This window comes from Arthrobacter sp. 05L417 (assembly GCF_056397865.1).
Window position 1 is genome coordinate 1 of the sequence record NZ_JBFTOG010000041.1, and the last position, 51,008, is coordinate 51,008.

Genomic DNA, 51,008 nt, shown 5'->3' on the forward strand with positions numbered 1-51,008 from the left:
TCCTCGTCCCGTGCGGCTGCAAATAGTACTCATGCATGAACTCACGGATCTCTTCACGCGTAAAACCCTTGTTATCAACGGCCATCGCCGGCTCCTTCAATCAACAGGTAATGAATGACTCACAACCAGCTTGACGATGAGGGAGCGTTCAACTGAAACGGCCCAAAGGTGAGCGAGCGTCGCGGGGAGGGCCAAAGGGCGAGATTTCACGCCTCGATGCGTTGCCTAACCCCGTACAGCCTCGTCCACGGCCGCGAGCAAAGAGTTGAACCGAGGGTTGGCATCAAGGTCATCGATCAGCACCGCGCGTCCGCGTTCGTCGGCGAGTGGCACTTGCCAGTTGGGGTAGACCTCCGACGTCGTTCCCGGCTGGTTCTGCACCCTCCGCTCCCCTACGGCATCCACTAACGCAACGCCCAACAGGACCGACGGTGCAAGGGCCAGCAGACGATGCAGCGCCTCAATGACCTGCTCCTCACCAAGCGCTTTTCCGTCGGCAGGCAGCAGGCCCCGTTCCCGCAGCAACCCCATCATCTTGTCCAGGCTGGCCTCGTGCTCGGCCCGTTCCTCGGCCACGCTTCGTTCAAGCAAGCCCAGTTGGTTCCTGAGATCCACGTGATCGCCTGCGAGGTACCCGGCCGTCGGTGGGAGGTCGTGGGTGTTGACACTGGCGAGTGCCTGCGTTCGGTAGCGTTCGGGCGGCAGGGGCGAGTCGCCGTCGTACTCGAACCAAAGGATCGACGTGCCCAGGATGCCTCGGGCCGCAAGATAGTCCCGCACCCACGGCTCGAAAACGCCAAGGTCTTCGCCGATGACCACCGCTCCCGCGCGGTGCGCTTCCAAAGCAAGGATGCCGATCAGGGCCTCGTGGTCGTAGCGGACGTAGGCGCCGTCGCGGGCGGAGTTGCCGGCAGGTACCCACCACAAGCGGAATAGCCCCAGGATGTGGTCGACGCGGATTCCGCCGGCGTGGCGGAGGACGGTGGAGAGCATCGCGCGCAACGGCGCGTAGCCCGCCTCCGCCAAACGGACCGGGTGCCACGGCGGCTGGTTCCAGTTCTGTCCGAGCTGGTTGTACATGTCCGGTGGTGCGCCCACGCTGACACCCGGCGCGAAGCTGCTGCGCAGGGTCCAGGCGTCGGCGCTGCTCAGGTCCGCCCCGACGGCGAGATCGTGCACCACTCCCAGCCGCATGCCGGATCGCTTCGCCGCGGCCTGGGCTGACTCGAGCTGTTCATCGCAGATCCACTGAAGCCAGCGGTGGAAACCGATCCGATCGGCCAGGGACTGGCGCATCGACTCAAGCTTCGGAGAACCGAGCGTGGCCGCGGGATCCTGCCAGAAGGGGTCGTCCGGCGATCGGTCCTCGCGGATGGCGCACCAAAGGGCGAAATCGTCCAGGCCCGGGCCGGACTCGCGGCAAAATTCCTCGAAGGCGCGCTGCCGGGCCGGAGAAAGCTTGACCGTGTGAAGGAGTTCCAGGGCTGCGAGCTTGGCGGCGAAGATCTGGTCCCGGTCCAGCCGTTCCGCGTCCTTGTTGAGCGCGTGGACGTCATCCAACAGCCGGTCCACGGTGGCCCGCTTCCGCGGCTTCACATATGCCAGTTCGGGAATGGATTCGATTCGAATGTAAAGGGGGTTGAAGAATCGCCTTGTGGACGGAGAATACGGCGACGCTTGAACCGGAGGCACCGGATCTGCGGCATGCAGGGGGTTCACGAGGACGTAGTCGGCCCCGCGCGTGCCAGCCAACGACGCCAAATCGGCCAAGTCCGCGAAATCCCCGATGCCCCATGAGCGCTTCGAGCGTACCGAGTACAACTGCGTGGCGAGTCCCCAGCCGCGCCGTTCCTCGAGCTGTGCTGCCGTCTGCAACTTGGCTGGAACCACGGCCAGCACCGCGGTGGCCGTCACGCCGTCGGACTCGGCCGTGAGCGAATGCCAGCCGAGCGGCAACCCGGCCGGCACCTCAAAAGTGGCGCGGCCTGTGGGCACTCCATCCACGTCGCGCGGCGAAGCCCAGTCTTCCTGTTGGGTGGCCGCGAGTTCCGTTCCGTCCTCGAGCGAGATCGTCAGGCGCGCAGGCGAACCGTCGCGGACGTGGATGTGTACAGCCGCCGTCGTTCCCTCCTGGACGACGACGGCGGGCGGCAGCATCCGCCGCCACGGCGCCAGTTCCGCGTCCGCAAGGGCCGCTTCGATCTGCTCGTTGGAATGTGCGGCGACTCCCAGCGCGCCCAGCACTTGGATCAACGTGGTGGGCGAAACGTCGTGTTGCAGCCCATCCCAGCCGTAGAACGCCGTCCCGACGCCGTGAGCATCCGCGAGCCGGTGAAGCAAGTCCTCGTCAATGGCGGGGTTCGTAGCGGGTGGCATCGCCGTGGTGTCGGTGGCCTGCTGGATGGGAGTGTTGGTCATGTCCGCCTCGTCTGCGATGTGATTCGTCCGAAGGTGCATACCGCCCCGCGTGCAACTCAAGCGAGGCAACTGGTTCCGATTATTGCAGGGCGGTGGTGGCCGTCCCAGTTATTCCGACAGCATGACGCCCCATTCCGGAACCCTCGCTCACATATGGGCCCCCAACCCCAAACCCTCGCTCACCTATAGGCCCCTAAACCCAAACGCTCGCTCACATGCGCCTGGGCGCGGCGTGGTACATGATTGAGCCATGGACGCCGTAGACGCGCTCAACGAAACCGCCTTCTGGCTGGAACGGGAACTCGCGGACAGCTTCAAGGTCCAGGCGTTCCGCCGGGCCGCGGGCATCATTGCCGGCCTGAGCCAAGAGGAACTGGCCGCCCGGGTCAAGGATGGCCGCCTCAAGCGAACCAAGGGAATCGGCAGTAGGACTTTCGAGGTGATCAGCCAAGCCCTGAGCGGCACCGTTCCGGACTACCTTGAAAACCTCCGTCGTCGTGGCGCCGAACCCTTGGTCAAGGGTGGCCACAAGCTGCCCGCCGAACTCCGGGGCGATCTGCACAGCCACAGCAACTGGTCCGACGGCGGCTCGCCGATCGAGGTTATGGCCGACGCGGCTCGTATACTCGGACGGGAATATATTGCGTTGACCGATCACTCCCCCAACCTCACCATCGCCAACGGGCTCAGTCCCGAGCGTTTGATGGAACAACTCACCATTGTGGATGGGATCAACGGGCAAAACGGGCAGGATCCCGGCTTTCGGCTGTTGGCCGGCATCGAAGTGGACATCCTTGAAGACGGAGAGCTTGACCAGTCCGCGGAACTGCTGAGCCAACTGGACGTTGTGGTGGCCAGTGTCCACTCGAAGCTCCGGTCCGACAAAGGGCCCATGACCCGGCGCATGCTCACCGCCATCGAAAACCCGCACACGAACGTCCTCGGGCACTGCACCGGCCGCTTGGTCAAGGGATCGCGAGGAACCCGGCCTCCGTCGGAGTTCGACGCCGAAAAGGTGTTCGCGTCGTGCGCGGAACACTCGGTCGCCGTCGAGATCAATTCGCGGCCCGAGCGCCAGGACCCGCCGGACGAATTGATTCAAATTGCCCTCGACGCCGGCTGCCTCTTCAGCATCGACAGTGACGCCCATGCCCCCGGCCAGCTCGACTTCCTGCAGTATGGTGCGGAGCGGGCGGAAGCCAACGGCGTACCCGCCGATCGCATTATCACGACTTGGGCATTGGATCGCCTTCTGGAGTGGCTCCAGCCCGACTAGCGGCGCCGCGCCGCCCGGAATCGCAGGGCCGCAACCACCCAAACGACGGCGAACAGCCCAATCAGCACCAGGCCGGCGTCGCCGAGGTCAATTTCGCCCAGCCACGTGGTGACAGGATCGCTCAGTCCAAAGGCCGCATTGAGGAAGCCGCCCAGCGTGATGACCGAGATGAACAGGGCCGAGAAGGCCGAGATGCCGGTGATGATGGCGTTGAATCCAAGCTTGCGCTGGGGATCATGGATGGCGGATTTGTACATGCGCATCATGGCCACGCCGTTGATGGAATCGCAAAGGGTCATCGCCGCGGTGAAAGCGAGCGGCAGCGCCAGGAGGGCGAGCACGGGCACACCCGCGAGCGACGCCGCCGTCGTGAGCACCAGCAGCCCGATGGTGGTGGCGGTGTCGAAGCCGAGCCCGAACAAGAACCCGATCACATAGATGTTCCGCGGACGCTGGACCTTGGATAGCGGCTTGGCCAAGAGCCGCGCGATGAACCCTTTGGTTTCGAGGTCGTCGACGGCGACCGCGCCGCCGGCCTGGGCGGCGCGGTACAACTGCATCGTGCGGAGGAACGCCGACCCGTTGAAGATGCCCATGGCCAGAAGGAAGAGCCCGGACACGCCGCCGCCGATCAGCCCCAGCACGAGGTGCCCGGTGGTGCCGTCCTCCATGAGCTGGCCCACGAGGCTGGCGCCGCCGACCACCATCACCCCGGCCAGGATCACCACGGAGCTGTGGCCCAGGCTGAAGGCGAAGCCGACACTCACGGGGTCCTTGTGCTGTGCCACGAATTTTCTTGTCGAATTGTCGATCGCGGCGATGTGGTCCCAGTCGTAGCTGTGCTTGATACCGGCCACATACGCCGTCAGCACGAGGCCCAGCGCCAGAGGCTGGCCGCCACCGGCGCCACCCACCAACAGGAGTACGACGGCGGCAAGGTGCAGGAGGACGACGGAACCGAACATGAACGCAAGGCGCGATTTCATCGGGAGATGCTCACGCTGGCGGTACATCGAGGCGAGCTCCGCGAGTGAAGTCATCAGTACTTCCTGAGGTTCAGCGGCGCCCTGCCGTACCAGCGTTCGCGCAAAAGGCCAGTACAGGCACCGAGCAATCGATTCAGTTCCTCGGTGCTGTTCGAGAGGGATCGTAGGACCAGGCCCGTCGTGCCCGCAAGGGTTCGGGTCAACGACAAACCCGAGTACGCCTCATACCCCGCCGTCAGCCGGTGCAGTTCATCGGCGAGCGCCTGGTCAACCCGCGGATCCACCACAACGAGCGAACCCAGGTGGCTGTACCCCTCCATGAAGCCCATTCCGGTCACATCGCCCAGGGGCGGCCGGATCAGGAGGTTGTCGAGCGCAAGCAGCGCCGCGCCGTCGTCGCCCTCCACCTGGATCTCGTTCCGGAGCCGGAGTTCCTTGTACTTGAAAGAAGCGCCATCCGGGGACCAGCCCGGAGTGATGACTTCCGCCATGATGAGGCTCGACGTCGGGTGCACAGTGATGTGCGTGTCCTGCCGATAGCTGGCCTCCCGGTACGCGATGAGCTGGTCAGGTGCCAACTCCAGTTCCGCCCCCTCCCCCAGCCGGATAGTCATCCGCTGCTCGGCAAACGACCCCGGAGTCCGATAGATCTTCGTGGCCGACTGCGTCGTCAAAAGCAACGAAGCCCCCGCCTCCACCTCCACGTCCACAACATAGAGATCCGCCCCCAAATACGCCCCGCCAGGGTTGACCACGACATAACAAACCTGCCCGCTCTCATCCAAGTAATGCGGTCTCAAAACCCGCAAGGCACCCTGATGAAACTGCTGCACGGCCACGGAACGACCAGCACGTTTCCCTACGACGAGCGCAAGGCGACCCATCTCGGGCCGATCAGCGGACGCGGATGAAGGGGGCCGCGGCGTGGCGGGCACCGCGAAGCGGGCACGGCCCCCTTTATCCGCGGGCGCAGGCCCAGGTGAGATGAGAGCGTTCGCGAGTGAACTCATGACGCCAGGTCGAGCATCAGGACATCGTGCCGCATCCATGCGATGACCTTGTCGAGCCCTTCGTCGGTCTTGAGGTTCGTGAAGCAGAAGGGCTTGTCGCCGCGGAATTCCTTGGAGTCCCGCTCCATCACTGACAGGTCTGCCCCAACGAAGGGGGCGAGGTCGGTCTTGTTGATGATGAACAGGTCCGACTTGATCATGCCTTGGCCGGCCTTGCGGGGGATTTTCTCGCCCTGGGCGACGTCAATGATGTAGATCGAGAAGTCCACGAGCTCGGGGCTGAATGTGGCGGAGAGGTTGTCGCCGCCGGATTCGACGAAGATCACCTGCAGGTCCGGGTGGCGCTTCTTGAGTTCCTCGATGGCCGCCGTGTTCATGGAGGTGTCTTCGCGGATGGCGGTGTGCGGGCAGCCGCCGGTTTCGACGCCGATGATGCGGTCTTCGGGCAGGATGCCGTTGGCCGCGAGGATTTTGGCGTCTTCGATCGTGTAGATGTCGTTGGTGATGGCGGCCATGGAGATTTCCCGGCTCATGTGGCGGGTCAGCCGCTCCACGAGCTGGGTCTTGCCGGCGCCTACCGGTCCGCCGATGCCGATCTTGATGGGTTCAGACATGTGTCCTCCTATGGTTCTAGCTCATGAACATGCGCGCACGTTGCCATTCGTGCCGCATCTGCGAAATTTCCAGGCCGGGGCTGACGGCCCCGAAGTCGTCCCAGCCGAGGTGCTGGACATGTTCGACGGCGGCAGCGACGCCGTCGTGCGCTTTGCGCAGCAGGCGCTGCCCGGAGTTCTGGCCAAGCGGGATGGCGCGCACGGCGTTCTGCGTCAGGGAGGTGACCGCCGCGAAAAGGTACGCGGCCAGCGCTTCTTCGAACGGCACGCCCAGCGAGCGTGCGACGACGGCGAACGCCAGCGGCTGATGCCCGGCAGCCCGGCCCGTGGCCACCATAGCCCGGTAAGCTTCCAGCTCGGCCGACGGAAAGACTTCGGTCCCGATCTCGATCAGCCGCCCACCCATTTTGGTACTGGCCTCCCGCAACTGCCGAGGCAAGAGCTGAGCACTCAAATGAGCATCCAACTCCCCCAGACCCACCCCTTCATAAAGGAACCGAATGCCCAAACCATCGGAATAAGTCAACTGCTGCCCCACAAACGCAGCCAGCCAAACCCCAAAACTCCCCTCATCAGCCACGACCCCCCGCTCGATGTACGTCTCAAACCCCAGCGAGTGAGCAAACGCCCCGGTAGGAAGAGCGGAGTCGCACAACTGCTGGAGGGCTAGCTGATAGGAGCTCACTGCTGCCCCCCCGAAGGTGACGTGCACGGCGTAGGTGGGTGATAGGGGCCGCGGCGTGGCGGGCACCGCGGGGGCCCACTGCCGCGAGGGCCCCGACCCGAGCTTGCGAGGGTTGGGAGCGGCTGGGGACGGGCACGGCCCCTATCACCCACCGGAGGCTTGCCGACCGGGTTAACAGCAGCCGAAGCAGGCTCAGTGCGTGTGTTCAGCATGGCGAAAAGGCACCAGCATTACGCGTTCCTGGCGGTCGTAAGGCACACCGACGTGTTTGAGGTAGTCCTCGACCGTGTGGTCGTACTGGCACACCATGACTTCGGCCCCGTATTCGGAGTCGCCGTCGAAGAACTGGGCCTGCAGGTGCCGGTTGCCGAGGGAGTGCGCCACTACGCCCATTTCGTAGATGCTGCGGGCGGCGATGACCAGGACGTCGCTCGGCAGCACGGACACCACGATCAGGTTCGCGTCCTCGACTGCGAGGATGTCGCCGTCGCGCAGGTCTCCGGATCCGGCCGGGAGGCGGATGCCGAGCTCCTTCCCGTGGTCTGTGGTGACGCGTTGGATGCGCTTGACGAGTTGGGCGCTGGGCAGCACGACCTTCTCCTTGTGGAGTTTGGCGAGCGCCGCGGCCTCGGCCTGCGGCAGTTCGTGCAGGTTGCCGAGGATCTTTTCGATGATCATGTGGTTTTCCTCCGGCGATCTAGAAAAGGAAGTAGCGCTGGGCCATGGGCAGCACGTCGGAAGGTTCGCAGGTGACGTCTTCGCCGTCGACCGTCACTTTGTAGGTTTCGGGGTCGACGGCGATATCGGGCGTTTCGCCGTTGAACTTGAGGTCCGCTTTGCTCAGGTTCCGGATACCGGAAACCGGCCGGATAACGCGCTCCAATCCCAGTTCCTCGGGGACGCCGGCGTCGATGGCCGCCTTGGACAGGAAGGTGATGGAAGACTGCTTCAACGCCTTGCCGTAGGTGGCGAACATGGGGCGCATGGTGCGTGGTTGCGGGGTGGGGATGGAGCCGTTGGAATCGCCCATGAGCGCGTAGGCTATCTGCCCGCCCTTGATGACCAGGTCCGGCTTCACGCCGAATAAGGCCGGATTCCACAGGACGAGGTCGGCGAACTTGCCCACTTCCACCGAGCCAATGGAGTCGGCCATGCCCTGCGCGATCGCGGGGTTGATGGTGTATTTGGAGATGTAGCGCTTGATCCTGAAGTTGTCGCTTTCCTCGCCCAAGCCGTTCGCAGCGCCGTGGCTGGCGCCGGACGCGTCCTTGAGGACGCCCCGCTGCCGTTTCATGGCGTCGGCCACTTGCCAAGTGCGGATGACAACTTCGCCCACGCGGCCCATGGCCTGGGAATCCGAGGAGGTCATCGAGAAGATGCCCAAGTCCTGGAGCACGTCTTCGGCGGCGATGGTTTCGGCCCGGATGCGGGAATCGGCGAACGCCACGTCTTCCGGGATGTCCGGGTTGAGGTGGTGGCACACCATGAGCATGTCCAGGTGCTCTTCGATGGTGTTGCGCGTGTACGGGAGCGTGGGGTTGGTGGATGCCGGGAGCACGTTGGGCAATCCGGCGATCTTGATGATGTCCGGAGCGTGCCCGCCGCCGGCGCCTTCGGTGTGGAAAGTGTGGATGACGCGGCCGTCGATAGCCTTGATGGTGTCCTCGACGAATCCGCACTCGTTGAGGGTGTCGGTGTGGATGGCTACCTGCACGTCGTATTCGTCAGCCACGCGCAGGGACATATCGATCGACGACGTCGTGGCGCCCCAGTCCTCGTGGACTTTGAGTCCTACTGCGCCTGCGCGGATCTGTTCGGCCAGCGGCTCGACGGCGGAGGCGTGGCCCTTGCCGAGGAGGCCGATATTGATCGGCAGGCCTTCCGCGGCTTGCAGCATCCGCGAAATGTGCCATTTGCCGGGCGTGATGGTGGTGGCCTTGGTACCTTCGGCCGGTCCCGTGCCACCGCCGACCATGGTGGTGATTCCGCTGCACAGGGCCGTGGGGACCTGGTCCGGTGAAATGTAGTGGATGTGGGTGTCCACGCCGCCTGCGGTGAGGATCTTGCCTTCCCCGGCGATCATCTCAGTGCTGGCGCCGATCACGATGTCCACGCCGTCGGCGATCTGGGGGTTGCCGGCCTTGCCGATCTTGAAGATGTGCCCGTCTTTGAGCGCCACATCGGCCTTGTAGATTCCGGTGTAGTCAAGGACCACCACGTTCGAAATGACGGTGTCCGGGACGTCCTCGTCGCGGGTCACTTGGCCGTTCTGCCCCATGCCGTCGCGGACTACCTTGCCGCCGCCGAACATGACCTCTTCGCCGTAGACCGTGTAATCCTTCTCGATCTCAAGGAAGAGTTCGGTGTCCGCCAGGCGGATGGAGTCGCCCGTCGTCGGGCCGTATAGGTCTGCGTACTGCTTGCGCGAAATTTCAAAGCTCACTGGGCTGTCCCTTCTTTGCTGGCTCCGGGCCCTTCGGTGGCAGCGGCAGCGCCGCCGTCGTTCTTTCCGGCGTCCGCGTCAAGGGGACCGTTGACGGCGTTCCGCAGGCCGTAGACCTCGCGGCTTCCTGCGAGCGCAACGAGTTTGACGGTCTTGGAATCACCGGGCTCGAAGCGCGCCGCCGTTCCGGCGGGGATGTCCAGGCGGCGGCCGTAAGCGGCGTCGCGGTCAAAATCGAGCGCGGGGTTCGATTCGGCAAAGTGGTAGTGCGAGCCCACCTGGACGGGGCGGTCGCCACGGTTGACGACGTCGACGGCGATTGCCTCGCGTCCGCTGTTACAGGCAATGGGCTCTGCTTGGAGCCGGTACTCACCGGGAATCATATTGGCCTCCTAGCGGATCGGGTCGTGGACGGTGACGAGCTTGGTGCCGTCAGGGAAAGTGGCCTCGATCTGGACGTCATGGATCATCTCGGGCACGCCCTCCATGACGTCCTCGCGGCGGAGCAGGGTAGTTCCGTAGCTCATGAGTTCGGCGACGGTTTTCCCGTCGCGGGCTCCCTCAATCAGTTCGTAGCTGATGATGGCCACGGCTTCGGGGAAGTTGAGCTTCAAGCCACGGGATTGCCGACGGCGGGCGAGGTCGGCCGCGACCACGATCATGAGCTTTTCCTGCTCACGGGGCAAAAGATGCATCGGTTCTCCTTAAAAGTTGTGTGCTGCAGAGGCGGACATCAGATCACTCGAGGCTCAGATAAGCCGAGGACGTCGGGGCAGCTACTACGGTTATAACGCCAAACATCAGACATATCCAGTTCGTCCCTTCGCCGCCCCTCCCGAACAAATTGTGACCAGCCTAAAGCCTTGACGTTTCCGCCAGATTTCCGTGTTCCTGCGGCATCAGGCCTTCTTGGCGCGGTGCTTCCTGACTTGCCACACAAGCAGAATCGCCACCACAATTACCGCCACCACAGCCGCGGCACCCCGGCCCACGACGCGGGCCACTTCTTCGTACGAATTTCCGGCCACAAAGCCGAGAGTCACGAACAACGACCCCCAGATAATGCCGCCGCTGAAATTCCAGAACGCGAAACGCCGGTAAGGCATACGGCTGAGTCCGGCGAGCGCGGGCATGACGGCACGAAAGAAAGCAGTAAACCTGCCCAGGAGCACCGCGATGCCGCCTTTGTCTTTGAGGAAGTCTTCGGCCTTCTGCAATTGGGCGCGTCTTTTGTCCAGGATTTTCAGGGCCATCACCCGCGGGCCGAAGTGCTTGCCTATCTCGTAGCCCACGGTGTCTCCCGTGATCGCGGCAATGACCACAATGACGATCATGGCCCACAATTCGAAGAGCCCACGGCTTGCAATCACTCCGCCGACCACTGCCGCCGTTTCACCGGGGATAACAAAGCCCACAAAGATTGCATCCTCAGCGAACACGAGGGCGAAAACGATGCACGCGATCACAAGTGGGCTGGTGTTCAAGAGTCCGTCCAAAAGCGCGTGCATGAGGAACAGTCTGGCAGGAGAAGCCGTACTTGGGCAGGAAGAGTCAGATCCGGCTGGCGTTGCCCGTCCGTGTGGGCCCGTCCAGAATGGTGAGTGTGAACGACAGCTTCGCTGATGTGGCCTCCCGCATGTGGCAAACAATCTGCGCCGATAACGACAGTGCGGATTTGCAGGCCGCCCAGCTAACGACGAGCGGGCCACGGGCGGTCCTACCGGCCGCTTTCGACGTGACAGGACTTGCGACGGGAGCGGTTGCCGTCGCAACGGTGGCCGCAGCGCAGTTCCTCGCAGCTCGCAGCCAGTCAAAGCAGCCAGTAGTGACGGTAGACAGTCGGGAGTCGTGCGCCGCGTTCGCGTCCGAGAGGCTGTTCACCCCGATCGGCTGGACCCGGCCACCGATGTGGGACCCCATCGCCGGCAACTATCGTGCCGCAGATGCATGGATCAGGCTGCACACCAACTATGCCAGCCACCGCGCCGCCGTCGAGCGGGTACTGGGCGCCCATGACCAAGAAGCAGTTCAGGCCGCAGTGGCAGGGTTGCGTGCCGAAGAATTGGAGACGGCGATTGTGGAAGCAGGCGGATGCGCCGCCGTCATGCACAACCGAGGCCAATGGCTCGCGTCGGCTCCGGGGATGGCGACCGCGGACGCGGCGCCGCTGACCGTCGTCGAACGCTACTCATCCGGAGCCGGCACTCCGGACTCCGTCGGGCAACTGCCCTTCGACGGAGTGCGCGTGCTCGACCTGACGCGGGTGATCGCCGGACCGGTGTGCACCAAATTCCTCGCTGGCTACGGTGCCGATGTGCTGCGGATCGACCCGCCGGGCTTTGACGAGGTGCCGTCGCTGCTGCCTGAGACGACTCTCGGCAAACGTACTGCCGCCCTGGATCTCACTGCCTCAAGCGACCGCGCGACGTTCGAGGAACTGCTCGCGGGTGCCGATGTGCTCGTGTCGGGACTGCGGGCCGACGCCCTGAAACGCTTGGGCTACGACGACGAAGCCCTCACCCCCATGAACCCCGGACTGATCGTCGCCAGCTTGGACGCGTACGGCTGGGATGGCCCGTGGCGCAATCGCCGCGGGTTCGACAGCCTGGTCCAGATGAGCTGCGGGATCGCCGACGACGGAGCCACCGCCACGGGACAAGCGGAGCCGGCCCCGCTTCCCGTCCAAGCCCTCGACCATGCGACCGGCTGGTTATTGGCCGCGGCCGTCGCACGCGCTCTGACCCGACGGCTCACCCATTCGATGGCCGCCCGCATCCAGGGCTCACTCATCGGCACGGCCAACCTGCTCTACTCGTTGCCCCTGCCGGACGACCACCTGGCTGTACCTACACCCGAAGACTTCGCACTCGTGGCAACCACCACCGACTGGGGGCCAGCGCAACGCGTGCCGCTTCCAGGGCGAATCGACGGCGTCCCCGCGCACTGGTCGCAGCAAGCCGGCCCGCTCGGCCGTCACCCCGCCACGTGGGCCACGCGGTAACAGGCCACGTACAAGTAAACCCCCGGAACCGTGCGGTTCCGGGGGTTTTAGGGTGGGCCCTGTGGGGATCGAACCCACGACCCACGGATTAAAAGTCCGATGCTCTACCAACTGAGCTAAAGGCCCCTGCCGACTGTAGAAACAGCCATAAATACTGTACCTCAAGCTCAAGGCCGTTTTGACACGGGCAGCACCCGCGCCGTCGAACGCAACAAGCCCAGTCAAGAGTGCACGAGCGAAAACACAGGAGTAGCGTTGGGGCATGAGCGAACAATCGGGACCTCCTGTATACGGCGGAGCAAATAGGCACCACAAGCCGAAACCCTTCGCGCCGATTGACTTCGAGCCGTTTGCCGGCGGAGCGGACCCCGCGCGCGTGTCCGAAGCCGCGCACCTTGCCGCCCAGGCGCTCGTGCGGCGAGGTCGGGATAGCGATGATCCCAAGATCACGAGGCGCCTCGTGAAACTCGCTGACGAGCAAGGCCTGGAGGCCATCGCTGAAATGTGGGCCGAGAGCCCCGCCCGGTCTTTGCCCGGCGCATTGTGGCGGCTCTATGCCTTGCGCGCGGCCACCATGCAGAACTCCGAGCGCATTTCCGTGTACTTCAAGGCCGGGAGGGACACCGCCCAGGTTTCCCATGTTGTGGCGGGGGCAGCCGAGCCGCCGGGAGCGGACGAAATGAAGCAGATGGCAGATGCCATCCTTTCGGGAGCGTTCGACGGCGATTTCGACGTCGCGCTGGAACGCTCAGCCGCGTTTTGCCGCGTCGTCGCGCTCGGCCAAGCAACCCTGGCGGACAGCGCAGAGCATTCCAACGAAGGCCACGCGAGCAAGCTGACACGGAACTCGCACCAACTCGTGAAGACCGCGGAAGATCTCGAGCACGCGGCCAATGCATGGCGCCTCGGAGAGCTGGACTGACATGAAACATAAGGGCGACGGGCCGTCACAACCACCCCCGGCGCCAGCTGTCAAGATTGACTTAGCTCGGCCGACGTAGAAAACTGAAACTGGTGTCGAACCGCGAAACCCCCGGGCTTCAACTTATAGCCGCTTCGAGCGGCCTACCGCCGAGAGGCGTATCCGGTTCGGCACCATTTTTATGCCCTTCGGCGAAGACGCCGCCCCGCCCGCATCCCTCCCGCCTACCGGAAGCCAAATGAAGCTGCGTCTCTTCCCCCAAGAACCCGCCGGGTTGCAATTGTTGTCGCAAATGGCCCGCCAGATTCTTGAGGCAACCGGGACGCTTTCTGAGATCTTCGGAGCCCCTGTCGCGGAGCACGAACGGCTTGTGGAGGAGTTGCACGAGCACGAGGCGAAATCCACGGATCTGCATTTCGCCTTGCTGACCCACATGCGCACGAGTTTCGTGAACCCGCTCCCCCGCGAGGACATGTACGCCCTCTCGCGTTTCCTCAACGAGGCGATGGAGAAGCTGGATGCCGCGGGTGAGCTCGTAGCCCTCTACAAACTGGACCGCGTGCCCAAGCGCGCGGCGGATCAGTTGGAGATCATCAGCCGCCAGGCGGAACTCACAGTCGATGCCATGCGCCAGTTGGACGATCTGGACGAACTCGAGGACTACTGGATCGAGGTCCTGCGGCTGGCCAAGCGTGCCGAGCGCAGCCACCGGACATGGGTGGCAGAGATGCTCCGCGACATGAAGTCCACCCAGTTTTCGCGGAACCGCGACGTAGCCAACCAACTAGTGGACGTCACCAAGGACATGCGGCGCGTCGCCACCCAGGTAGGCAGCATCATCGTCAAGGAAGCATGAGGTGGCGGTCGCGTTCTTCGCCCTTGTGGTGGCGCTGGCGGCTGGCTTCGCATTCCTGAATGGCTTCCGCGACGTCTCCACCGCCGTCGCACTCTCCGTGCGGACCCGGGCCCTCACTCCGTCAGTTGCCGTTGTGTTGGCGGCTGTCTTCAACTTCGCGGGGGTACTGCTCAGCGGCGGTTTCGCGCTGATTTTCAGCCAGTCGTGGGTGGTTCTCCCCTCGGGAGTGAGCGGACTGACTGTGCTCGCCGCGGGGCTGTGCAGCGCCATCCTTTGGGGAATCTACGCTTGGTGGCGCGGTGTGCCGCTCTCGTCGACCCATGCCTTGGTGGGAGGCCTGGTGGGGGCCGGAGCTGCAAGCGCAGTCATGGGAGGCGGCTACATCAACGGGGTAGGCAGCGTTCTGCTGGCGCAAGTGGTCTTGCCGTTGCTGCTATCCCCTGTGATCGCGTTCCTTGGCGCCTACCTTCTCGTGTGGCCTGTCACATGGGCGGCGAGATACACCCAGCCCGATGTTATGCACGGCCGTTTCCGCCATGCACAATCCGTCTCGGCCGCTGCCGTCGCGTTCGGACATGGCCTGCAGGACGGGCAGAGAACAGTAGCGGTGATCCTGTTGGGCGCTGTCGCGGCCGGGGTGTCCGACTCCAATGACCTTCCGATCTGGGTCATCCTCCTGACGGCTGTCATGCTCACGGCGGGAACGCTTTGCGGTGGCTGGCGCATCTCGTACACCCTGGGCTACAAGCTGACACGGGTAGACCCGATGCGGGGATTCATCGCCCAGAGCCTGACGTCGCTGATGCTGTTCGTCGGCGCCATCGGCTTCCATTTGCCGCTTTCCACCACGCACACTGTGACGTCGGCGGTGCTCGGCGCGGGAACCAACCAGAACTTTTCCGTCACCAACCGCCGGATGGTGCTGCGGATCCTGGGGTTCTGGGTCGCGACGCCGATCGTTACCGCCGCTGTGGCGTTCGTCCTTGGGCTGGCGCTCTCGCCGCTGTCGCACTGAGTTGAGCGGGTCCCGCTGAGTTCAGCTGGCCCACTGAGTTCAGCGGGGCCCAACACTCCGCCACACGTACCGACGCTCCGGCCGGCCCACTCCGCCATAGCGGAGCTGAACCGTGACCAGGCCTTCCTCGCTCAAGTACTCAAGGTAGCGCCGGGCACTGACCCGGGAGGTTCCCAGGACATCGGCGGCCTCGCTTGCGGAGAGATCCCGGTCCGATTCCTTCAGCAACTGTTCCACCATCCGCAGCGTCTCCGCGCTGCACCCTTTGGGCAGGGGACGTTCACGCCGGCTGAGCCCGAAGACCCGGTTCACGTCGTCCTGCTCGGCCGTGGTCTTGGACGCGGCCAGCGAGCTGTACGCGCGCTGGTAGTGCTGGAGCCGTTCGTTCAGGTCGTCGGCGGAGAAGGGCTTCATTAGGTAGTGGACAATGCCGCCACGGAGTGCGCGGCGGACAGTATCCACTTCGCGCGCAGCCGTAATGACCAGCACGTCAAGCTCCGGCAGTGCCTCCCGGAGCTGATGCAGCAAGTCCAGGCCACTGATGTCAGGCAGGTGGATGTCCAGGAGGACCAGATCCGGTTTCAATCGCCTAGCCTCGTCCAAGGCCTGCGCGCCTGTGTGTGCCACACCGACCACTAAGAAGCCGGGGGTCTGGCGGACAAATCCTGAGTGGACCTTGGCCACCATGAAGTCATCGTCGACTATCAGGACATTGATCATTCGATTGGACTCCGCTTCTTAAGGCTCGCGGTGAACACGGCACCGCCGTCGTTGTGGACGTTCACCTCTCCGCCCCGCCTCAGACAAGCCAGCCGGGTGAGCGCCAGCCCGAAGCCACGACCGCCGTCGGCCGTTATCGCTTTAGTAGTGAATCCCTGCCGGAAGATGTCCGCCATCCGTTCCTCGACCACACCGGGACCGGAGTCCCGCACCGTAATCACCACACTGTCAGGCTCTTCGGCCAACGTCACGCGGACGGTTGCGTCAGGGGAACCCGCGACGGCGTCCATCGCGTTGTCCACGAGGTTGCCGACAATGGTGGTCAAGTCCCTCGAGAGCTGCTCGTCAACGCGCCCAAGCATCGAGTTCTGGTCCAGCTGCAGCGTTACGACCCGCTCGGCGGCCAGGCTCGCTTTAGCGATGAGCATGGCTGCGAGCGCAGGATCGTGGATACGGGAGGTGACGTCGTCATGCAGGCGTGTTCGGCTGAGGCTGACGCCGCTGACGAAGCTGACAACCTCGTCGTATTCCTTGAGCTGGATCAGTCCCGAAATGGTATGAAGCTGGTTGGCGAACTCGTGTGTCTGTGCCCGCAAGGTGTCCGTTGTAGTGCGGGTGGCTCCGAGCTCCTTCTCCAAGGTGGAAAGTTCCGTGCGGTCCCGCAATGTAGTCACTGATCCGATGACCCGCCCATGTGAAAGGACAGGTTTGCGGTTCAGAACCACTACCCGCTCTCCTGCCAGCACCAAACGGTCCGGGTCCGGCTGCTCCGTGGTCAGGACCTCCCGCAACTGCGGTTCCACGCCAAGCTCGTTGAGCTTGCGACCCACACAATCCATCGGCAGGCCGAGGAACTCGCGCGCGCCTTCGTTGGCAACCGTGATCCGTTCGTGCTGGTCCAGGGCGATAACGCCTTCCTTCACGCCATGCAGGATGGCCTCACGATGCTCCACGAGGCCGGCGATCTCCTCGGGTTCAAGGCCGAGTGTCTGCCGTTTCACGCGTCGGGACAGCAGCACGGAACCGGCCGTGCCCAAGGCCAAGGAAACGCCGAGGTAAGTAAGCAGATCCGGTACGGCGTCGCCCAGCCTCTCCCACACCGAAGGGTAATTCCCGCCGACGGCGACGATCCCCACCATCCGGCCCTGGTCATTGAGCACCGGGACATGTGCCACAAGGGATACCTTGCCGTTCATGTTGACGGCGCCGGTCCATGCGCGCCCCAGAAGGACGTCGCTATCACCCAGGTCCAGCAACGTACCAAGCTGGGAGGGGTCAGGCGAAGTCAGGACGGTGCGGTCCGGTTTGGCCAGGATGACGAAACTTGAGCCGGACACGGTCCGGGCGGATTCGGCGACGGCGGGAAGCGCGGCGCCCTGACCTGGCTCCGCACCAGGAAGCAGGGAACGGACCACGGGCATCGCAGCGAGGGATTCGGCGGCTGACAGGGCGCGCCGCCCTTCCACACGCTCGAAGGTCTGCACCGATTGGGCAAGCGAGATGAAAATGACCCCGACCAGCACAGCGAGCACAATCAGCAGTTGCAGCCCCAGGTATTGGCCCGCTAGCGACATCCGGCGGCGGCGCAGGATCCTTCGCCTTCCGGCAGCTTTGAGCACAGGTTTTTTCCTTTCCGCATCGGGGCCAGCCGGGTGCAGGCCATTCTGCTTCGCGGCTTTTCCGCGCGGGGTCTGTTCCATTATCGGCCCACCTGGCGCTTGTGTGACCGTGACCACAATGAACACAACGATCTTTGAGAACACAACAGTGACCTGCATCACTGCCGCCCGTAGCGTGAAGACACTCCCACCAATGATGAGAAGAGGAACACATGCGTCCAATGAACGCACTGCGCGCCATCGCTGTCGCTGCAGGCCTTGCCGTCGCGGCCACCGGCTGCGGCGTGACCGGCGGCGCCGACGCCGGCAAGACGAGCAGCGCCCCTGCCGGACCGCTGACCGGGCTCCGGATCATGGTCCCCAACACCCCCGGCGGCGGCTACGATACGACGGCCCGCACAGCAGCCAAGGTCATGGGTGATACCAAGACCGCTACAAACGTCGAAGTCTTCAACCTTGCAGGCGCCGGCGGCACGGTGGGCCTGGCACGCCTGGTCAACGAAAAGGGCAACAAGGACCTCGCCATGCTCATGGGCCTGGGCGTTGTTGGCGCCAGCTACACCAACAAATCCGAGGCGAAGCTGACGGCCACCACTCCCCTCGCCCGCCTCATCCAGGAACCCGGCGCCATCATGGTCGGCAAAGATTCCCCGTACAAGACCATCGACGATCTGGTGAAGGTCTGGAAAGAAGACCCATCCAAGGTCTCCGTCGGTGGCGGTTCCTCCCCTGGCGGCCCTGACCATTTGCTCCCGATGCAACTTGCCAAGGCAGTTGGCATCGACCCCAAGAAGGTCAACTTCGTCTCCTTCGACGGCGGCGGCGACCTGCTTCCGGCAATCCTTGGCAATAAGGTCGGCTTCGCGGCCTCCGGCGCCGGTGAATACCTCCAGCAGATCAAGTCCGGCGAAGTACGCGTGCTGGCCACGAGCGGCGAGTCACGTCTGGAAGGCGTTGATGCCCCGACACTCAAGGAATCCAAAATCGACCTCGTCTTCACCAACTGGCGCGGCATTGTGGCTCCGCCCGGAGTTTCCGACGCCGACCGCGACCGTATTGTGGACGCCCTGACCAAGATGCACGCAAGCGATGAGTGGAAGGCAGCCCTTAAGACGCGCGGCTGGTCCGACGCATTCATCACCGGCAATGAGTTCAAGACCTTCCTCACGGACCAGGACAAGCGGGTGGCCGACGTACTGAAGGAACTGGGGCTGGCGTGACGCAGCACGCCACCGCCGCCGGTAAGCCGGCGGCACGCAAAGGCCGTTCCGAGCTCGGCATTGCTGCCCTGCTCGGGGCGGCCGGCGCCGTCGTTCTCTGGGACGCATCCCGGCTGGTAGTCCCGTACTCGGTATCAGATCCGGTGGGTCCCAAGACCCTTCCAATCATCATCGGGAGCCTGCTCCTCGTCACTGCCGTGCTGCTGGCTGTCAACGTCTTGCGCGGCGGCCGCGGCCAGGCCGAAGAAGGCGAGGACGTGGATCTGAGCCATCCCGCGGACTGGAAGACCGTCCTGCCCCTGGCTGGCGCCTTTGTCCTGAACATCCTGCTGATCGACGTTGCCGGCTGGGTCATTTCCGGAACGCTGCTTTTCTGGGGCAGCGTGTGGGCGTTGGGTGGCCGCAACTACGTCCGGGACGGGCTGGTCTCCGTGGCCATGGCCCTTCTGACTTTCTACGGCTTCTACTTCGGGCTGGGCATCAAACTCCCCGCCGGCATCTTGGCAGGAATCCTCTGACATGGATACTTTCAATCTGTTGCTACAGGGGTTCTCCACCGCGCTGACCCCCATGAACCTCATGTTCGCGTGCCTTGGCGTGCTCCTCGGCACCGCCGTGGGCGTGCTTCCAGGCATCGGCCCGGCCATGGCTATCGCGCTGTTGCTGCCCCTGACCTACAACCTCGAACCCACCAGTGCGCTGATCATGTTCGCCGGCATCTACTACGGCGGTATGTACGGCGGCTCCACCACGTCCATCCTGCTGAACACCCCAGGCGAGTCGTCCACGGTTATCACCGCAATCGAGGGCCACAAGATGGCAAAGGCGGGCCGGGCTGCACAAGCCCTGGCCACGGCAGCCATCGGTTCCTTCGTGGCCGGCACCATAGGAACCGCGCTTTTGGCCGCGTTCGCCCCCGTGGTGGTGAAGTTTGCGGTGAGCCTGGGCCCGTCCAGCTATCTGGCCATCATGATCCTGGGCCTGTTGACCGTGACTGCGGTCCTTGGAGCCTCCAAGCTCCGCGGCTTCGCATCCCTCGGCCTCGGCCTGGCCATCGGACTGGTCGGCCTGGACCCGGTGACCGGCCAGCAGCGCCTGGTCTTCGGCATCCCCTTGCTGAGCGACGGCCTCGACATCGTAGTGGTGGCCGTGGCGATCTTCGCCGTCGGCGAGGCCCTCTGGATCGCTGCCCATCTTCGCCGCAGCAAGACGTCCACCATCCCGGTGGGCCAGCCATGGATGGGCAAACAGGACTGGAAGCGCTCTTGGAAGCCGTGGCTCCGTGGAACCGCGCTTGGCTTCCCGTTCGGCGCTATGCCGGCGGGCGGGGCCGAGGTCCCCACATTCCTGTCCTACTCGGTCGAGAAAAAGCTCACCAAGCACCCGGAGGAGTTCGGGCACGGTGCCATCGAAGGCGTGGCCGGCCCCGAGGCCGCGAACAACGCCTCCGCTGCCGGGACGTTGACGCCCCTGCTGGCGCTCGGCCTGCCGACCAATGCTACGGCGGGCGTCATGCTTGCCGCCTTGATGCAGTTCGGCATCCAACCCGGTCCGTTGCTCTTCCAGAACGAACCAATCCTGGTCTGGGGCCTCATCGCCAGCTTGTTCATCGGGAATACCCTGCTCTTGCTCATCAACCTGCCCATGGCGCCCTTGTGGGCCAAGCTGCTGCGGATTCCCCGGCCTTACTTGTATGCCGGGATACTGTTCTTCGCAACGCTGGGCGCGTACGCGGTCAACCTGCAGGCATTCGACTTGGTCATCCTGCTGGTGCTCGGTGCACTGGGCTTCGCCATGCGGCGCTTCGGCCTGCCGATCCTGCCCCTGATCATCGGCCTGATCCTGGGTCCCCGGATTGAAGGTCAGCTGCGCAAGGCCTTCCAGCTGAGTGCGGGCGACGTCTCCGGCCTGTGGAACGAACCGGTCGCCGTGGTGGTCTACCTCTTGGTGGCGCTCATTCTTTGCTGGCCGTTGGTGGCCTTGGCCTGGCGCCGCTTCCGGCCGGCGAAGGCAGCGGCTCGGGAGGCGGCCCTTGAGAGGGATCCGCACCAGATCCGCTTGTAGCCCTCAGGTATGCAAAAAGCCCGACGGCGGCAGTCACCTTCCGAGGTGACCGTCGCCGTCGGGCTTTACTGGGCCCACAGCAGCAGGGGTCCCCGGGCGTGGGCCCACGCCGCCAGGGTTCCCTGGCCGGGGGCCCACGCCGCCGGGGTTCCCTGGCCGGGGGCCCACACCGGCGAGGGCCCCTGCCTGAGCTTGCGAAGGCTGGGAGCCGGTGGGGACTTGCGAAGGCTGGGAGCCGGTGGGGACTTGCGAGGCTAGGGTGGCGGTGGGGCTTATCCGAACCGGCCGGAGACGTAGTCTTCCGTGGCCTTCTGGGACGGGTTGTTGAAGATGGTGGTGGTGTCGGCGAACTCGATGAGCTTGCCGGGCTTGCCGGTGCCGGCGATGTTGAAGAACGCGGTCTTGTCGGAAACGCGTGCGGCCTGCTGCATGTTGTGGGTCACGATCACCACGGTGTACTCGTCCTTGAGCTCATTGATGAGGTCTTCGACGGCCAAGGTGGAGATGGGGTCAAGCGCGGAGCAGGGCTCGTCCATGAGGATGACCTGCGGTTCCACGGCGATGGCACGGGCAATGCAGAGCCGCTGCTGCTGGCCGCCGGAGAGTCCGGATCCCGGCTTCTCAAGGCGGTCCTTGACCTCGTTCCACAGGTTCGCGCCGCGCAGGGACTTCTCCACGAGTGCGTCGGCCGCGCCCTTGCTGATCTTCTTGTTGTTCAACTTCACGCCGGCCAGCACGTTGTCACGAATGGACATCGTGGGGAACGGGTTGGGCCGCTGGAAGACCATGCCGACCTGGGTGCGGACGGTCACTGGGTCCACGCCGGGGCCGTAGAGGTTGTCGCCGTCGAGCAGGACTTCGCCTTCGACGCGGGCCCCGGGCAGTACCTCGTGCATGCGGTTCAGGGTGCGCAGGAAGGTGGACTTGCCACAACCGGACGGACCGATGAACGCCGTGACCGATTTGGCTTCAATGTTGATGTTGACGCCTTCAACGGCCAGGAAGCTGCCGTAGTAGACGTTCAGATCCTTGACGTCGATCCGCTTAGACATGGTGTTCCTTCGGTGCTGTGGTTGGAAGTTTGCGTGTGGCCTGGCGGTTCAACGGCCGGCCTTGGGGGCGAAGATCCGGGCTATCAGCCTGGCGCCGAGGTTCAGGAGCATCACCAGGATGATCAGGACCAGTGCGGCGCCCCATGCCCGCTGGCTCGACGGGTCCGGGTTGGACGGCGAGGTCGGGTTCAGGATCTGCGTGTAGATGAACGTAGGCAGTGAGGCCATCCAGCCGCCGAACACGTTGTTGTTGATGGTGGTCGCGAAACCTGCGGTGACGAGGATCGGAGCCGTCTCGCCAATCACTCGGGCGATCGCCAAGGTGACGCCGGACGCGATGCCGGAAATCGCCGTCGGGATGACCACCTTGAGGATGGTGCGCCATTTGCGGACGCCGAGCGCGTAAGCCGCCTCGCGGAGCTCGTTCGGGACGATTTTGAGCATTTCCTCGCTCGAGCGAACCACCACCGGGATCATCAGGACTGAAAGCGCGACGGCGGCAACCGCACCGGTCTTGGTGCCCGGGCCGACCACGGCGAAGAAGAATGCTGCGGAAAAGAGACCCGCCACGATCGAGGGGATACCGGTCATGACGTCGACGAAGAACGTGATGGCACGGGCGAGGGCCCGGTCGTTGCCGTACTCCACGAGGTAGATAGCCGTCAGCAAGCCAACCGGGACCGATATGACAGTGGCGAGCAGGGTGATCTGCACGGTGCCCAGGAGCGCGTGGTAGACGCCGCCGAGGACCTTCGTGCCGTCATCGACGCTCTTGTTGTCGAGGGCACCTGTGACGCCGTTCATGGATGTCGTCAGGAAGCCGGGGGTGATGATGCCCGGGATGCCGTTCACGAGGACGGTCCAGATCACCGAGATCAGGGGCAGCAGCGCAACAAGGAACGAGCCGACGATCAGGCATGTGGCAAGCTTGTCGTTTGCCTTGCGGCCGCCTTCGACGGCTGCGCTCCAGCCGACCAGGCCGATCGTGAAGAGAATGGCGGACACGAGGCCCCAACCGAAGGCGTTGAAGCCGATCAGTGCAAGGATTGCAGCGCCGAGTACCAAGGCGACGGCCAGGACGACATACGGCGCGAAAGCGGGCAACTGGCCCTTGGTCAGTGCGGAGCGTTTGCGCGCTACGGGGGCTGTGACAGTCATTAGTTGGCTCCCGAGAATTCTTTGTGCCTGGAGATGATCCAGCGTGCAATCATGTTGACACCCAGGGTGATGACGAACAACACCAAGCCGGCCGCGATCAACGTACTGACCTTGAGTCCGCTGGCTTCAGGGAAGTTCAAGGCGATTTCCGCGGCGATGGTCTGGTTGCCGGACTGGATCAGGCTTGCGGTCAGTGCGCCGGAGGAGAGGACCAGCGCGACGGCCATGGTCTCGCCAAGTGCACGGCCGAGGCCTAGCATGATGGCGCTCACGATGCCGGGTCGCCCGAACGGCAAAACCGCAATCTTGATCATTTCCCAGCGGGTCGCGCCGAGGGCCAGGGCGGCTTCCTCGTGGAGCTTCGGGGTCTGCAGGAAGATCTCGCGCGACAGGGAAGTGATGATCGGCAGGACCATGACGGAAAGGACGATGCTCGCGGTCAGGATGGTCTTGCCGGTAGCGGAAGCCGGGCCTTGGAAAATCGGCAGCCAGCCCATGTTGCTGGCCAGCCAGCCGTAGGCGGGCGAAATCTGGGGGGCAAGGAATGCCGCGCCCCATGCGCCGTAGACCACGGAAGGAATGGCAGCGAGGAGGTCCACCACATAGCCAAGGCCCGAGGCAAGCCTGCGGGGCGCGTAGTGGGAGATAAACAGTGCAACGCCGATGGCAACGGGAGTTGCAATCACAAGTGCGATGACGGCGGCAATCAGGGTTCCCACCACGATCGGACCGATGTAGGCGAAGAAGCCGTGGCCGCCCTGGATGTCCGCGGGTGGAGCCACAAGGGCCGGAATGGCCTGGATGACAAGGAAAAGTGCGACGCCGAAGAGAACCGCGAGGATCAGGCATCCCGCGGCCAAGGTGGCTCCGGAGAAGACCTTGTCCCCGGCGCGTCCGGCACCTTGGGAAGTGGTCAAGGAGTTGGTGGTCACTTCACGATCCTTCAGATTCACTCAAAAATGGCCAAGTTCCCCGCCCCGTCCGGTGATGTTTCACCAGCGCGGGACGGGGAACGTTGATATTCAAGGGTAGTGGTGACGCGGTCCGCGGCACCACTACTCCATTGTGGTCCTTAGGCCTTGGCCTTGATGGAGTCAACAGCGGCCTTCGCCTTGTCCTGCAGCGCCTTGGAGAGCGGAGCGGACTTGGCGGAGCCGGCAGCAGCCTGCTGGCCGGCGTCGGAGACTACGTAGCTCTCGAATGCCTTGACCAGGTCAGCGGTTTCCTTCTTGTCGTAGGTGGTGCAGACGACGTGGTAAGAAACGAGGACTACCGGGTAGGCCGAGGAATCCGTGGTGGTGCGGTCGAGCTTGATGGACAGGTCGCCGGTCGGGCGGCCTGCAACGGGCTTGCCCAGTTCAACAGCCTTGGCGGCAGCGGCAGCGGAGATCTTGACGAAGTCCGAGCCAACCTTGATTTGCGCGGTGCCGAGCTTGCCGGAAACTGCGGAATCGTCAGCGTAAGTCACGGCACCCGGGGTGTCGGTGACGGTCTTGACGACGCCGGAGGTGCCCTTGGCGTTCTCACCCTTCAGGGAAGCAGGCCAAACGCCGGCTGCCTTGTCGGTCCAGACCGAGGGAGCAGCGGCAGCCAGGTAATCGGTGAAGTTCTGGGTGGTTCCGGAGTCGTCAGAGCGGTTGACCGGGGTGACCTTGAGGTCCGGAAGCGTGACGCCGGCGTTCAGGGCGGCGATTGCCGGGTCGTTCCAGTTGGTGATCTGGCCGCGGAAGATCTTGGCAACCGTGGTGGCGTCGAGCTTCAAGTCCTTGACGTTCGGGATGTTGAAGGCAACGGCGATCGGCGAGACGTAGACCGGGATGTTGATGGCGCCATCGGTGCCGCACTTGGTCTTGGAGGTGGCCAACTCAGCGTCGCTCAGGTAGGCGTCAGAGCCTGCGAACTGCGCGGAGCCGTCGAGGATGGCCTTACGGCCTGCGCCCGAGCCATCCGGGGAGTACTGGACGGTGGCACCCGGGTTGGCGGAAGCGAACGCGGCCTTCCAAGCGTCCATGGCCGCGCCGGTCGAGGAGGCGCCGATGCCGGTCAGCGTGCCGGTGACCTTGACGGCTGCGGCGCTCGGGGTGGCTGCCGGTGCGGCGCCGGTTGCGTTATCTGAACCACAAGCGGTCAGCGCAAGGGCGCCGACTGCGAGGACCGCAATTGCCGCGTTGCGGCCGAAGCGAGTTGCCTTCACTGGGATGTACCCCTTCCAGGGATTCTCTGATGCGTGCCGAGGGAGAAAGTCGGCATACGAAAGATTTGCGTACGTGTTTGTACCTTGATTGACGGTAGGAGCCGCAGGTAACGGGATCGGCGGTCCAAAGTGAACGGGAGATGAACGGCGGCGGACCATTGGTTTACAAGTGCAGCGTCGCCCTTGCGCTTGGCGTGTCATGGGGGATTAAGTGACGCCCCTCACTTCAAGGCTTCCTCGGCGTGCCGCACTCCGTGAGCCGCTCCTGAATAGACTTGAGCCATGACCGCCCCCCAAGGACTTTCAGCAAGCAAGAAATTCCTGCGGGCGCGGCTGCGCACCGGCTTCGTCCGCAGCCGGAACTCCTTGGTTCCGGCCGTCCAGATGACCGTGTGCGCCGTGGGCGCCTACGCGTTCGCTGAATACATCCTGGGGCACAAGGGACCCCTTTTTGCTGCCACCTCGTCCCTGATCGCGCTCGGCTTCTCGCGGGATCCGCGGCTTCGCCGGGTGGTGGAAGTCGGGCTCGGCTGTACCCTCGGGATCGTCATCGGCGATTTGCTGCTCCACTGGCTGGGTTCGGGAATCTGGCAAGCCGCCGTCGTGCTCCTTTTCTCCATCCTCCTGGCCCGGTTCCTGGACAGTGGCTCCATCTTCACCACCCAGCTCGGCCTGCAATCACTTCTCGTGGTCCTGCTGCCGGCGCCGGAAGGCGGGCCGTTCACGCGGAGCATCGACGCCGTAGTCGGCGGGGTTTTCGCGCTGCTCGTCACCATGCTGGTCCCGAAGGACCCGCGACGGGAACCGCGCCAGGACGTCCGCAAACTCCTCCACGAACTCTCGGAGGTCCTCCGTGAGTGTGCCGACGCATTGATCAACAGCGACTCGACCCAAGCCTGGCATGCCCTCATCCGGGGGCGGAATTGCCAGCCCCTCGTGGACCGGATGCGCCAATCCCTCAAGGCCTCCGGTGAGGTGGCCACGCTCGCCCCGGCGTACCGGCGGCACCGCGACGAGTTGACCATGCTGGAGGAATCGCTGGATTCCATCGACCTCGCCCTTCGCAACGGCCGCGTGTTCGCGCGGCGGCTGACGAGTGCCATCAACCACGCAGCCCTGACGGACGAGGCCACGGACAGCATTTCGGAGGCCCTGCAGGACACTTCCGCCGCGGTCGAGGAACTGTCGCTCGGACTCGCGGAAGTGCACGACGGCGCCCGCCGCGCCCACCTGCGAGGCGCTCGGCAGGACTTGGCTGACATTGCCACCCGCCTGCACCCCAAAATGCTGCACGTCCAGAAGCTCGAGGGCGAAACAGTGGTGATGCTCTTCCGCCCGCTCATGGTGGACCTGCTCGAAGCCGCGGGCATGGACCCCCGCGAGGCAAGGGACGTGCTTCCTCCATTGCAGTAAGGCGCACTTGACTGTCCTACCCCTCCACTAGCCTTGTACGCATGGCTTCCAAGACCTCACGCACCTCCAAGACACCCGCGTACAAATGTGCCGAATGCGGGTGGACCACGGTCAAGTGGGTGGGGCGCTGCGGCGAATGCCAGGCGTGGGGCACCGTGGAGGAAACAGGCGTCACAGTTGCGCGTACGACGGCGGCCACAACGGTTTTGGAGCCGGCCCGCCGGATTGCCGAGGTAGACGGCACCACGGCCGCGTTCCTGCCCACCGGCGTCGACGAACTGGACCGCGTCCTGGGCGGAGGGCTGGTTCCCGGTGCGGTCATCCTGCTTGCCGGGGAACCCGGCGTCGGGAAATCCACGCTGCTCCTGGATGTCGCGGCGAAGTTCGCCCGCACGGGCCAGGACGTCCTGTACGTCACGGGCGAGGAATCGGCGGCCCAGGTCAAGCTCCGTGCGGAAAGGATTGACGCGGTCGCGCATACCCTCTATCTCTCTGCGGAAACGGACCTCGGGCAGGCACTGGGGCAAGTGGAGAAGCTCGAGCCGAAGCTGCTGATCGTGGACTCGGTACAGACCCTCAGCAGCGCCGATGTCGAAGGTAGCGCGGGCGGAGTCTCACAGGTCCGGGAAGTCGCAGCGTCCATCATCGCCGCCGCAAAGCGCCGCAACATGACCACCCTGCTGGTTGGCCACGTGACGAAGGACGGCTCCATTGCCGGTCCGCGTCTCCTGGAGCATCTGGTGGACGTCGTGTGCCAGTTCGAAGGCGAGCGCCATTCGCGCTTGCGATTGTTGCGCGCGGTCAAGAACCGCTACGGGGCCACGGACGACGTCGGCTGTTTCGACCTGAACGAAACCGGCATCGAAGGCCTCGCCGATCCCAGCGGGCTTTTTGTGTCGCGGACCCGCGAGCCGGTGTCGGGCACATGCATCACCGTGACCATGGAAGGCAGGCGCCCGCTGCTGGCCGAGGTGCAGTCGCTCCTGGCTGAGAGTGCCAGCTCACAGCCGCGCAGGGCCACGAGCGGCCTGGACAGCTCGCGCGTCGCCATGCTCCTGGCTGTGCTTCAACAGCGGGCCGGCTGCATCCTGCACAAGGACGACTCCTACGTGGCCACTGTCGGAGGGGTGAAGTTGAGCGAACCGGCCACCGACCTCGCAGTGGCGCTTGCCGTGGCCTCGGCGAAGGCGCGCAAGGCACTGCCTCAGCGGCTCATTGCATTCGGCGAAGTTGGCCTGGCTGGCGAGGTCCGTCCCGTGCCGGGGATCAACCAGCGCATCCACGAGGCGCAGCGGCTTGGTTTCACCCACGCCGTGGTGCCCGCCAGCCCCAACGGACCGGGGCCCATCCCGGAGGGTTTCTCGGTCCGCGAAGTGGCACACCTGGCCGAGGCTTTGGAGTTGCTGATCACCTAGCGCCGTGACCGCATAGGAGTTTCGATATCGCCGGTGTCGGCGCGTTCGGCGCCGCAGGTTCCGAGTGCCACCTACGCCCTCTACCCATCGCCGCCTTCGTGTGTGCGCGCTGCGGGTTCGTCGGGCGACGGTCCGGTGTGGAAGATCGGCCAGCAGATCTCGGTGCGCCACTCGGCCGCCTCTGCGCTCTCGTGGCGCCCGACGGGGTAGTACTCGCGGATCGGGCCGTCCACGGCGAGGGCATGTTCAGCGACGTACGTGCCGAGGGCTCCGTAAGCCAGGTCGATATTCGCATGCGGGCCGCGGTGCACAATCGTCGCCAACTCGACCGCCGGGATGACCAGCGCACCGACCCGACCCATGGGGCGCAGCGGTCCGGCGCAAGGCACGAAGATCGTCGCCGGTCCGCGCCCGTGGGTGAACAGGTCTGTACTGAAGATCCCGCCAGCCGGCGCGTCGGCGGCCAGGCCCTGGGCGTCAAGCGTCGCGTAGATCTCACCGAGCGCACCCTGGTACCAGGTCAACGCCTCGGCGACGTCAACGGTCTCGGTGATCGCAGCCGCCGGCGTGGCCGGAACGCTCCGGCGCCCGATCTCGGCCCGGGTGCCGCCCGGCGGGCGGGTAAGCAGGTCGCGCAGCGAGGCGACCGCAGACTGGCTGCGCGCCAACTCCCGCTCCATCTGGTTCAGGTGCGCGGCCAGCAGCGCGTTGCGGGTGTCGAGGTCGGGGGCGGCCAGCACCTTGGCGATCTGCTCGACCGGCATGTCCAAGGCGCGAAAGCGGCGGATGATCTGCGCGGTCGGGATCTGCGCGGTGGTGTAGTACCGGTGGCCGGTATGCCGGTCCACCTCGTCCGGTTCCAGCAGGCCCACCTGGTGGTAGTAGCGCAGCGTCTTCACGCTCAAGTGCGTGGTCCTTGCGAAGTCCCCGATCGGCAGTGTCGCGTCCATGCCTGCCACTATGCCACCTCCCCCAACGGGAGATACACGGGCGCGAGCGGGTCTTGCACCTCTCGTCGGGGCACGCGGCAGGGTTGTCCGTAGAGGCTGATCAGGGCCGCGAGATGAAGGGAGCAAAGTCATGACGACGACCGAGCAGGACAAGGAAGCCATCATCGCCATCGTCCGCGAGATGGCGACGTCGATGACCGGTGCGCAGAGCACCCTGCACTGGGCGTCCGACGTGCTGTGGTTCGACATCCCCCCGTTCGCGTCCAGGGGCGTCCCCCCGGCGCGCAAGCTGTTCGACGACACCTTCGCCAACTTCGAGTCCTGCAACGTCGAGATCCTCGAACTGTCCGCGAAGGTCAATGGGGACATGGGCATCGTCTGCACGGTGCAGAGCACGAACATCGTGCTCAAGAACGGCTCCACCAAGCACGTCATGGCCCGGCAGACCGACTGCTTCGAGCGGCGTGAGAACGGCTGGGAACTGATCCACCAGCACGCCTCCGTCCCGGCCGGCGGCGGGTGGGACGGCAAGATCACCACCGTGTAGGGCCCGATCCGCGACGCGACCGGCCTCCCTGCCGAGCGGATAGGTCCGCGTCCACTGGATCTCGAACGCCCATAAGTAGCACCACCTGAGGTGCCCCGAAGTTGATCCATGCCGTACGAACAGGTGGTCAGCACCTAGTCCACCACTGGACCTGCCCCCTGTTTGAGTTGACAGCTTGGCTCGGAGTGTCGGGCGCGTGAGTTAGCCGTGGCCACCGGAAGATTGTCCCCATGACCAAAAGAAATGTGCTCATTGGGGGACGCCTCTTCTTTGCCCTCCTGACCCTTGTAGCCGTCGGGACGCAGCTCACGGTCCACATCGGCCTGGGCTTTGATCCGTGGAACTTCTTCAGCTACTTCACCAACCTGTCCAACATCTTCGCGTCGGTGGTGCTGTTGATCAGCGGCTACCGCGTGATGGTTTGCAAGCGGCCCAGCGAACTCGACGACGCCACGCGGGGCACTGCAACGATCGCCATGGCCGTTGTGGGACTCGTCTTCGGCGCACTCCTCGCAGGACAAGACCTCGGCTCCTTGCTCCCCTGGGTCAACTTCGTCGTCCACTACCTCATGCCGGTTGTCATGGTTGCCGATTGGCTGTTCCAGCCTCCGCGCTCAAGGCTGACCGTCAAGCACCTCTGGTACTGGCTGCTCTACCCGGTTGCCTACCTCGTCTACAGCCTGGTCCGGGGGTCATTCGTAAACTGGTACGCCTACTGGTTCATCGACCCTTTGCGCGCCGGCGGTTGGGGCGGAGTGGCGGTTTTTGCAGTAGCGATCGCCGTAGGATTCCTCGCGGTGAGCCTCGCCATGCTGGGGTTGGGAAACAAGCTCGAACGCCAAGTGAGCTACTGAACGCCCGCCCCAAGCCCAGGTCCCCACGGGACATGCCCCCTCTTCGAACCAAGGACTGGACATAACAGCATTATGTCCAGTCCTTAGCTCATACGAGGGGAATGTCCAGAGGAGTGCTTCGCGTTTGGAGGACTATTTCGCAGGGTTGTGCGTGCCGATCGGGACCAGCGTGAGCTTCGGGTGGTTCTTCTCGATCCTGCGCAGCGCCCAGACATCGTTGAACAACGCGAGGTATTCGCCGTCGGACCTCAGAAGCACCTCAGCGCCGGGGACGTTTGCGAGCGCCGGCATGGCCTCCGCCGTCGAGATCCTCGCCATCGAGTACGGGAGGCGCTCCAAGCGCATCGGGGCGTTGAAGTCGTGGGCCATGCGGTCTTCCACCACTTCGAACTGCATGGGACCGACAGCGGCGAGGACGGGTGCCTGGTCGCCTCGGACGTCGGAACGGAGCACCTGGATGACGCCTTCGTGCTCAAGCTGTTCGATGCCGCGGCGGAACTGCTTGAAGCGGCTGGGATCCTGGGACCTTGCCACTTGGAAATGCTCTGGGGCAAAGAGCGGAATGGCGGGGAATTCCACTGGTTCGTCCAGGAACAAGCTGTCCCCTACACGGAGTGAGGACGCGTTCACCAAGCCGACGACGTCGCCGGGGTAGGCCTCGTCGATGACTTCGCGTTCGCGCCCGAACACCTGCTGGGCGTACTTGGTGGCGAAGGACTTCCCGGTGCGTGTCTGCGTGACCACCATGCCGCGCTCAAAGACGCCGGAGCACACACGGATGAACGCAACGTGGTCTCGGTGGGCCTTGTTCATGCCGGCCTGGACCTTGAAGACGAATCCGGCGAAGGGAGCGTCAACGGAACGGGGCTCGCCGTCGACGTCCGGGCGGGGTGCGGCCGGGGGCGCGAAATCCACCAAGGCGTCAAGGATTTCCTTGACCCCGAAGTTCAGGGCCGCCGAGCTGAAGAGGATAGGTGTTGCCGTTCCGGCGTGGAAGCTCTCAACGTTGAATTCGAGGTTTGATTCGATCACCAGTCCGGCTTCGTCGACGGCGTCGCTCCAGTTGTTGCCCTGGGCCTCGGCTGCTTCTTCCGGGGTGAAGTACTCGGTGATGGCGATGTTGGCGCCGGCGTTGTTGCGCGCGAACCGTGCGAAGCGGTCATTGCGCAGGTCCCAGACTCCACGGAAGTCGCCCGAAATGCCCACGGCCCAGGTCAAGGGCATGGGCTGAAGGCCGGTGCGTTCCGTGATCTCGTCCATCAGCGCGAGGGCGTCCAGGCCCGGACGGTCCCATTTGTTGATGACCGTGATGATGGGAAGGTTCCGCTGCTTGCAGACCTCGAAGAGCTTCATGGTCTGCGTTTCCAGGCCCTTGGCGGCGTCGACCAACATCACTGCGCAGTCGACTGCGGCCAGGACGCGGTAGGTGTCCTCGGAGAAGTCGGCGTGGCCCGGGGTGTCCAGCAGGTTGATCACAGTGTCCCGGTAGGAGAACTGCAATGCTGCGGAACTGATGGAAATACCGCGGTCCTTCTCCATCTGCATCCAGTCGGAGACGGTTTCCTTGCGGTTGGCCTTGCCGCTCGACGCACCGGCGGTGCCGATCACTTTGGCGTGCAGGGCGAGGGCTTCCGTGAGCGTGGACTTGCCGGCGTCAGGGTGCGAAATGACCGCGAAAGTACGACGCCGGGAGGCCTCATGGTGAATTTCCTGGACTCGGGCGGGGCTCAGGACTTCTTGGGACACGGTGCTACTTTCGCTGCGATCTGGGCGTTGCCCGCATTGAAACGACGGGCCGAACGTGGAATGGAGGCTGGGTACGGCCCCGTGCCGGCCGGGGGCCAACTCAGGGAGCGGCACGATTTGCGCGCCAGCCAAGATACCAAGTTTATCGCAGCCGGGGACTCCGCCGGAGGCAGGGTCCCAAGGCCGGCGCTTAACAGGATCGAAACGAGGTGCACAAACCTCCGAAATCACCTGCCGATAGTTTGAATTGAAAGGCGGGAGCTCCAGCTCGCGTTGGAGCCATCCGCCAGGAAGAACACCCGAGCAGCCGACGATGGCATGAAAGGAACAGGCATCAATGAAACCAGGGAATGACTTGTTCTACGATCCCCTCGGCCCCTCCCCCGCAACGTACCCCGCGGCGAATCCCCCGGCGAGCCTCGCCGCGAACCCTCCCGGGTTCACGGAAGCGAACTCCGCCGCGGCCAGGAGCCGGCTCCGGCAAGGGCACCGCCCGGACGCCGGCAGAGGGGCAACCCACTCTCCCGCGAGGCAAACGCATCCGGACACTGGAAGGGCGGCGGCCCGGGAAGCCGCGTTGCAGAGTGTGCGACGCGACCTCGAGCGGCTCGCGCGGCTTCGGACGGCCCCCTGAGGTCCCAGTGACCAAGTTGAGGGTCCCGGGGACCGAGCTGAGGGTCCGGGGACCGATCTGAGGGTCACGGGGACCGAGCCCAAAGTGGCGGTCGGGCGGCCGCCGTCGAACGCGTTTCGAAGCACCCGCCACATAACCTTCTTTGGGGCACTTTAAGGCTTGCCCGTGCGGTTGTTGCCGGTCTATACCTCTATCATTGAGCTTGCGGGAAACCTGGCATTTTTATCCCGTCGACTCATTGCTGAAAACCGGCACACTTGCGGGCGCGCCTGCGTGCACCTTTGAAGGGAACACCTATGGCTCGGAGCCCCGAAGATTCGCTCAAGGCGACTCTGGGCAGGGTGGCCCCCGGAACACCTTTGCGCGACGGCCTGGAACGCATCCTCCGTGGGCGCACTGGCGCCCTGATTGTGCTGGGAACGGACCGGACCATCGAATCCATCTGTTCCGGCGGCTTTGAAATCGGCATCGATTTCTCCCCGACGCGGCTGCGCGAACTCGCGAAGATGGATGGCGCCATCATCTGCGACAAGGACGCCGGGAACATCCTTCGTGCCGCGGTCCAGCTTGTGCCGGACTCCAGCATCGAGACCCAGGAATCAGGAACGCGCCACAGGACGGCCGAGCGCGTGGCCATCCAGACCGGAGTTCCGGTGATTTCGGTCAGCCAGTCCATGCAGATCATCGCCCTCTACGTCAACGGCTTGCGGCACGTGCTGGAGGGCTCCGAGAAGGTCCTGGCCCGCGCCAACCAGGCTCTCGCAACCCTCGAACGCTACAGCGCCCGCTTGGACCAAGTCACCAGCGCCCTGTCGGCCCTCGAAATCGAAGCCATGGTCACCGTCCGGGATGTGGCTGTGACCCTTCAGCGCCAGGAAATGGTCCGGCGCATTGCCGAGGAAATCGCACAATATGTCCTGGAGCTTGGCGAGGACGGCCGGTTGCTCTCATTGCAGTTGGAGGAGCTCACCACGGGCCGCGGGCCGGGCAGCGACGTGATCATCCGCGACTACGCGGGTGCCGATGCCTCGCCGGAGGACATCGACGGCGCGGTGCAGGCCCTTCTGGATCTTGGCCCTACAGAGCTGATTGATCTGGGCAAGATTGCCGGGATCATCGGTTTCGCCGGAGGCATGGACGTGCTCGACGCCGGTGTGCAGCCGCGCGGCTACCGCCTCCTGTCGGGGTTGAAGTCCGTTCCGAAAGCCGTGGCCGACCGTTTGGTGGAGCACTTCGGCGGACTCCAAAACCTTATGGCCGCCACTATCGACGACCTCATGACCGTGGACGGCATCGGCGACCAGCGCGCCCGGACCGTCCGCGAAGGGCTCAGCCGCATGGCCGAAGCCAGCCTGCTGGACAGGTTCCTCTAGCGCAGCTCGAAGACGGCTTTGGTGCTCGCCTTGTTTCCCAGGACGGCCTTGAAGGTGTACGTACCGGTGGCTGGCTTGGCAGAGATCACGCCGCAGCCTTCCGTCGTCCGGTTGCGTTGCCACGGGAAGTTGGCCGTCTCGCTCTTGCCCGGATCGATCTGCTTCACGAGGTCATCGCCCTTGGCCTGGCAGTCCTTCGAGGAGAAAATCCGGTCCTCGCCACTCATCACCAGGAACTCCATCTGGGACGTGCCGACATTGACCTGGCACGGTGCCGTTCCGCCGTTGGTGATCTTCATGCTCAGCACGGGGTTCTGCCCGGCCGCATAGGCAGGCTGGTCCGTGGACGCCGTTACCGTCACCAGATTGAGGTCGCACACCGGGGTCGGCGCGGGCGTTGTAGTGGGCACAATTGGATCAGTCGAAGGAGCTTGGACCGCGGGGGCCGCCGCACCCGCGTCGTTCTTGGAGATTCCGGAATCAGCCTTGCTCGCAAGGGATGAACTCATGGCCACGACCCCGGCCACGAGCATCGCAAGGACCAGCAGGAGGGCACCGAAAACTACCAGCCTCCGACGCCGGTAAACGGCAGGGCTGGTCCGGCGCCTTTGAGGCCTGGCCCCGTTTGTCGGACGGTTTGCGCCTGCGGTCCGGGCAGGGCTGTTTGCCGACGACGACGTGCGCGCCCTCGGCGGTTGCTTGCCCTTGTTGACCATGCTTCTAGGCTAGGCAACGCAGGGCCTTGATGGCGCCGCACCACGCCGCCAGGGCCCGATCGGGGCCAGTATGACCTACGTCATCCCCGCGACTCCACTACAGTGGATGGCAGGAATCGGCCGCCATCAGGGCCTGCCACGAACCGCAGCAAGGATCTTCATGTCACTGCCCGGCTCCGCCGAGATTGCCAGCGCCGCTGAACTTGCCGGCACCCATCACCTCACGGACCTGCATCAGTCCATGGACCGCTGGTTCTCCGAGGTGGCCCGGGTATTGCCATGGAGGTCACCGGACTGCAGCCCGTGGGGAATCCTGGTCAGCGAGGTGATGCTGCAGCAGACGCCGGTAGTTCGTGTCTTACCGGTGTGGGAAGACTGGATGGAACGCTGGCCGGAACCTGCGGATCTCGCGAGGCAGCCCTCGGGCGAGGCCGTGCGACATTGGGGCAGGCTCGGTTATCCCCGCCGCGCGCTCAGGCTCCACGCGGCCGCCGTCGCGATCGTGGAACAGCATGGCGGCAAGGTGCCGGATACACACGCATCGCTGTTGAGCCTTCCCGGCGTCGGCGACTATACGGCCGCGGCGGTGGCTGCTTTTGCGTTCGGGCGACGCGAAACCGTGGTGGACACGAACATCCGGCGAGTGCATGCCCGGCTTGTTTCGGGACTTGCGCTGCCGGCGCCGTCGCTCAGCGCGTCGGAGATGCGCCTCGCCCAATCGCTCATGCCCGACGACGTCGGGCTCTCCGTCCGCTGGAACGCTTCCGTCATGGAACTCGGAGCGCTGGTGTGCACGGCCCGCTCCCCCAAGTGCTCAGACTGCCCCGTCCGCGACTCCTGTGCGTGGCTTGCCGCAGGTGAACCGCCGCCGACATACACGCCCAAAGGCCAGGCGTGGCACGGCACGGACCGGCAGCTGCGGGGTGCCGTGATGGCCGTATTGCGCGTGGCCGATTCGCCGGTAGCCCCGGAACTGTTCGAGCGCCCCGCGGCTGACCTCGGTTTCGCGGCCGAGGGCGCGGCCGTACCGCTGGCTGCCCTGCACCGCTTGAATTCGGCTCCGGAGCAGCTCGAACGCGCCCTCGAAGGGCTCCTGCGCGACGGCTTGGCAGAGATGCACGACGGCGGACTGCGGCTCCCTGCCTAGGCCTCCGTTTGCGCGGCTTCGTTCACGCCGTGGCCGGTTTGCGCGGCGGCTTGCGGGCTAGAAGGTAGGCCTGCGGGGTCTTCTCGTGCATTTCGTCCGGTTCGCGGAGAAGCTGCGCGTCCACGACAAAGCCGGCCCGAAGGAGGAGTTCCGTGATGCGCTCAGGCGGCAAGCGATAGGCATCGAGATCGATCTCGTGGCCATACGCGAAGTCCAAATGCCTGGGCTCGTCACCGGCCTGAAACGCGAGAAGCAGCAAGCCGCCGTCCAGGAGGGTCCGGTGGAATTCCGCGAACACCGCCGGCAAACGGCCCGGCGGCGTGTGGATGATCGAATACCAGCCGACGATGCCACCCAAGGTGCCGTCCGCCAGCTCCAGCGCCTCCATCGACCCTTCATCAAACTGCAGGCTGGGGTGATCGCGGCGGGCTACTGCCACCATCTCCGGCGATAGATCGATGCCGAAAGCCGCCAGGCCGAGCGAATGCAGGTGCGCGGTGATCCGTCCAGGTCCGCAACCGATATCGGCAACAGCACCGCCTCCGGAAGACCCCACGAGCTCGGCAAAGGTGCCAAGCATGGCCCGGTCAAATGGTTTTGCCTCGAGCTCGTTGCGCAGGAGATCAGCATAGTCGGCAGCTACTGTGTTGTAGGCGGAGCGAGTGGCATGCACGTCCGAGGGTTCAGTCATGCAAAGAACCCTATTCTTTGCGGCCGGCTAATTTTTTGCGCCCGGCCGTGACCCGGTCCTGACCGCCTCGGAAGTCGACGTGACCCGGCCGTGAGGTCGCGGCGCGGCAACGATCCGCAAATGTCGGTAACGATGTGCCTGCCAGTTGCAGGCCTCCCGTTCCGGGCCACGGCAGCGGGATTATCCTCAAGTATGCGCAGGTTGTGGGCCGCCATCGCATTGACCACGACGGCGGCACTCTGGTCGGGATGTGAACCTCAAGTCACCGCTTGCCCGGCAATTGCCATGGCCCCGGTGGTGTCCCTGACAATCACGGCGGAATACGCGCCGACGGTGAAAACCGTCCATTTGAAGGCGTGCCAGGACGGGAAATGCCGCGAGGCCGATTTGGATTTGCGCCCAGGCAGCGTGTCGGTCCCCCAATCCTGCAGCCCTGAACCCGACGGGTCATGCTCCGCCGTCACGTCACCGGATGGCACCCGCTACGGCTTCCTGAACATGGGAACACTGACGTCCTCACCCATCGATGCCGAGGTGACCGGCACGGACGTAAACGGCGGGACCTTGCCGCCCTGGACACTCGACTTCACACCCAAAACCGCGAAACCCTGGGGCGAGCAGTGCCAGACCACCATCACGGCGAGCCTGCTGCTCGATGCCCACGGTCTCCGGCAGTCCTGAATCCCAAACCCCGCGCGGCGTTCAGGTCTCGCCCCGTCAGATCTCGCCGAATCCCTGTTCCACCAACCGCCTGACATACTCCACGGCTTTCGATGAGTCTGTGCCCCAGGCCTCGACCCTGAGCTTCCCGCCCTTGCCTACTGCGAGGCTCATGAGTTCCATAATGGATGTGCCATCGACGCCGTTTACTGTTGCCTCGACATCCATGCCGGCCAGTCCACCTGCAATCTTCGCCGCAGGCCGGGCGTGCATTCCCATCGGGTTTACGAGTTCGAACTCGCCGCTTTCCGCCGGTTGACCCCTGCCTTCGGATTGAGACGGCGCCTCGGCATCAAAAACAGGCTCCGGGCCGAATCGAACGGCCTCGGCGGCGGCCTTCACCGCGGCGGCCAATGCACCACCCTGGGTCGCCACCGCCGCGGCAACGAGGCCCTCCACCAAAGGAGCGTCGGCAAGGAGGACCTTTTCCGGCTCGCTGGAGAACTCGACTGCTGATTCTGCCGTCATGACGGCCGAACCGAGGTCCGTCAGGACCACCACGCCATCCCCGGAAGCCTCCGCAAGTCCTGCCTCGAATGCGGTGATCGTTTTCTCCAGGTCCGTCCCAATCCTGCCATCGTCCGTGCCGCCTACAGCGTAGAACCGCACATCGGGGGCCATCTGCGCGGCCAATTCCACTGCCCCCTCCGCGATCTTCCGGCTGTGTGAGACCACCACTAAGCCCACCGTCATTCGGCGGACCCCTCGGGGAATCCCGCCGCGGTGGCGGCCGCGCGCAACAGCAAAGCAGAAGACGCGGCCCCCGGATCGCGGTGACCGGCGCTGCGTTCACCGAGGTAGCTGGCGCGACCCTTGCGGGCTACCAACGGATCAGTCGTGACGGCTCCAACCTCGGCAGCCTCGGCCGCCGCAGCCAGCACTGCAACAGCATCTCCACCGGCCACCAGGACCTCGTCCGCCGCTTCCACCGCCGGAGACCAGGCATCCACCATGGTTTTGTCACCTAGCTCCGCCTTCCCGCGGGCAACGATTCCGTCCCGTGCCGCAGTCAGTGCACCCGCTAGCGCTGCCGCATCAATGTCGGCGTTTTCTCCCAGCGCCGTGGCCGCCCGAAGATACGCGGTTCCATACAGCGGTCCGGCGGCCCCGCCCACTTTGGACATCAGGGCCATCGCAGCCAGCTTCAGAGCTGCGCCGGGTGTTTCGGGAGGAGTTTGTGCAAGCTTCTCCATGACGGCCTGGAATCCTCGGTCCATGTTTTCGCCGTGGTCCGAGTCGCCAATCGCACGGTCCAATGCAATCAATTCCTCCCGATGCTCGGCCATGAGCCGTGCGGAGAGTGTCAACCATTCGACCGCCCATTCGACCCCCAGGCCCACCGTCACATCCCCCAACGCAGGGCTGGAGTGTGGACGGGCGCGTCCCAAAGGGCGGTGAGTTCGTCATCAAGACGCAGTACCGAGATGGAGCAGCCCTGCATCTCAAGGGACGTGACGTAGTTGCCCACGAGTGAGCGCTCCACTTTGGCTCCTCTTTCCGTGAGGATCTGGGCCGCCCGGCGGTAGACAATGTACAGCTCACTGAGCGGCGTACCACCCATGCCGTTGACGAAGAGCAGCACCTCTTCACCGGCCTTGATCCCGAGGTCCTCCAGAACGGGGTCCAATAGGCGGCTGGTGATGGCGTCGGCTCCCTCCATGGCGATCCGGTGCCGCCCCGGCTCACCGTGAATGCCTATGCCGATTTCTATTTCGTCGTCGGCGAGCTCAAAGCTGGGTACCCCGGCATGCGGCACGGTGCAGCCAGACAAAGCGACGCCCATAGTGCGCACGTTGCGGACAACTCCCTCCGCTACACCCGCGACAGCTTCCAGGGAATCCCCGCGCTCGGCTGCGGCGCCTGCAATTTTTTCGACCAGCACGGTGCCACCCACGCCGCGTCGGCCTGCCGTGTACAGCGAATCCTCCACTGCGACGTCGTCGTTGACGAGAACCGAGCGGACGCTGATTCCTTCAGCCTGGGCCATCTCTGCCGCAGTCTCGAAATTCAGCACGTCACCGGTGTAGTTCTTCACAATGTGTATGACCCCGGCCCCGGAATCGACGGCCGCGGTGGCCGGAATGATCTGGTCCGGGGTGGGCGAGGTGAATACGGCGCCCGGCACGGCGGCGTCGAGCATTCCGTGCCCGACAAAGCCGGCATGAAGCGGCTCATGGCCGCTCCCTCCTCCCGATACAAGCGCCACCTTGCCGGCAACCGGCGCTCCTTTTCGAACGACGAAGATAGGGTCCGTATGGACGTCCACGAGATCGGCATGGGCCATGCCGAATCCCTCGACAGACTCGTCCACCACCGAGCGGGGATCGTTGATGAGCTTTTTCATGGCGCGCTCCTGGGGCGTTGCTGGTAGGTGATTTGACCCTACTACCAGCGCCCCGGGCACGGTAGGGGAATGGTACGTATGTGGGAACGTGCAATACAGAACCCAGCGGTAGACACAAGGAAGGGACAACCCCCAATGGCTGTCCCTTCTGGAAAAACTTCCGGCATGCGCCTGGTCAGTGCGGCGGCCCGCCCACTGTCAATCGAGCGATACTCAAGTCTTGGCCTGTTGCGTCTTTGGCCATCGAGTCCGGCCAGAGATCCGTGCACGCGGACCGCATGCAACCCCCGGTTCCCTGCTTGCGCGACTCCGGTGTGGCGCCAGGGCGCGGCATGTCGATTTGGAAACCTGAAAAGTCCGGAAACATAACGTGGTACTTCATTTCTCGCCTCCACAGTATGGTTGGCCCGCCGCAACCGAGCCTCCATTAGTTTATCCATCAAGTTGATATACGTAAAGACTTGAGGACCGGCACATTCAGGAACCGAGAGAAGAAACCGGAGCTACAGGACCTTGATCATGCGGGTGTTGCCCAGGGTATTGGGCTTCACACGGGCCAGATCAAGGAACTCGGCCACGCCTTCGTCGTGGGAACGCAGCAATTCCGAGTAGACCTGGGGGTCGACGGCGGTTTGGTCCGCCATGACTTCGAATCCGTGGCGCTTGAAGAAGTCCACTTCGAACGTCAGGCAGAAGACCCGGGCGACGCCCAAAGCCCGGGCGTCCTCCAGGAGCTGCTGGACAAGGACGTGACCCACGCCCTTGCCCCGCCAATTGTCGTCCGCTGCCAAGGTGCGCACCTCAGCCAGGTCCTCCCACATCACGTGCAAGGCACCGCAACCGATCACCTCGCCGTCGGACGATTCGGCAATCCGAAACTCCTGAAGGCTCTCGTAGTAGGCCACGGTCTCCTTGGCCATCAGGATTCGCTGCTCTGCCAATGGCGCTACAAGCCTCTTGATCGCGGCAACATCGCCGGTGCGGGCAGGGCGGATACTGAAAGTCGAAGTCACAGCCCCAATCTTACGAGGCCGAAGGCGCCTAAAGCCCCAGGTCCCCAGGAACTGGAACCTCCTGTCCCAGTAGCTGCTTGGCCAAAAAGTGCTCCACGACGCCGTACCAGACCTTGGCGTGCTGTGGCTGCAGGATCCAGTGGTTCTCGTCAGGGAAGTACAGGAAGCGGTGCTGGGTCTCGCCGTTGTCGTCGGCGGGCAGCCCGGAGCTGGAAAGAAGTTCGTACCAAAGCCTCAGGCCCTCGCCGATCGGCACCCGATAGTCCTTGTCGCCGTGGATCACCAGCATGGGGGTCTGGATTTTTGCAACATGGAGATGGGGCGAGTTGTCCATTGCCATCTCCGCGGTCATTTCCTTGAGCCAATACTGCGAAGCATCCGTGGTGGGCCCGAACTGGTCCAAGGCCCACAAACTGGCGTGCGTCACGATCGCCTTGAAGCGGTCCGTCTGCCCGGCCACCCAGTTGGCCATGTATCCGCCGAATGATCCACCCATGGCGGCCGTCCGCGTCTGGTCAATGTCGGACCGCCGGACCACTGCGTCGGTGATGGACATGAGGTCGGTATACGGCGCCTTGCCCCATTGGCCCCAGCCGCGCTGGATGAATTGCTGGCCGTAGCCTGTGGATAGTGCCGGGTCCGGCAGCAGCACGGCATACCCCTTCGACACGAGCAGCCATGGATTCCATCGCCAGGTCCAGGCATTCCACGATCCCAAAGGCCCGCCGTGGATCCACAACAGCAACGGCGCCGGATTTGCCGCGGACGCGCCTTCCGGGAGCGCGAGGTAAGCCGGAACCCTCGAACCGTCAGCCGCACTGGTCTCCACCCGTTCCAGCGAGCCTTTGATCCTGGGGCGTTCAGCCGGGGCGGGGAGCCGCTCGACCTCACCCGAGGCGAGATCGATCCGGACCGCTTCGGCCGGGAATTCATAAGAGCTGCGTAGCGCAAACGCGCTCAGACCAGCGGGCGAAACCACGACGTCGGTGTACGCCGCCGCGTCACGCGTCACCCGGGTGACCGTACCGTCAGCGACCTCGACCCGGAAGACCGGCGTCGCGCCGTCGTCGTCGGCTGTGACGAGGAGCGAGAGCCCGTCGGGAAGCCAGGCCGCCGGGCTCCCCCAGCGGTCCCAAGCGGGCGCGAGCGGCTCAAGGTCAAGGGTTTCTCCCACGCCGACATTCAAAAGGTGGAGTTTGACCTGGGGCGCCTCCCCGGGGGTACTGTCGCTTTCGCTGACTACGGAGAGCATCTTGTTGTCAGGGCTGACCGGGCCCGGGAAATAGCTCATTCCCTCATGGTCAAGGAGCACCTTCAGTGAGCCGGAAGCGACATCGACGGCGGCGAGCACAAAGCGCGTATCGGCCTTCGCGAGCGGCTTGGCGAGGCTCGTATAAATCGTCTTGCCGTCCGGGCTGACCACCGCATGGGTGTTGCGGAGGTTGCCGCCGACGTCTGGAGTCAGATTGCGCAGCTTCAGGGGGGCGGTAGCATCCACGGTCGCGGGCTTGCCGGACTCAGCCGCATCTCCGTTTTCCACGGCAAACAGCCTCGGTTGGGCTGGTCCCAGATCTGCGTCCCAGTAGCGGACCGGGTAGCCGGTGTGCAAAATGGCCGCTACCTTGTTGTCCTTGCGGCTCTTGCGCCGCTCCTCGTCATTTTCCTCATCGGTGGAACCGGAGAGGACCGAGGCCGTCACGAAAGTGGCATCCGCGGATGACGCGGCCATGACGCCACTTACGCCGCCCGCGCGGGAATGCACCACCCGGGCCTCACCGCCGTCGGCAGGCAGGAGCCACAATGCGCTCACGGGATCCGCTTCGGGGCTGTCCGGATCGGGCCGGGCTGAGGTGAAGTACAGGTCACCGTTGGCCGCAAACACCGCACCGGTCTCCCCCTTGGCGCTGCGCGTAATGCGGCGGGCGTGCTTCTTTCCCGCTGGATCGAGCTCCCACAGGGCAGTGACGTATTCAGTGCCCTTGGCGTTGAGGGTGGAAACCGTGGTGACCAAGCGGCTTCCGTCGGTGCTGAGGGCCAGGCCGCCGACGCGGGGGATGGCCAGGTAGTGGTCGAGATCGTGGAAAGGAGTTTCGGGTTGGGTGCTCGGGGTCTCTGAGGCATTCGAATCCATGCTCTGATTCAACACGCAATGTGCCGCAGATCACAAAGGATTCACTAAGAGTGAAACACTTATTTCAGATATTACGCTCATCGGGGACGCAAAAACCCCGCCCGCTCCTTTGGGAGCGGACGGGGCCTTTGAATCGGAATTCGGCGGAACCGGAACCTAGGCGCTCGGAGCGATTTCCGGGATGCGCGGCTTGGCGTTGCCGGCAAACGTGAACTTGGCGTCGTCGCCTTCGCCGTCCACGTCGACCACCACGATGTCACCTGAGTGCAGCTCGCCGAAGAGGATCTTCTCGGAGAGCTGGTCCTCGATCTCGCGCTGGATGGTGCGGCGCAGCGGCCGCGCACCCATGGCGGGATCGTAACCCCGGGTCGCCAGGAGAACCTTGGCGGCCGTGGTGAGCTCGATGCCCATGTCCTTGTCCTTGAGGCGGGCCTCGAGGCGCGTGACGAACAGGTCAACGATCTCGATGATCTCGTCCTGCGTGAGCTGCGGGAACACCACGACGTCGTCAACACGGTTGAGGAACTCGGGGCGGAAGTGCTGCTTGAGCTCCTCGGTGACCCTTGCCCGCATCCGGTTGTAACCGGTGGTGGTGTCCGTGCCGGACTGGAAGCCCGTTGCGACGCTCTTGGAGATATCGCGGGTGCCCAGGTTGGTGGTCATGATGATCACCGTGTTCTTGAAGTCCACCACCCGGCCTTGGGAGTCGGTCAGACGGCCGTCCTCGAGGATCTGCAGCAGCGAGTTGAAGAGATCGGCGTGGGCCTTCTCCACTTCGTCGAACAGGACCACGGAGAACGGACGGCGGCGGACCTTCTCGGTCAGCTGCCCGCCTTCTTCGTAGCCGACGTAGCCCGGAGGGGCACCGAAGAGACGCGAAACCGTGTGCTTCTCGGAGTACTCCGACATGTCCAGCGTGATGAGGGCGTCCTCTTCACCGAACAGGAATTCGGCCAGCGCCTTGGCGAGCTCGGTCTTGCCGACGCCGGTGGGGCCGGCGAAGATGAACGAGCCACCCGGACGCTTGGGATCCTTGAGGCCAGCACGGGTACGGCGGATCGCCTGGGAGAGAGCACGGATGGCCTCGTCCTGGCCGACGACGCGCTTGTGCAGCTCGTCTTCCATCTTGAGCAAGCGGCTGGATTCTTCCTCGGTGAGTTTGAAGACCGGGATGCCGGTGGAGTTCGCGAGAACCTCGGCAATCAGCTCCTCATCCACTTCGGAGATATCGTCCATGCCGCCGGACTTCCAGCTGCGTTCCTTCTCGGCACGCTCGGCAATGAGCTTCTGCTCCTTGTCGCGCAGCGAGGCGGCGCCTTCGAAGTCCTGGGCGTCGATGGCCGATTCCTTCTCCATCTTCACCTCGGCGATGCGCTCATCCATGGCCTTGAGCTCCGGCGGAGCCGTCATACGGCGGATGCGCAATCGCGCCCCGGCTTCGTCGATCAGGTCGATCGCCTTGTCCGGCAGGAAGCGGTCCGAGATGTAGCGTTCGGCCAACGTTGCCGCAGAGGCAAGGGCGCCGTCGGTGATGGTCACCCGGTGGTGCGCCTCGTAGCGGTCACGCAGGCCCTTGAGGATCTCGATCGCGTGCGCGACGGAAGGCTCCTTGACCTGGATCGGCTGGAAGCGGCGCTCCAACGCGGCATCCTTCTCGATGTGCTTGCGGTACTCATCCAGAGTGGTGGCCCCAATGGTCTGGAGCTCACCCCGGGCCAGCATCGGCTTGAGGATGGACGCGGCATCGATGGCACCCTCTGCAGCGCCGGCGCCCACGAGCGTGTGGATCTCGTCGATGAAGAGGATGATGTCCCCGCGTGTCCTGATTTCCTTGAGGACCTTCTTCAGGCGCTCTTCGAAGTCACCACGGTAACGGGAACCCGCCACAAGGGAACCGAGGTCAAGCGTGTAGAGCTGCTTGTCCTTGATGGTCTCCGGGACGTCTCCGCGGACAATCGCCTGGGCGAGGCCTTCGACGACGGCGGTCTTGCCGACGCCGGGCTCGCCGATCAGCACCGGGTTGTTCTTGGTGCGGCGGGAGAGGACCTGCATGACGCGTTCCATCTCCAGCTCGCGGCCGATCACAGGATCGAGCTTGTTTTCCCGCGCGGCCTGGGTCAGGTTGCGACCGAACTGGTCCAGCACCACCGAACCGGCCGGGGTGCCTTCCTGTTGGCCCGGACCTGAGCCAGGACCGGCAGTTTCTTTGCCCTGGTAGCCGGACAGCAGCTGGATGACCTGCTGGCGGACGCGGTTGAGGTCGGCGCCAAGCTTGACAAGCACCTGCGCAGCAACGCCTTCACCCTCGCGGATGAGGCCGAGCAGGATGTGCTCTGTACCGATGTAGTTGTGGCCGAGCTGCAGGGCTTCGCGGAGCGAGAGCTCAAGTACCTTCTTGGCACGCGGGGTGAAGGGGATGTGGCCGGACGGGGCTTGCTGGCCCTGGCCGATGATCTCCTGTACCTGCTCGCGGACGCCATCGAGCGAAATGCTCAAGGACTCAAGCGCCTTGGCGGCAACGCCTTCACCCTCGTGGATCAGACCCAAGAGGATGTGCTCGGTACCGATGTAGTTGTGGTTGAGCATGCGTGCCTCTTCTTGGGCAAGCACAACAACGCGACGGGCACGGTCCGTAAATCTCTCAAACATTTCGCCACACTCCTAGCTACGACGTACTTTGATGCTACGTGGCAACGCTGGAATTTTGGGGCGTGTTCGCCACAGGGGAAACATGGCCGCACCGGGAATAAGCCCGCTCAACCCGTCTGTGGCCCCTGGGACCACGGCGGCGACCAAATCAGGGCCTCCACGATCCGGCGGCGCTCCCGCCGCCACCCCCACGAGCCGGCGGACCGCCGTCGTCCTTCTCAGCAAACGCAGTGATCGCCTACCGGATATGCCCAGTCGGCTCCAAGCCTTCCCGGGAATAGTGGCGCACGACACCGTTATCCCGACCGCCCGGCGGTTAAAAGACAATACCCCGGCCCTAGGGCCGGGGTATTGATACTTGATGTCAGGAATTGGCCTTCTGGTAGGCTTCTTGAATTTCGGCCTGAATGCGGCCACGGCTGTTTACGGTATAACCGTTCTCGCGCGCCCATTGACGGATCTGTGCGGAGTCCTGGTTTCTCCCCGCAGCAACGCGACTACGCGTTGCACGGCCGGTCGATGTCTTGCGCGCCTTGGCTACAAATGGCCCAAGAGCGTCCCGCAGCTTCGCAGCGTTGGCACTGGACAGATCCATTTCGTAACTGACTCCATCAAGGCCAAAGCGGACAGTTTCATCCGCGGAGCCCTCATCCAGGTCGTCAACGAGGATAATTTTGACTTTCTGTGCCATGAAAAGACTCTCTTTTGGAGGGGTCGGATATGCAGAATAGCTAGACTACTAATTAATGATTATCGTCCAGTGCATGGCGTCAGTCAAAGGCACAGTCAAAGGCTCTATTAAAATCTTCGCGGGCGGCCCGGAGAAAGAGCTATTTGGCAGGTGTTGAGCCGTCGCCCGCCGGCTTCGCAATTCCGAGTCCGGCTTCTTCCTGGGCGCGGGCTTCTGCTTGGCGCTCTGATTTGTCCGCGTTGAAGATAGCCTTCATGGCAAACCAAAAGAGAAGTCCGACAACGACGGACGGCGCAAGAACGGCAATGTATTCCATGGTCAGTGCCCTTCGGGCTTGAGGAGTGGGAACAGGATGGTTTCCCGGATGCCTGCTCCGGTGAACAGCATGACCAAGCGGTCGATGCCTAGGCCGATGCCGCCCATGGGCGGAGCACCGTACTCAAGGGCGCGCAGGAAGTCTTCATCCAACTGCATGGCCTCGACATCACCTGCAGCCGAACGACGCGACTGTTCCGTGAGGCGTTCGCGCTGGATGACGGGGTCGATCAGCTCGGAGAAGGCCGTGCCGCGTTCCATGCCGCCAATGATGAGGTCCCAGGCCTCGATCAGGCGGTCGTCCTCCCGATGCGGGCGGGCAAGAGGCTGCGCGGAGGGCGGGTAGTTGTAGACAAAGGTCGGGTTGAGCAGCGTGGGTTCGACAATCTCGCCAAACAATTCGACTACAAGCTTTTCGGCATCCCACTTGGGATCCACCTTGACTTCGTGCTTGGCGGCAATCGCCTGCAGTTCCGCCACCGTGGTGTCCGGAGTGATTTCCTCGCCGATCGCCTCGGAGAGGCCCGGGTAGACGGCAACCCAAGCCCATTCGCCGTCGAGGTCGATCTCTCCGGCGTGCGTCTGGATGGTGCGGGTGCCCACGACGTCGGCGACGTTCAGGATGATTTCCTTCATCCGCTCGGCCATCACGAACTGGTCCGCCCACGCCTCGTAGCATTCCAACGTGGTGAATTCGGGGCTGTGCGTGGAGTCGACGCCTTCGTTGCGGAAGACGCGGCCCATGTCGTAGACGCGGTCAATTCCGCCCACCACGGCGCGCTTGAGGAAGAGCTCGGTGGCGATACGCAGTGTCATCTTTTGGTCGAAGGCATTCATGTGCGTCTCGAACGGACGCGCGGTGGCACCACCGTGGACGAGCTGCAGGATGGGTGTCTCCACCTCCACGTAGCCGCGGCGGTCCAGCGTGTCGCGAACCGAACGGGTAATCGCTGCGCGGGTGTAGACCATTTCCCGCGCTTCGTCGCGGACCATCAGGTCCACATAGCGCTGCCGGACACGGGTTTCCTCATTCAGTTCGGCGTGCAGCACCGGCAGCGGGCGCAGGGCCTTGGAGGCCATGGACCAGGAGTCGGCCATGACGGACAGCTCGCCGCGTCGGGAGGAAATGACTTCGCCCTTGATGAAGACGTGGTCTCCGAGGTCCACCAGCGCCTTCCAGTCCGCGAGGGTTTCCTCGCCGACGTTCGCCAGGCTCAGCATCGCCTGCAGGCGCACACCTTTCCCGTCCGCACCGCCCTCCTGGAGGGTTGCGAAGCAGAGCTTGCCGGTGTTGCGCACGAACACCACGCGGCCAGTGATTCCCACGATGTCGCCGGTGGTTTCATCAGCCTGGAGATGGGCGTACTTCTCGCGGATCTCGGCAAGTGAATGCGTTCGTTCAACACCCACCGGGTAGGCCTCGGTGCCGCGCTCGATCAGCTTGTTGCGCTTTTCCATGCGGATGCGCATCTGCTCGCTGGCGTCGGCGGGCTCGGCGGCGGTGTGCGGGGATGGGGTGTTTGCGGAAGTCACAATCCACAAGTTTACCGGGGATTCCTTAGAGTTCCCTCTCTTCCCCTCCCGCCCCCGCAGCAACATAGACTCGGGCTGTGGAGACATGGACAGTTGAAACGGACGACGACGGCGGTCACCTTGAAGTGCACTCCTTCCGGCCGGCGGCAGAGGCATCCATTCCCGGCGCCTCGAGCGCTGCGGAGGAGCCCGGCGTCGTGCTTGTTCATGGCACCTTGGTGACTGATTCCCTTTACTGGCCATTCGCCCGGAACCTCAGCGTCCTGCTTGGCCGGCCGGTGCATTCCTACAACCGGCGCGGCCGCGGCCGTTCCGCACCTCAGCCGCCTAGCTACTCCGCCGAGACTGAGACCAGCGACTTGCTTTCCGTGATGGAGGCCAGCGGATCCACCGATGTTGTCGGGCACAGCTATGGCGGATTCGTCGCGCTCCAGGCAGCCCTGCGCGCACCCATTTCCCGACTCGTCACTTACGACGCCGCGGTTTCCCTCTCCGGCAACTTGAACGAGCGGTGGCGGCCGCAATTGGAAGAGGCCGTCACCTCGGGCCAGCTCGACCACGCATGGGCGCATTTGGTCCAAGGGCTAGGCACGGCCGGACCGATTTCGTATTTGCCGCTCGGGGCACTGCGGGTGCTTAGTATCCTCTCGGCCAAGACGAGGTTGGGATCCGAGATGAGGGAACTGCTTCCGACCGCGGTGTTGGAGATGCGGGCGATCATCGACGCCGGCTCGCACATCCAGGACTATGCGGAGTTGCAAACGCCAACCCTGATGCTCAGTGGCGGCTGGAGCCCGGCGTACTTTGCCGAGACCGGTCGGCAACTTGCGGCTGCCAGCCCGGTGGTGGACTTCGCGGTAGTCCCCCTGCAGTTCCACGAGGGTCCCCTCCGGCCGGGGAAGCAGCTCGCGGTGAGAATCGCCCGCTACCTGGCACAAGGAACTGCGAAGGCGCCATCCCCCTAGGATGAAGCGGTGAGAGAACGTGAGGTCCCTACGCCCGACGGCGGCAAGCTCGCCTTGTACAGTTACGGCGCAGTGGACGCGCCCGGAGAGCGCCGCGTGGTGCTCATTGGCGGCGCATTCCTGACCGCGCTCATCTACCGGCCATTTTCCATGGCGCTATCCAAGGGACTGGGCGAGGGCTGGGCAGTCGACGCCTACGATCGCAGAGGTCGGGGCAGCTCGACGGAACTACCCGCGGACTACTCCATGGCCACCGAGATTGCGGACGTGCGGAGCATCATGGACGCCACCGGGGCCAGGAACCTCCTCGGCCACAGCCTTGGCGGATCCGTGGCACTGAATGCCGTGCAGGAGTTCGCGGGAACAAGTTACGAGCCGGACAAACTTGCCGTGTACGACGCCGCCGTGAACATCGACGGGAGCGTGGACACCGGCTGGCTGGACGGCTTCGCCCAATCCGTGGATAGCGGGAATGTGGGGCATGCCATGGCCAGGATGAAGCGGGGCATGCAGCCTGGAACCGCCCTGGCGCGGATACCCGAGCCCATCTTGGCCGGACTCATGGCCCTCGTGTCCCACACGAAGGTCAACAAAGTCCTCCGGGAACTCATGCCCACAGGGGTAGCCGAGCTCAAAGCCGCCTACGACGAAGGTGCCCTCCCCCGGGATTTCTCCGTGCTCCCCCGCAACACGCGGTTCATGGTGGGCAGCAAAAGCCCCCAATACTACAAGGTCACTGCGGAGCGGCTATACGCAGCCGTCCCAGGAAGCACACTGGTGGTATCGCCAAAAGGCTTCCACGGATCCATCCCCGCGGCGGTCAAGGAACTCGTGACGGACCTTTCAAGCTATTTCAAGGACTGACGGAACCCTGCGGCTCCGTTAGGCTCGAAGCATGACGCGCGAGAACATCACAACGGCTGACGGCGGAACCCTCGAGCTCTTCACGACGGGCGGTGAGCTTGCTAACGGCGGCTCAGGCGTCGTCGTCGTGCCCGCCTCCATGGTGACGGCCGCGGACTACTCCAAGTTTGCCCAGAAACTCAGTGCTGCCCTTGGCCGCCCGGTCCACACTTTCAACCGCCGCGGCCGTGGTGAATCGTCGCCCCAGCCCGAGGACTACACCCTCGACGTCGACATCCGGGATCTTTCCGAAATCATGAAGCACACGGGCAGCACCGATGTCTTCGGCCACAGCTTCGGAGGCGCAGTGGCCCTGCACGCGGCACGCACGCTGCCGGTGGAACGCCTGGCGGTCTACGACCCCGCAGTATCCGTCAACCACAGCGTGAAGGCCGAGTGGACAAGCGAATACGAGCGCGCGACGGCGACCGGAGACTTTGACCGCGGGCTCGCTGTGCTCGTGAAGGGCGTCGAAACGGAGGGCGCCTTCGCGCGGATGCCGCTATCCATGCTGACACTCGTCAACAAGCTGACGTCGGGCACCCCCATGGGCAAACAAATGCGTGAGCTCATGCAGGCCGGCGTGCGGGAGATCAAGGCAGTCATCGCCGCGGACATGCCCGCAGAGCCGTTCCTTGAGCTGCCGCTGGAGACGCTCATTGTGGTCGGGGAAAAGAGCCCCGCCTACTTCGGGGTGGCGTGTGGCCAGATCCACGACGTCCTCTCCGGATCGAGCTACACCATCCTGCCCGGCCACGGACACGACGGAGTGATCCGCGCACCCGACAAGCTCATCGCCGAGCTCGCCGACTTCTTCTCGGGCTAGACGCCSGCTCACGTATGCCGGGTTTTCGTTGGACGCCGGCYCRCGTGCGGGTGGGTGGGTTTAAATGGTTCAGGCCCCGACGTGTGTCGGGGCCTGAACGTGAATGGTTGTCCGGCGGTGTCCTACTCTCCCACACCCTCCCGGGTGCAGTACCATCGGCGCTGTGGGTCTTAGCTTCC

48 protein-coding genes and 1 tRNA gene are annotated in these 51,008 nt (G+C 64.2%); 19 read left to right on the plus strand and 30 right to left on the minus strand.

Going from position 1 to position 51,008, the window contains the following annotated elements; translation table 11 throughout:
* Positions 1–225: 225 nt before the first annotated feature.
* The gene (gene malQ, locus AC1DJW_RS22315) at positions 226–2,418 is read right to left on the minus strand and encodes a 4-alpha-glucanotransferase (RefSeq protein WP_476902535.1); all 2,193 of its coding nucleotides are present in this window, start codon (positions 2,416–2,418) and stop codon (positions 226–228) included.
* Positions 2,419–2,668: 250 nt separating this feature from the next.
* Between malQ and AC1DJW_RS22320 the strand changes: the two genes are divergently transcribed.
* On the plus strand, positions 2,669–3,694 hold the full coding sequence (locus tag AC1DJW_RS22320; protein ID WP_476902536.1) for a PHP domain-containing protein: 1,026 nt from the start codon (positions 2,669–2,671) through the stop codon (positions 3,692–3,694).
* On the opposite strand, the gene AC1DJW_RS22325 is transcribed toward AC1DJW_RS22320, so the two are convergent.
* The 9 genes from AC1DJW_RS22325 to AC1DJW_RS22365 form a co-directional block, all read right to left on the minus strand.
* Positions 3,691–4,734 carry a HoxN/HupN/NixA family nickel/cobalt transporter gene (locus tag AC1DJW_RS22325; RefSeq protein ID WP_476902537.1) on the minus strand — a complete coding sequence of 348 codons (1,044 nt, stop codon included), beginning with the start codon at positions 4,732–4,734 and terminating at the stop codon, positions 3,691–3,693. The two genes, AC1DJW_RS22320 and AC1DJW_RS22325, sit on opposite strands and share 4 nt — an antisense overlap.
* Positions 4,734–5,564, minus strand: a complete 831-nt coding sequence (locus AC1DJW_RS22330; RefSeq protein WP_476902556.1) for an urease accessory protein UreD — start codon at positions 5,562–5,564, stop codon at positions 4,734–4,736. The genes AC1DJW_RS22325 and AC1DJW_RS22330 overlap by 1 nt, the downstream gene beginning before the upstream one ends.
* A 122-nt stretch (positions 5,565–5,686) precedes the next feature.
* Positions 5,687–6,304 carry an urease accessory protein UreG gene (gene ureG, locus AC1DJW_RS22335; protein WP_476902538.1) on the minus strand — a complete coding sequence of 206 codons (618 nt, stop codon included), beginning with the start codon at positions 6,302–6,304 and terminating at the stop codon, positions 5,687–5,689.
* A 16-nt stretch (positions 6,305–6,320) separates the two neighbouring features.
* Positions 6,321–6,989 (minus strand): urease accessory protein UreF, encoded by a 669-nt coding sequence (locus AC1DJW_RS22340; protein WP_476902539.1) that lies wholly within the window; start codon positions 6,987–6,989, stop codon positions 6,321–6,323.
* 192 nt (positions 6,990–7,181) lie between these two features.
* Positions 7,182–7,667, minus strand: coding sequence for an urease accessory protein UreE (ureE, locus tag AC1DJW_RS22345; protein WP_390282936.1), 486 nt, complete (start codon positions 7,665–7,667; stop codon positions 7,182–7,184).
* A 19-nt stretch (positions 7,668–7,686) separates the two neighbouring features.
* On the minus strand, positions 7,687–9,432 hold the full coding sequence (ureC, locus tag AC1DJW_RS22350) for an urease subunit alpha (protein ID WP_476902540.1): 1,746 nt from the start codon (positions 9,430–9,432) through the stop codon (positions 7,687–7,689).
* Entirely contained in the window at positions 9,429–9,815 is a 387-nt protein-coding gene (locus AC1DJW_RS22355) for an urease subunit beta (RefSeq protein WP_390282934.1), read from the minus strand. The genes ureC and AC1DJW_RS22355 overlap by 4 nt, the downstream gene beginning before the upstream one ends.
* Positions 9,816–9,824: 9 nt before the next feature.
* The gene (locus AC1DJW_RS22360; protein ID WP_078106942.1) at positions 9,825–10,127 is read right to left on the minus strand and encodes an urease subunit gamma; all 303 of its coding nucleotides are present in this window, start codon (positions 10,125–10,127) and stop codon (positions 9,825–9,827) included.
* Positions 10,128–10,331: 204 nt separating this feature from the next.
* On the minus strand, positions 10,332–10,940 hold the full coding sequence (locus AC1DJW_RS22365; RefSeq protein WP_284754339.1) for a DedA family protein: 609 nt from the start codon (positions 10,938–10,940) through the stop codon (positions 10,332–10,334).
* A gap of 95 nt (positions 10,941–11,035) precedes the next feature.
* Here AC1DJW_RS22365 and AC1DJW_RS22370 point away from each other — a divergent pair, with 95 nt between their 5' ends.
* Positions 11,036–12,433: a CoA transferase gene (locus tag AC1DJW_RS22370; RefSeq protein WP_476902541.1), complete on the plus strand. Its 1,398-nt coding sequence runs from the start codon at positions 11,036–11,038 to the stop codon at positions 12,431–12,433.
* A 53-nt stretch (positions 12,434–12,486) separates the two neighbouring features.
* Here AC1DJW_RS22370 and AC1DJW_RS22375 read toward each other — a convergent pair.
* Positions 12,487–12,559 (minus strand) — tRNA-Lys (locus AC1DJW_RS22375).
* A 136-nt stretch (positions 12,560–12,695) separates the two neighbouring features.
* Between AC1DJW_RS22375 and AC1DJW_RS22380 the strand changes: the two genes are divergently transcribed.
* The 3 genes from AC1DJW_RS22380 (at position 12,696) to AC1DJW_RS22390 (ending at position 15,226) form a co-directional block, all read left to right on the plus strand.
* On the plus strand, positions 12,696–13,355 hold the full coding sequence (locus AC1DJW_RS22380) for a hypothetical protein (protein ID WP_265980649.1): 660 nt from the start codon (positions 12,696–12,698) through the stop codon (positions 13,353–13,355).
* Between the two features lie 238 nt (positions 13,356–13,593).
* Positions 13,594–14,211 (plus strand): DUF47 domain-containing protein, encoded by a 618-nt coding sequence (locus tag AC1DJW_RS22385; protein WP_269994243.1) that lies wholly within the window; start codon positions 13,594–13,596, stop codon positions 14,209–14,211.
* Between the two features lies 1 nt (position 14,212).
* Positions 14,213–15,226, plus strand: a complete 1,014-nt coding sequence (locus AC1DJW_RS22390) for an inorganic phosphate transporter (RefSeq protein WP_390282931.1) — start codon at positions 14,213–14,215, stop codon at positions 15,224–15,226.
* Between the two features lie 39 nt (positions 15,227–15,265).
* On the opposite strand, the gene AC1DJW_RS22395 is transcribed toward AC1DJW_RS22390, so the two are convergent.
* Both AC1DJW_RS22395 and AC1DJW_RS22400 read right to left on the minus strand, forming a co-directional pair.
* On the minus strand, positions 15,266–15,946 hold the full coding sequence (locus AC1DJW_RS22395; protein WP_284754333.1) for a response regulator: 681 nt from the start codon (positions 15,944–15,946) through the stop codon (positions 15,266–15,268).
* Complete coding sequence (locus tag AC1DJW_RS22400) at positions 15,943–17,520, minus strand: sensor histidine kinase (protein WP_476902557.1); 1,578 nt, start codon at positions 17,518–17,520, stop codon at positions 15,943–15,945. Before AC1DJW_RS22400 ends, AC1DJW_RS22395 begins: the two co-directional genes overlap by 4 nt.
* 257 nt (positions 17,521–17,777) lie before the next feature.
* Between AC1DJW_RS22400 and AC1DJW_RS22405 the strand changes: the two genes are divergently transcribed.
* The 3 genes from AC1DJW_RS22405 to AC1DJW_RS22415 are packed head-to-tail and all read left to right on the plus strand — an operon-like array spanning position 17,778 to position 20,849.
* Positions 17,778–18,785 carry a Bug family tripartite tricarboxylate transporter substrate binding protein gene (locus AC1DJW_RS22405; protein WP_390282930.1) on the plus strand — a complete coding sequence of 336 codons (1,008 nt, stop codon included), beginning with the start codon at positions 17,778–17,780 and terminating at the stop codon, positions 18,783–18,785.
* Complete coding sequence (locus AC1DJW_RS22410) at positions 18,782–19,303, plus strand: tripartite tricarboxylate transporter TctB family protein (protein ID WP_459340958.1); 522 nt, start codon at positions 18,782–18,784, stop codon at positions 19,301–19,303. The genes AC1DJW_RS22405 and AC1DJW_RS22410 overlap by 4 nt, the downstream gene beginning before the upstream one ends.
* Position 19,304: 1 nt before the next feature.
* Positions 19,305–20,849 carry a tripartite tricarboxylate transporter permease gene (locus AC1DJW_RS22415; RefSeq protein WP_476902542.1) on the plus strand — a complete coding sequence of 515 codons (1,545 nt, stop codon included), beginning with the start codon at positions 19,305–19,307 and terminating at the stop codon, positions 20,847–20,849.
* A 272-nt stretch (positions 20,850–21,121) separates the two neighbouring features.
* Here AC1DJW_RS22415 and pstB read toward each other — a convergent pair whose 3' ends face one another.
* From pstB to pstS, 4 genes are all read right to left on the minus strand, one after another.
* A complete protein-coding gene (gene pstB, locus AC1DJW_RS22420; protein ID WP_184740670.1) occupies positions 21,122–21,901 on the minus strand; it encodes a phosphate ABC transporter ATP-binding protein PstB in 780 nt (259 codons plus the stop codon).
* Positions 21,902–21,949: 48 nt separating this feature from the next.
* Complete coding sequence (pstA, locus tag AC1DJW_RS22425) at positions 21,950–23,059, minus strand: phosphate ABC transporter permease PstA (RefSeq protein WP_284754327.1); 1,110 nt, start codon at positions 23,057–23,059, stop codon at positions 21,950–21,952.
* The gene (gene pstC / locus AC1DJW_RS22430) at positions 23,059–23,991 is read right to left on the minus strand and encodes a phosphate ABC transporter permease subunit PstC (protein WP_284754325.1); all 933 of its coding nucleotides are present in this window, start codon (positions 23,989–23,991) and stop codon (positions 23,059–23,061) included. Before pstC ends, pstA begins: the two co-directional genes overlap by 1 nt.
* A 140-nt stretch (positions 23,992–24,131) precedes the next feature.
* Positions 24,132–25,253, minus strand: a complete 1,122-nt coding sequence (gene pstS / locus AC1DJW_RS22435; protein WP_284754323.1) for a phosphate ABC transporter substrate-binding protein PstS — start codon at positions 25,251–25,253, stop codon at positions 24,132–24,134.
* 282 nt (positions 25,254–25,535) lie between these two features.
* On the opposite strand from pstS, the gene AC1DJW_RS22440 reads away from it, so the two are divergent.
* Complete coding sequence (locus AC1DJW_RS22440; RefSeq protein WP_476902543.1) at positions 25,536–26,666, plus strand: FUSC family protein; 1,131 nt, start codon at positions 25,536–25,538, stop codon at positions 26,664–26,666.
* Between the two features lie 41 nt (positions 26,667–26,707).
* The gene (gene radA, locus AC1DJW_RS22445; protein ID WP_476902544.1) at positions 26,708–28,081 is read left to right on the plus strand and encodes a DNA repair protein RadA; all 1,374 of its coding nucleotides are present in this window, start codon (positions 26,708–26,710) and stop codon (positions 28,079–28,081) included.
* Positions 28,082–28,161: 80 nt separating this feature from the next.
* Here radA and AC1DJW_RS22450 read toward each other — a convergent pair whose 3' ends face one another.
* The gene (locus AC1DJW_RS22450; RefSeq protein WP_476902545.1) at positions 28,162–29,031 is read right to left on the minus strand and encodes a MerR family transcriptional regulator; all 870 of its coding nucleotides are present in this window, start codon (positions 29,029–29,031) and stop codon (positions 28,162–28,164) included.
* A 130-nt stretch (positions 29,032–29,161) separates the two neighbouring features.
* Between AC1DJW_RS22450 and AC1DJW_RS22455 the strand changes: the two genes are divergently transcribed.
* Entirely contained in the window at positions 29,162–29,578 is a 417-nt protein-coding gene (locus AC1DJW_RS22455; protein WP_476902546.1) for a YybH family protein, read from the plus strand.
* Between the two features lie 230 nt (positions 29,579–29,808).
* A complete protein-coding gene (locus tag AC1DJW_RS22460; protein ID WP_476902547.1) occupies positions 29,809–30,432 on the plus strand; it encodes a Pr6Pr family membrane protein in 624 nt (207 codons plus the stop codon).
* Positions 30,433–30,564: 132 nt separating this feature from the next.
* Here the strand turns inward: AC1DJW_RS22460 and AC1DJW_RS22465 are convergent, their stop codons facing one another.
* A complete protein-coding gene (locus AC1DJW_RS22465; protein WP_284754314.1) occupies positions 30,565–32,178 on the minus strand; it encodes a peptide chain release factor 3 in 1,614 nt (537 codons plus the stop codon).
* A 337-nt stretch (positions 32,179–32,515) separates the two neighbouring features.
* Between AC1DJW_RS22465 and AC1DJW_RS22470 the strand changes: the two genes are divergently transcribed.
* On the plus strand, positions 32,516–32,812 hold the full coding sequence (locus tag AC1DJW_RS22470; RefSeq protein ID WP_476902548.1) for a hypothetical protein: 297 nt from the start codon (positions 32,516–32,518) through the stop codon (positions 32,810–32,812).
* Positions 32,813–33,108: 296 nt separating this feature from the next.
* Complete coding sequence (gene disA, locus AC1DJW_RS22475) at positions 33,109–34,185, plus strand: DNA integrity scanning diadenylate cyclase DisA (protein ID WP_284754312.1); 1,077 nt, start codon at positions 33,109–33,111, stop codon at positions 34,183–34,185.
* On the opposite strand, the gene AC1DJW_RS22480 is transcribed toward disA, so the two are convergent.
* Complete coding sequence (locus tag AC1DJW_RS22480; protein ID WP_476902549.1) at positions 34,182–34,901, minus strand: hypothetical protein; 720 nt, start codon at positions 34,899–34,901, stop codon at positions 34,182–34,184. The genes disA and AC1DJW_RS22480 overlap by 4 nt on opposite strands.
* 160 nt (positions 34,902–35,061) lie before the next feature.
* Between AC1DJW_RS22480 and AC1DJW_RS22485 the strand changes: the two genes are divergently transcribed.
* Positions 35,062–36,048, plus strand: coding sequence for an HhH-GPD family protein (locus AC1DJW_RS22485; protein WP_476902550.1), 987 nt, complete (start codon positions 35,062–35,064; stop codon positions 36,046–36,048).
* A gap of 22 nt (positions 36,049–36,070) precedes the next feature.
* On the opposite strand, the gene AC1DJW_RS22490 is transcribed toward AC1DJW_RS22485, so the two are convergent.
* The gene (locus tag AC1DJW_RS22490) at positions 36,071–36,739 is read right to left on the minus strand and encodes a class I SAM-dependent methyltransferase (RefSeq protein WP_476902551.1); all 669 of its coding nucleotides are present in this window, start codon (positions 36,737–36,739) and stop codon (positions 36,071–36,073) included.
* Positions 36,740–36,859: 120 nt separating this feature from the next.
* On the opposite strand from AC1DJW_RS22490, the gene AC1DJW_RS22495 reads away from it, so the two are divergent.
* A complete protein-coding gene (locus AC1DJW_RS22495; RefSeq protein WP_476902552.1) occupies positions 36,860–37,420 on the plus strand; it encodes a hypothetical protein in 561 nt (186 codons plus the stop codon).
* 36 nt (positions 37,421–37,456) lie between these two features.
* Here AC1DJW_RS22495 and dhaM read toward each other — a convergent pair whose 3' ends face one another.
* The 9 genes from dhaM to lysS form a co-directional block, all read right to left on the minus strand.
* A complete protein-coding gene (gene dhaM, locus AC1DJW_RS22500; protein ID WP_390282917.1) occupies positions 37,457–38,152 on the minus strand; it encodes a dihydroxyacetone kinase phosphoryl donor subunit DhaM in 696 nt (231 codons plus the stop codon).
* On the minus strand, positions 38,149–38,799 hold the full coding sequence (gene dhaL, locus AC1DJW_RS22505; RefSeq protein ID WP_284754498.1) for a dihydroxyacetone kinase subunit DhaL: 651 nt from the start codon (positions 38,797–38,799) through the stop codon (positions 38,149–38,151). The genes dhaM and dhaL overlap by 4 nt, the downstream gene beginning before the upstream one ends.
* 2 nt (positions 38,800–38,801) lie before the next feature.
* Positions 38,802–39,803: a dihydroxyacetone kinase subunit DhaK gene (gene dhaK, locus AC1DJW_RS22510; protein ID WP_476902553.1), complete on the minus strand. Its 1,002-nt coding sequence runs from the start codon at positions 39,801–39,803 to the stop codon at positions 38,802–38,804.
* A 503-nt stretch (positions 39,804–40,306) separates the two neighbouring features.
* Positions 40,307–40,816: an amino-acid N-acetyltransferase gene (locus tag AC1DJW_RS22515; protein ID WP_059388339.1), complete on the minus strand. Its 510-nt coding sequence runs from the start codon at positions 40,814–40,816 to the stop codon at positions 40,307–40,309.
* Positions 40,817–40,844: 28 nt separating this feature from the next.
* The gene (locus AC1DJW_RS22520) at positions 40,845–42,947 is read right to left on the minus strand and encodes a S9 family peptidase (RefSeq protein ID WP_476902554.1); all 2,103 of its coding nucleotides are present in this window, start codon (positions 42,945–42,947) and stop codon (positions 40,845–40,847) included.
* 156 nt (positions 42,948–43,103) lie between these two features.
* Positions 43,104–45,596 carry an ATP-dependent Clp protease ATP-binding subunit gene (locus AC1DJW_RS22525; RefSeq protein ID WP_284754300.1) on the minus strand — a complete coding sequence of 831 codons (2,493 nt, stop codon included), beginning with the start codon at positions 45,594–45,596 and terminating at the stop codon, positions 43,104–43,106.
* Positions 45,597–45,960: 364 nt separating this feature from the next.
* Positions 45,961–46,287, minus strand: a complete 327-nt coding sequence (locus AC1DJW_RS22530) for a histone-like nucleoid-structuring protein Lsr2 (protein ID WP_059390281.1) — start codon at positions 46,285–46,287, stop codon at positions 45,961–45,963.
* Between the two features lie 139 nt (positions 46,288–46,426).
* Positions 46,427–46,603 (minus strand): hypothetical protein, encoded by a 177-nt coding sequence (locus AC1DJW_RS22535; protein ID WP_284754297.1) that lies wholly within the window; start codon positions 46,601–46,603, stop codon positions 46,427–46,429.
* A gap of 2 nt (positions 46,604–46,605) precedes the next feature.
* Positions 46,606–48,135: a lysine--tRNA ligase gene (gene lysS / locus AC1DJW_RS22540; RefSeq protein WP_284754296.1), complete on the minus strand. Its 1,530-nt coding sequence runs from the start codon at positions 48,133–48,135 to the stop codon at positions 46,606–46,608.
* 77 nt (positions 48,136–48,212) lie between these two features.
* On the opposite strand from lysS, the gene AC1DJW_RS22545 reads away from it, so the two are divergent.
* From AC1DJW_RS22545 to AC1DJW_RS22555, 3 genes are read left to right on the plus strand one after another with little or no spacing between them, the layout of a single operon-like run.
* Positions 48,213–49,100, plus strand: a complete 888-nt coding sequence (locus AC1DJW_RS22545) for an alpha/beta fold hydrolase (protein ID WP_459340967.1) — start codon at positions 48,213–48,215, stop codon at positions 49,098–49,100.
* A gap of 9 nt (positions 49,101–49,109) precedes the next feature.
* Positions 49,110–49,964 carry an alpha/beta fold hydrolase gene (locus tag AC1DJW_RS22550; protein WP_476902555.1) on the plus strand — a complete coding sequence of 285 codons (855 nt, stop codon included), beginning with the start codon at positions 49,110–49,112 and terminating at the stop codon, positions 49,962–49,964.
* 31 nt (positions 49,965–49,995) lie between these two features.
* Entirely contained in the window at positions 49,996–50,829 is an 834-nt protein-coding gene (locus AC1DJW_RS22555; protein WP_284754292.1) for an alpha/beta fold hydrolase, read from the plus strand.
* The last annotated feature ends 179 nt before the right edge of the window (positions 50,830–51,008 follow it).

Bases quoted from the DNA above. Each gene is read 5' to 3' on its own strand.
- AC1DJW_RS22365 (WP_284754339.1), bottom strand. From the start codon at position 10,940: ATGCACGCGCTTTTGGACGGACTCTTGAACACCAGCCCACTTGTGATC.
- AC1DJW_RS22490 (WP_476902551.1), bottom strand. From the start codon at position 36,739: ATGACTGAACCCTCGGACGTGCATGCCACTCGCTCCGCCTACAACACA.
- AC1DJW_RS22320 (WP_476902536.1), top strand. From the start codon at position 2,669: ATGGACGCCGTAGACGCGCTCAACGAAACCGCCTTCTGGCTGGAACGG.
- AC1DJW_RS22355 (WP_390282934.1), bottom strand. From the start codon at position 9,815: ATGATTCCCGGTGAGTACCGGCTCCAAGCAGAGCCCATTGCCTGTAAC.
- AC1DJW_RS22325 (WP_476902537.1), bottom strand. From the start codon at position 4,734: ATGACTTCACTCGCGGAGCTCGCCTCGATGTACCGCCAGCGTGAGCAT.
- pstB (WP_184740670.1), bottom strand. From the start codon at position 21,901: ATGTCTAAGCGGATCGACGTCAAGGATCTGAACGTCTACTACGGCAGC.
- AC1DJW_RS22440 (WP_476902543.1), top strand. From the start codon at position 25,536: ATGACCGCCCCCCAAGGACTTTCAGCAAGCAAGAAATTCCTGCGGGCG.
- AC1DJW_RS22520 (WP_476902554.1), bottom strand. From the start codon at position 42,947: ATGGATTCGAATGCCTCAGAGACCCCGAGCACCCAACCCGAAACTCCT.
- AC1DJW_RS22455 (WP_476902546.1), top strand. From the start codon at position 29,162: ATGACGACGACCGAGCAGGACAAGGAAGCCATCATCGCCATCGTCCGC.
- pstA (WP_284754327.1), bottom strand. From the start codon at position 23,059: ATGACTGTCACAGCCCCCGTAGCGCGCAAACGCTCCGCACTGACCAAG.
- AC1DJW_RS22480 (WP_476902549.1), bottom strand. From the start codon at position 34,901: ATGGTCAACAAGGGCAAGCAACCGCCGAGGGCGCGCACGTCGTCGTCG.
- AC1DJW_RS22380 (WP_265980649.1), top strand. From the start codon at position 12,696: ATGAGCGAACAATCGGGACCTCCTGTATACGGCGGAGCAAATAGGCAC.
- AC1DJW_RS22330 (WP_476902556.1), bottom strand. From the start codon at position 5,564: ATGGGTCGCCTTGCGCTCGTCGTAGGGAAACGTGCTGGTCGTTCCGTG.
- AC1DJW_RS22485 (WP_476902550.1), top strand. From the start codon at position 35,062: ATGTCACTGCCCGGCTCCGCCGAGATTGCCAGCGCCGCTGAACTTGCC.
- dhaM (WP_390282917.1), bottom strand. From the start codon at position 38,152: ATGACGGTGGGCTTAGTGGTGGTCTCACACAGCCGGAAGATCGCGGAG.
- ureE (WP_390282936.1), bottom strand. From the start codon at position 7,667: ATGATCATCGAAAAGATCCTCGGCAACCTGCACGAACTGCCGCAGGCC.
- AC1DJW_RS22450 (WP_476902545.1), bottom strand. From the start codon at position 29,031: ATGGACGCGACACTGCCGATCGGGGACTTCGCAAGGACCACGCACTTG.
- AC1DJW_RS22415 (WP_476902542.1), top strand. From the start codon at position 19,305: ATGGATACTTTCAATCTGTTGCTACAGGGGTTCTCCACCGCGCTGACC.
- disA (WP_284754312.1), top strand. From the start codon at position 33,109: ATGGCTCGGAGCCCCGAAGATTCGCTCAAGGCGACTCTGGGCAGGGTG.
- AC1DJW_RS22495 (WP_476902552.1), top strand. From the start codon at position 36,860: ATGTCGGTAACGATGTGCCTGCCAGTTGCAGGCCTCCCGTTCCGGGCC.
- ureG (WP_476902538.1), bottom strand. From the start codon at position 6,304: ATGTCTGAACCCATCAAGATCGGCATCGGCGGACCGGTAGGCGCCGGC.
- AC1DJW_RS22400 (WP_476902557.1), bottom strand. From the start codon at position 17,520: ATGTCGCTAGCGGGCCAATACCTGGGGCTGCAACTGCTGATTGTGCTC.
- AC1DJW_RS22530 (WP_059390281.1), bottom strand. From the start codon at position 46,287: ATGGCACAGAAAGTCAAAATTATCCTCGTTGACGACCTGGATGAGGGC.
- AC1DJW_RS22470 (WP_476902548.1), top strand. From the start codon at position 32,516: ATGAAACCAGGGAATGACTTGTTCTACGATCCCCTCGGCCCCTCCCCC.
- AC1DJW_RS22385 (WP_269994243.1), top strand. From the start codon at position 13,594: ATGAAGCTGCGTCTCTTCCCCCAAGAACCCGCCGGGTTGCAATTGTTG.
- AC1DJW_RS22360 (WP_078106942.1), bottom strand. From the start codon at position 10,127: ATGCATCTTTTGCCCCGTGAGCAGGAAAAGCTCATGATCGTGGTCGCG.
- radA (WP_476902544.1), top strand. From the start codon at position 26,708: ATGGCTTCCAAGACCTCACGCACCTCCAAGACACCCGCGTACAAATGT.
- AC1DJW_RS22405 (WP_390282930.1), top strand. From the start codon at position 17,778: ATGCGTCCAATGAACGCACTGCGCGCCATCGCTGTCGCTGCAGGCCTT.
- AC1DJW_RS22460 (WP_476902547.1), top strand. From the start codon at position 29,809: ATGACCAAAAGAAATGTGCTCATTGGGGGACGCCTCTTCTTTGCCCTC.
- dhaK (WP_476902553.1), bottom strand. From the start codon at position 39,803: ATGAAAAAGCTCATCAACGATCCCCGCTCGGTGGTGGACGAGTCTGTC.
- malQ (WP_476902535.1), bottom strand. From the start codon at position 2,418: ATGACCAACACTCCCATCCAGCAGGCCACCGACACCACGGCGATGCCA.
- AC1DJW_RS22395 (WP_284754333.1), bottom strand. From the start codon at position 15,946: ATGATCAATGTCCTGATAGTCGACGATGACTTCATGGTGGCCAAGGTC.
- AC1DJW_RS22535 (WP_284754297.1), bottom strand. From the start codon at position 46,603: ATGGAATACATTGCCGTTCTTGCGCCGTCCGTCGTTGTCGGACTTCTC.
- AC1DJW_RS22555 (WP_284754292.1), top strand. From the start codon at position 49,996: ATGACGCGCGAGAACATCACAACGGCTGACGGCGGAACCCTCGAGCTC.
- AC1DJW_RS22525 (WP_284754300.1), bottom strand. From the start codon at position 45,596: ATGTTTGAGAGATTTACGGACCGTGCCCGTCGCGTTGTTGTGCTTGCC.